The following is a 56,706-nucleotide window of genomic DNA, read 5'->3' as shown; positions in this document are numbered from 1 at the left end:
GAATGCATTCACTGTAACAACTCTTTGACGGCGACAGCACAAATGAAATGGTTGATTTTGGTGGGATTTCACATGGCCAATCCGCCACCGGTTTGGAAATAATGTCCACAAGGCCCACTGCCCCCCACAGGACAATTTTTTTCATGAATGCACAGACGGTACTGAACCTTGGGCAGGATGCCCTGCTGACCATGCTGATGGTCTCTGCACCCTTGCTCTTGATTGCACTAATCGTGGGACTGTTGGTGTCGATCGTTCAAGCGGCCACACAAATCAACGAAATGACCCTGTCGTTCATCCCCAAAGTCTTGGCCATCTTCTTTTGTTTGTTGGCCTTGGGCCCCTGGATGCTCAGTACCCTGGTGGATTATTCGCGCCGATTGATCCAGACCATCCCCAGCATAATTGGTTAAGCCCGCCATGTTCGAGATCGACAGTGCATGGTTCAACACCTGGCTCATGCAATGGATGATGCCCTTCATTCGCGTCAGCGCACTGCTCGCCACGGCTCCCCTGTTTGATGCACGCTCGGTGAACCGCCGCGTGCGAATTGGCCTTGCTGCCTTCACGGCATACCTGGTGGCCGGCACACCGGTGGCCAGCTTCGACACCACACAGCCCCTGGTTCCCCTGGTTTTTCAGCAAATTCTGGTCGGGGTTTCACTGGGGTTTTTCATGCGGGTGATTTTCGCCGCCATGGAGGTGGCCGGTGACTTCATTGGCTTGCAGATGGGCCTGGCATTTGCCATGTTCATTGACCCGCAAAAAGCCACCACCTCGCCGATGATCGGCGCGTTTCTCAACATCATGGCCACGCTGGTCTTCCTCAGCATGAATGGCCATCTCATGGCCATGGATGGCATCCTCACCAGTTTTCAGGTGGTGCCCATCTCGACCGATTTCAGTTTTCTCAACCCGTTGAAAATTGCCCAAAGTGGCTTGCTGTTGTTTCAAATCGCCATGCAGCTCACCTTGCCCATCATGGCGTGTGTGCTGTCGGTGAACATCGCCTTGGGCCTGTTGAGTCGCGCAGCGCCGCAGTTCAACATCATGTCGGTGGGGTTTTCGATCACCATCTTCGCAGGCCTGGCGCTGCTGTACCTGTCCCTGCCATTCTTTGTCAGCTTTTTCGAAAGCGCATTCAACACCCTGTTTACCATTCCGATCTGGAATCGGTAGCGCAGTGGCGGTTCAAGACTCGGGGCTTGGCCCAGGGTCCATGCCCACCGGAATGTCCTGTTCGCCGGGAAACACCGCCTCATCAACCTGGCCCTGCTCCATGGTGTACAAATAGGCCAGCAGCTTGGCCACAGCGGTGTACAGCGTTGGGGGAATTTCCCGGTCAATGTCCACGTGCTTGTAGAGCGCACGTGCCAGGTGTGGCACTTCAATTTGGGCGATGTGATGGGTTTTGCCCAACTCACGAATCTGGTGGGCAATCAGGTCAACGCCCTTGGCCACCACCCGTGGCGCACCCTTGCCATCCTTGTAAGCCAGGGCCACCGCGTAATGGGTGGGGTTGGTCACAATCACATCCGCATTGGGAATTGAGGCCATCATGCGTCGGCGCGACATGTCCCGCTGTATTTGCCGAACACGGGCTTTGACATGCGGGTCTCCCTCGGACTCTTTCTGCTCCCGCTTGATCTCCTCCACATTCATCCGCAACTGCTTGAGGTACCGGAAAATCTGGTACGGTGCATCGGGCGACACAGCCACCGCGAACACCAAGGCCAGCACCATCGCGTCCTTCAGGGCCAAGGCGGTTGCCAGTTCAATCGCGTTGGGCAGGGGGATGGTCATCATGCGGGGAAATTCATTCACATTCATCCACACCAGGCCGAACGCCACACCGCCAATCACCAACGCTTTGACGAGGGCTTTCACAAACTCGAACATGGCATGCGCGGAAAACATGTTCTTCAACCCGCTGATTGGGTTGAGCTTGGAGAATTTGGGCTCCAGGTTTTTGGTGACGAAAACCGCACCACCCACCAGCAAAGTGCCCACCACAGCAGCCACAGCCACCGCCAGCAACCAGGGGGAAATCACGAGCAATGCCTTGAGCAGCAATTCCATGAAAGCCACCGGCATGCGGGCGGGGTCCTTGGCATCGGCCACACTCAGGGTGAGGGCCGATTTCATCAATTGCTTGTTTTGGTCGGTCAGAAACCCGGACAGAACACTGACCCCCAACAAACCAACCAGCACCACCAATGCGCCGGCAAGGTCTTTGGATCGCGGTATGTTGCCCTCTTCCCGAGCTTTCTGGATTTTTCGCTCGGTGGCCGGTAACTCGCGTTCGACATCATTGTCTTCCGACATGTCGGCTCACGCGAAACTTTGAATCAGGGAACCCATCAGCAGGTTCCAGCCATCAATCAAGACAAACAGCATCAACTTGAATGGCAGTGAAATCAGCATTGGTGACAACATCATCATCCCCATGGACATCAGCACACTGGAGACAATCAGGTCAATGATGAGAAACGGCAGAAAGATCATGAAACCGATCTGAAACGCCGTCTTGAGTTCACTGGTGACAAAAGCCGGGATAAGCACCGACATGGGCGCATCTTCCACCTTGCTCACGGGTTTTTCAGCATAACTGGCGAACAGTGAAAAATCCTCGGCTCGGGTTTGCTTGATCATGAATGCTGCCACGGGTTTGGTGGCCACATCCACAGCTTGCTGGAAGGTGATTTTTCCGTCGTCGTAGGGCAGATACGCCTGGTTGTACACCTGATTGAAGGTGGGCGACATGATGTAAAAAGTCAGAAACAGACTCAACCCGATGATGACCTGATTGGGCGGCGAGTTCTGCGTGCCCAACGCCATCCGCAACAGGGACATCACAATCACAATGCGCGTAAACCCGGTCATCATCAACAGCAGGCCGGGCAGTACCGTGAGGAATGTCATGAACAGCAGCGTTTGCACTGGCAGCGAATACACGGTGGAGCCGTTGCGCCCCGGGGTGGATACGAAACCTGGCAATTGCTGCGCCCATGCCGGTTCCAGCACCAACAGCAAACCGATCATCAGTGCAGTGGCCAATCCAAATCTTTTCATTGATCCGCCTCACCCTGCGTCATTTCTTCACGAATTTTTTGAAGGCGATTCATCTGCACCTCCGTGAGCTCGCCCTCAATACTGTCGATCAATTTCATCGCAGCGTCGAAGTCCTCAATTTCCATGTAGGCGGCCGCCAACTCAATGCGGGCATCGTTTTCATTCTTGAATTCAGGCTCTTCAAACCGCTCAGGCTCTACATCCACCATCGGGTTGGTAACCTCGGCATCGGCCTGCGCAGCAGGCGGCACATCAATGGCATCATCATCGGCATCAGCCCAGTCCGGCGGCGTGTCATCAAAGTCGGGCTCAGGCGGCAAGCTCGCCATCACCGGTGGTGCAGCCTGCGGGGCAGGTTCGGCATCCACCACTGGCTCATCCATCATCGTTTCAGGCAACTCGGGCCGGTTGGGCAAGGCTGCCACCGGTGTTTGCGGTGCGGGCAATACCGGTTCTTCACGCAGCGCGGAAGGGGCATCCGTTGACTGCATCGGGGCGGGAATCCACTGGGGCCTGTTGCGCAGCATCCAGGCATAACCCGCCACCAGCACAATCACTGCAAACACAATCGTGATGACAAAGTAGCGGATCAAATCATTGCCCCGCGCGGGTTGTGCCGGTTTGGCCACGGGCTGCTGTGGTTGAGTTTGCGCCGAAGGACTTGCCGACGAGGCTGGCGCGGCAGATGCTGAAGCGGGTGCACCCACAGCGGGCGACTGAACCGGCGCTAGCGGCTTGTCCGGCGCACTGCCGGTTTCAGGAACAGGCTGCGCACGGTTGGTCTTTGCATCCGTTTGCAACGTTAAGGTGTAGCTGCTGGGCTCCTGTTCAATGTCCCGACTCACTGCGGCTTCTACCACGGCCTTGCTGGCTTTGATTTGAAACAACAAAGCGAGACGGTCTTTCAACTGACCCATCACACCCAGCGCAGTGCGTGCCTGTTCACGCAGGTTTGGGTCTGCATTCAGTGCTGCATCCGACTTGGCCAGCAATTCCAGATCACTGGCTGTGGCGCGGGGGGACGGCATCGCGCCATCATTGGTCTGGTCCAACAGCCGTAGCTCAATTCCCTCGGGTGGAGCGGGTTCCAACACCTTGTCAGCGTTGACATCGGCATCTTCCGGTTCGGCCACCGGTTTTAGCAGGGGTGTGGGTGCTGGTGGCGCCGGGGGTTTGGGCCTCTGGATGTCACGGGTGCGAACCACACCATTGTCGATTGCATATTCACGCAACAAGGGTCCGTCGGGTGTTGAAGCCGAAAATGTCAACACCACCGACCGTGGCAACGGGTCCAATGCTGTGACACGCAAAAAACCACCTGCTCCCTGCGGCTGCAGGAAAAGCCGGGTTCTGACGCTGCCCTGAAAATCGCTGTTGTCGCCACCCACCAAATTCACAACCACCGATTCGGGATTGCTCAACTCCTGGGGGCTGGCTGTCAGTGCAATGTGGGCGATGAACGGCATGCCGGCCTGGGAACGGATTTCCATCCGGCCCAATTCAACCGCCTGAACACTGTGGGACAGCAGCAACCCGGCCATGCCCACTGAAAGAAGAAAACGGAGCATGCCTTAGCCGTTGAGTTTGCGCAGCCGCTCCGAGGGCGTCACGATGTCGGTGAGACGGATACCGAAGCGGTCGTTCACCACCACCACTTCACCCTGTGCAATCAGGCAACCATTGACCAGCACATTCATGGGCTCACCAGCCAGGCCATCCAGCTCCACCACACTGCCCTGTGCCAACTGCAGAATGTGTTTGATCGGAATTTTGGTTCGCCCCAGTTCAACGCTCAGGGTCACGGGGATGTCCAAAATGATGTCGATGTCGTTGCCCGATTCCTCGCTGCCCTGACCGGACAACATGCCGAAGCGATGCGCCTCAACCTCGCCGAGTTCAGATTCTGAAATCACTTTGCTCGCGGGGTCGGCTTGGGTTTTGCTGGTGTCTGTGGTCATGTTGAAACTCAATCCTGAATTAATCGGCTTTGGCAATGTCAGTCAGCTTGTCCAGGTGTTCGGAACCATGCTGGGTCACCAGCGAATACACCTCGCTGAGCGATTTGAAATCCGCACCTCTGGGCGTTCTCAGCAACGTGGAGTCATCACCTGGTTTAATCATTTTTTCCACCTTGACCGCATACTGCCCCCCGCTCACGCCATAAGAACACTCAAACACGGGAACGTTGTCAACGCGGGCCTGCACGGTCGGCCCCATGCTCAAGGGAATGAAATCGCCCTGCTGCAGCGTGAGCACATCAGCAACCGTCAACTGGGTCGATGCCAGGTTGACCTGCAACTCAACTTCGGCCTGCTGCATTTGGCTTTTGAGCATCTTGGACCAACGGCGGTCCGTTTCACCCTGGTTGCTTTGCACGGCCGAGCTCATCGCATCCCGGATGGGCTCCAGCGATGAATAGGGAATGCAAATGTGAATGGTGCCGGAAGTGGCGCCCAATTCAATCTCAAACCGGCTGGACACCACAATCTCTGCCGGGTTTGCAATGTTGGCGAACTGGGTGTGCATTTCCGAGCGCACATACTCTGGGACCAACGGGTACACCGGTGCCCATGCCTTGGCATATTCGGAGAACACCACCTCAAGCACCCGCGCAATGATGCGCTGCTCGGTTGCGGAAAACTCGCGACCCTCAATTTCGGTTTGCAAGCGACCATCACCACCGAACATGGTGTCGACCATGGCAAAAATCATGGTGGGGTCCAGAATCACCAAACCATTGCCGCGCAGTGGCTTGAGCGAAATCAGGTTCAAATTGGTGGGCACCGCCAGGTTGCGGATGAACTCGTTGTACTTGATAACTTTGACAGAGCCCACGGTGACTTCGGGCATTCGCCGCATGAAATCAAACAAGCCGATGCGCAACAAGCGGGCAAATCGCTCATTGATGATTTCCAGCGTTGGCATGCGCCCACGGACAATGCGCTCCTGCTTGGCCAGGTTGTAGGGCTTGACTTGCGACTCTTCCGAATCATCCGAATTGAAATAGGAGTCCTCTCCGGTGATGGCCCGGAGCAGCGAATCCACTTCATCTTGGGTGAGAAATTCAGCGAGCATGGATACTCCTTCAGACCGGCATGCTCATGATGTCACTGTAGGCCTGCAGCAATTTATTGCGGGTCTGGAGCAAGGTTTGAAACTTGAGTTGTGCCTCATTGGACGCAATGGCCACGTCTTCCACAGACACCTTGGGATCATTCATCTGAAGACCGACCGACAACTGACGGGAGGTATCCTGTGCCTTGCTGACCGACGACAACACATCACCAAACACCTCGGTGAAACTGGGCGTGCCGGATGCAGACTGAGGACTGATGCCCGACTGTGTACCCAGCAATTGCAAGGGAGAAGCACTGGATAATCTGGACATTTCATTCATGGCGTTGAACCCCTGTACAGGTTTCGGTTACTCTGTGTGCAAAGTATCGCCCAGCAGCCCTTGCGCAACTTTGCAGTAAAACACCGAAAAAACCCAAAGTGATCCAACAATGCCCAACGCCATGACTGCACTGCCCCCGATGTTCGCAAACCGGAAAGCCCCTTGGCTCACACTGCTGATGGGTCTGTTGATGGGCGCTGTGTTGCTGATGACCGCCTGCAGCAAGGACCTGGAGTTTTCTCAGCGCCGGATTGCAGCCCAATCATTTCTGGACGCGATTGCAAAAAACGATCAGGCCGCCGCCACCAAGCTCAGTCTGAACACGGCCGAGCACCGCATGGCCATCAAGCTCTTGAGCGAAGCCGTGGCCCTGCGTATCCAGAATGAACACATTCAATCGTTTCGCTATGTGTATGTGTCAGACACACTGACCGAAACCAACCGCGCCCGGGCTGTGTTCTCACAAGTGGTCGATGGTCGGCCGTCTACGGAAAACGTGGTGGTGGAATTGCACTACTTGCCGCAAACCAGCGCATGGCTGGTCAACAACGTTATCCTGCGCTAGCACGGACGCCCTTCAAACGTAGAGACTGATCCCGCTGGCCTTCACCGGCTCAGTCTCGGCCGGCGCCTCAGCTGCATCGGCTGCCGCTGGCGAATCTGGCTGGTGGAACACACCGCGCCCCTGTTCACCCCGCTGGTTGAATTGCGATTGAGACTGCCCCTGACTTGCACTTTGACCTTGCCCGGGCGTGCCCGCGTCACTGCCACTGGACGGGCTGTTGACGAGAATATCGCCATTGAATTTCAAGTGCTGGAGTTGATAACCCATGTTCTCCAGGGTTCGCCCCAGTTGTTGAGCGCCGTCACCAAGACCTGCACCCAAACCAACCCGGTCTGTGTTCATTTCCAACCGCATGGTCCGGTTTTCAGCCATCACCAAGAGGTCAAGGCGGGCACCATCGCGCAAATGCAGGGTGACCTCAACCCGACCCGGCAAACGCATTTCAATGGATTTGAGCGCGTCATTCACAACAGTGATCAGTTCTTCAGCACGGCCAGCACCTCGCGGCAATGCCACCGGCGGCAAAGTACTCGTGGACGTTACGCCACGCGGCACTGAAACCCCTGGTTGGACTGACTCCACCGGACCCGATACTGCAGGGTCTGCAGTCACAACACCCACTGGGCTGCTGGGTACCGCCACGGCATCGTCAGCGGCCAACACCGAGTGATCTTGATCCGGCTGCGCAGGGTTGGCAGACAACTGTCGCGAAAAACGCTCGCTCTGCTTCATCCATTCCAGGGTTGAAGCGGATACGGGCTCTGCAGAAACCCACACCGAGGCGGACTGCAAGCGCTGGCGGGACGACAGCACAGGCGGCTGCAGTTCCCGCTCCGCCGTGGTCAACGTCGCCAGCTCAACGCGAGGTGCCGGTGCATCATTCACCGGGGGTTGCATGGGTGCGGCAGCGGCAGTATTGGGCTGCGGCCTCGGCACAGCCGCAGTCACCGCAGGCTCTGCTGGCAGTGACTGCGCCGTGAACACCGCAGGGGCCTGCACCGGCTCAGGCGCATCGGCTGCTGAGGCGTTCATCAGTCGGCCAGGCAACTCGGCTTGCACAGGCGGCTTGGGCAGCATCACTGCCTCAGGCTCCACCGCATCGCTGGCGTTTGTGGTCACCTTCAAAACAGGCGCTGCGAATACAACCGCGGTTTCAGTCGGTGTTTGCGTCGGTGTGTGCGTTGGTGCTTGTGCGGGCGTGTACAGCGACAACTGCGCCACTGGCTGAGCAGGCACCGCGGCTGTGGCCGAAACACGTGGCACTGGTTGTGCTGCCCCGGTTGGCAGTTGGACAGCATCCTCAGCCGCTGCAGAGGCCGGCACGTCAAGCTCAGCCGCCTGCACGGGCCAGGCCGGTGCAAGCGTTGTGACGGGCGTTGCCTGCGCAGGCACATTGACGGTTGGCTCCACACCCGCGTTGCGCGTCAACACTGGGTCGACTGGCCTTGCAGACTCCGCCACCGGCGCCTGGTTGGGCAGCACGGTTGGCACGGATACCGGCACGAAAGGCACCACGGGGGGCACCATGGTCAACGGCAATGCGGGCGGCCCGGCCACAGAGTCGGCCACATCGTCTACTGTCGCCATCGAATCCGACCTGCCGAGCGGGTCGGCCTCAACCTGCAAACCAGGCAGTGCGCTGTACCCGTTCGGGTATCCATCCATCCACACTGCAGCGGTCGGTGTTGTCGACACATCCAGTTCGACAGGCTTGATCGTGGCCGGATCGGCACCCTGTGTTGAACGCATTTGCGCCAGGGCAGTTGAAAACGCCAGGTCAATGAGGGCAGCGTCGTCCATGTCGGTCAAATCTTGCCCCGACACCGGTGTTTGCGTCTGTAAAAAATCCACCACAGCCTGCCGCTCATTGGGCGTGAGGGATTGTGCCGGGTTGGACACCGACGGCAACTGCCCCGAAACAATATCCAGCAGCGCAATCATGCAGCGTTCTCCAGGGACAGGGGCGAACGAATCTCCTGCAGGGTGTTGCGCACCCAATCCATCATGGCGTTGCGGCCCTGGGGAGCCAATGTCGTTAACACCGCACAGAATTCTTTCCACTGCACCAGGCTCAGCTCGATGACGTCATCCAGCGCACCATCTGGCCCAGGCAGCATTCGGACCGCCAACACCTGCGGGCCGGTCAAGTGATAAAAGCGAAACTCATCCAACACCAACAGCGGGTTGATACCCCCGCACTGAATCAAGGCATCCAACACATCACGACGGGTTGCATGCGTTGGCAAGGCATCCAGCGCTTCCGCGCAACTGGATTGCACCGCTGCAAAAACTCGAGCCAACTCGGTGTCCAGTTCACTGGCCTGCACTTGCATCACGGTCAAGTGCTTTCGCAAGGCGCGCAGTTGAACATCCGAACACATGACCGACCACTGGCCGGCCAGGCTTCGGCGGTAAGTGAGGTAAAACGATTGCTCCTGGAGACGAAGCGTGACCGGAAGATCAATCAACTTGCGATCATAGGCCCCGGCAGAAGCGCCCAGCGGGTAACTTCGAATGTAGAGCTCTTCGATGTGAGGAATGCATTCCACGTGTTGGCTCCCGTCGGTCAGAACGTCCATTGCCTTCAATTGCCACACCTTAACAAAAGCGGTGCGGCGTATCTTTTCAACAATGCGCTGAATTTCGAAGGGTGTGCTGCCAAGTTGTTGGAATGGACTTCCGGTTAAATAAGCGTCATTGGTGCAAGCTGTACCAACCCAACAACATCACAGCGCGAGGCGAAGATGGGCGTATTTCAACAGGGATTAAGTGGACTGAACACCTCACAGAAAAGTCTGGAGGTGACTGCCAACAACGTGGCCAACGCCAACACGGTGGGCTTCAAGGCCAGCAAGGCCCAGTTCGGCGACGTGTATGCCAGCACGCTGTCACGCGCAGACGCAGGCCTGCAAGTGGGCGGCGGTGTCAACATCATGGCCATCAAACAGGAATTCCGCCAGGGCAATGTGGTGGCCACACAAAACCCACTGGACCTGGCCATCTCGGGCAACGGGTTCTTCAAGGTCAAAGGCCAGGACGGACGTGAGTTCCTCACGCGCAACGGGCAATTCCAGCTGGACCGGGACAACACCGTCACCACGGCAGACGGGAAAGACCTCCTCGCATTCCCGCTGGACCCAGACACTGGCAACGTGCTGGACGTGGCCTCACCAGTGACCATCTCAACAGAGCCGATTGCACCCCGGGCAACGGGCAAGACGGAGTTCCGCTTCAACCTGGACTCCCGAACACAGCCATCCAGCATCAGCCCAACCTTTGATGCAACCGACCCCAATTCCTATGCGCAAAGTTCTGCCATTGTGATCAATAACCAGCTGGGCGAACCACTGACGTTGCAGGTGTTCTGGCAAAAGCTCGGAGCAGCCACCACGCCAGCATCCACAGGCCCCAACCAGTGGCGCGTCTACGCCACGGTCAACGACGTTCCCGTGGATATTTCCCAGGAAGCGGCTGCATACCCAGGTGCCCCCACCACCGGCGCCGCGCTGGACTTTTCAACCGACGGCACACTGAACAACCCCGCCAACGCTGTTTACAAAATTGACCTGTCGGCCTTGTCACCAGAATTTGACAGCACCAACACCGACGTCCGGATCGACATGCGTGGCAGCACCCAGTACGGCACCGACTTCCAGTTACAAAACCTGGCCCAGAACGGCTACGACGCAGCCGACTACACCAACTTCACCATTGATGGCCGAGGGGTTCTGACCCTGAACTACGCCAATGGCCAAACCAAAGACATTGCGAAAATCGGATTGTTCCGCTACCGCAATCCCGAAGGTTTGCAACCAGTGGGCAACAACAACTGGGTGGCCACTTTGCAGGCCGGGCCGGAGTTTGCATCCAACGCGGGTGACGCCGGTTTTGGTTTGGTTCAAGCCGGTGCTGTTGAAGAAGCCAACGTCGACTTGACGGCAGAGCTGGTGCAAATGATTGCCACGCAGCGCATTTATCAAGCCAACTCCAAGAGCATTCAGGCCCAGGACACACTGCTGCAAACCATCACCAACCTGACTTGATCCAGTATTGCGGCAATTCACAGGGCTTGTGCAACTGCGCAAGCCCTTTGCGCTTTCTGGCATACTGCAACACAACTTGATACCCAGTCACTTTGGAGATGACCTCACAATGATCACGCCGTTTTCAGCTTTCGCCTTGTTTGTGACCAGCGCAGTGGCGCATCAACATTACAGCCAGGCCGACGGCAACCCGACGCCGCCAACCGCACCACTGGCAGCCCCCCGCACTACTGATGACACAGCCAGTCGTGGAAAATCCTACACAGCGAAAGATGTTCTGGTATTTCAATCGGCGGAACAGTGTCAGCAAGCAGGCCCATCCGATGCCAAGCTGTGTGGTGACTTCCCCAAACTCAACCCGATTCCCAGCAAAGACAGTGAATGGCTTGAACTGGCCAAAAAGGCGGTGGTGTCCTTTTCCCTCGGATTTGGTCAAACAGATTTCGGAACCAAATCGGCACAATCTGCAGTCAACCTGAACGCTGCCCAGTTTATTCCCGAGGTGTTGCGGGTTGGGTTCAACCCAACCGGATATGCCAACACCAAGCGGGATTTCGACGCTGCCAAAAATACCAAAACCCTGTCGTATGACCTGAAAATTTGTGCACTGGGTGGACGTGTTAGGGCCAGTGTGAGTGATCATGCGCCCATCGACCAATGGTCAGCCCCCGATCGTTTCTCGATTGCAGAATCGGCCTGTGAAGAATTGAGCTTCCGGACAGACCCCAGCGTGCTGTCCAGCCTGCTGACGGAGATCACCCGCAGCGATGCCAAGCAATTTGAACTGCAATCCCAAGGCCAGTTGGGTCGAATCATTGGAAAAACCCGATACGCCGGCTCGGTGGCCAGCCTCAAACAACGGATTGATTTGTCCGGTGATCAACCCGTGATCGACTACCTGGACGGCGCCATTGGCTATTGCTCCTCTTACAAAGCCTCCGTGGACTGGAATAGTCAGTGCGCATTGAATGGTGTCGTGATGGATGGCCTGCGGGTGCGCAAACAAATCCAGACGCACCGATCCGTGTTCCCGGGCACCTCCTATGTGGCCTTGTCGATGGCTGATGGTCTGGGTGAAAACAAACAGCCCAAACAAGCCATGTACGACATGGTGGGGCAGGACCTGGCCATCCAGCAGGGCGCCTTTGTACCCACGGAGGGAACCATGACCGTGGTTGGTCGGCAAGGTGAAAAAATCCGTCTTCAATTTTCAGACGAAAAAATCACCGCCACCCGCTTGAATGCCCTGGGTGAAGCCACCGGACAGGCCCAACTCAGTGCCAAACAAATCATGATGGCTGCTGGCCTGGGGCGTTGAAATTGAAGGCAATACCCGCCATGCGCAACACCGACCGCACCGACCGACTGGGGCGCCGTGCCCTGCTGCTGTTGCTGCTGGTCGGAGCCGTGCTGATTGGCGGGGTGTGGGGTTACCTCACACGGCCTGCGCACAGTGCAGTTGGTCTGCTGGAAATCGGAAATACAGACTGGACAGAGCAACAACTCCACGACAAACTTCAAGCAACCCTGGGTAGCATCCAGGACCCAGCGGTGGCTTTCAAAGCCCTGGAAGACCGCCGCGGAGAAAGCTGGATTCAACCCCAGGAGTCGTTCGAAATCGCCAGTCGGGAGTTGGCCAAGGCCTTGTCTGCCCGTGAATTGCCCAACACCAACCTGATCGAAATCCGGTTGGACACCCACCGGGCTGCCCAGTGGGAACAGGTGCTGGAGTCGGCTGGTGATGCCTGGCTATCCTGGCTCAACATTCAGAACCAGACATCCACTGACCAGCAAATTGAAGCACTGGAAGAAGCCTTGCGAGCCAAGGAGCGGGAAATTTCTGCCGCCTTGTTGGCGGAAAAATCGAACCTGCAACAACACACCGACAGCAAGGCACTGGCTCGATTGCAGCAGCGGGAACGCAGCCTGCAGGCTGCACTGGAAAAAACCTTGAAACAAACACCCGATGCCGGCGTGCAACCACCAGTCGCGGCACAGGCAGCGGTCTACAGCCAACAGGTTTTGCTGCAACGCTTGAAGAACCGTGAAACACAACTGCTGACTCAGCAGCAACAACTGCAGGCCGACTCGCCGTTGGCCGACAGCCTTCAGTCAGAACTCAATGCCGTACGACTTGAGATGGCACGTCTGCAGGAACAAGTGCGCAGTGTGCAGCAAAAGCTCGATGTCGATCGCTCACAACTGTCGGCCACGGATCGACAATCCCGCATTCAGGCACTTGAACAATCGCTGCGACAAACCCGGGAAGCAATCCAGGCAGCATCCACAACCACCGTGGAAAACGTCGCTGAACCCAAACGCCACAGCGATCAACTGTTCAAAGAACTGGAACAATTGGACAACCAATTGATTGATGCCAAAAAAGCCAACGCACAACTGAAGCTGACTTGGTATAAAAAACCGGCTCAGGCGTCAATCAAATGAAATCTGGTAAAGCACGTCCAGCGCATTGTCAGCGCCGGTTCGGGCAATCAGGCTGAGCTGTCGGGAATACTGATAATTCAATTTGAAAATACTGGCGGCTGTGGTCACCGACTGATCAAAACTGGCGTAAAGCTTGTCGCTGATGCGTTTTCCAATCGTGATGATCCGTTGTGACAACAACGGGTCATCTGCGCCAATCACGTTGGCCGACAGGTCTGCACCAGGCGCCACCGCCACCTTGCTGCCCACCGCCCGGGAATCGGCAGCCGTGAGTGAACCCGTACTCAGCGCCACATCGTCGATGCCCAATTGGCGCGCAATTTTCCGGGTAGGGCTTTCATCATCATTGCCGAAGATGGCAGCCGCCGCCGTTAGCAACAGGGTTTGGTCCCGATCTGCGGAATTGGTACCGCGGCCAATGATCATCCACGAGAGCTTCTCGGAATCGGGTACCGCTGGGTCGCTCACCAGGGTCACCTTGGGCCGCTGGGCAGTGCCGGTGATTTCCACGCCGGCTTCCACCGCCACCCCTTTCCGGACCGCACGCACATTGATGCCCGGGTTTTCCAACGGTCCCTGGAAATTCACCACACCCCGCTCAATGGTCAAGTCCTGCCCATAGGCACGGTACGTTCCATCCACCGCCTGAATGGTTCCAGTGGCAGACAAACGTCGGCCGGAACGGCGATTGCCACTGCCGCCCACCCCCTCCAGCATGCTCAGCTTCAAACCACCTTCCAACCGCGTGTTCAGGCCTTCTGCACTCACATAGAACAGCTTGCCCAAGCGGGCCTGCAATTGCACATCCAACGGCAAGCCCGCCGCACTGGCCGCATTGCGACCCTGGATTACCACATCGTCGCTCAGGGTCGGCACGCCCGAATCGGGCGACTCGACATACGCACCCAGCACCTCGATATCGCCGCGAACGCGAAGAGGCTCGCCCTCGCGGTCGGGCTGCTGCACCTGCAGGCCTGCATCCAGCATCACCCACCGGTCAAAGCGCTGCACCAAGGGCGCGCGTTGGGCCTTCACTGTCAGCGCGCCCTTCAAACCATTCAAATTCCATTCACCACTGGCGGTCAGCCGGCCAGTGCCCTGAATCAGGGGCCCCAGTTGCTCAATGCGCTTTCGGGGTGGGCGGCGGTTGTACACATTGAATTCCGCTTGCTCAATGCGTGCTCGGCTCGTGTTGAAATCCACCACCACATTGCCGTCTTCCAGCCGAACCCCCTGGTCCAGCTGAAAAATATCCAGATCCATGAAAAACAGTCGCCCCTGCACATCGGGCTCATTCAATGAGCCTGCAATGGCAACGGCCACCTGACCAGTGCCGTTGGTTCTCACGCCACCACTGAGCAGAGGACCCAGCCAATTCAGTTGATACAGACCTGCCGCGATGCTGCCCTGCATGGGCCCGTTGCTTGCCAAGCCCCAGCGCTGGGTGACCGGGTTTTTTTGAACAGGTACACGCAGGTTGGCGTTGATGGCGGCGAATTGTGGTGCCACCAGGTCCAACTGCATGGCTGCTGCAGTGCGGTCAAACTGCAAGTGGGCATCGAACCGCTCAATGGGTACATCGATTTGTGAATCCTCCAGCACCTGCAAGCCACCCGACACGTGCTGAAGATCAATCACCCCCTGAACACTGGCTGCGTTGGCCCGATAACGCCAATTCACCCGTGCCACCAAGTCCTTGGGTTCAATCGAGGCCTGGGTTCTCAAAATTGGCGACAACCGCGGAATACCCAGCGCAGGCATCTCACCCTCAATCTGGACCGTCGACCCATCCAGTTTCAACACGGTGTTGCGAATCAGGGTTTTGTCTTCCCCCATCAATTCCAGCAAGCCAACCTGAAGGTAGCGTGGTGCCCAAACCAGGGAGACTGGTTTTTGCAAGGTCAGGCTTCGGGCGGGAGTCCACAACCCTTCCGCTTTCAAGCTTTGCAACACACCCCGCCAGCCCAGCGGCTGGCCCGGCCGGTCTGTTTGCGGCCCCACCCCGCCGCGCAGGCTCAGGTCGACCTTCAAAGGCCGCTGACGGCTAAATGGCGTCAACCCTGAGGCCACCTGTGCATTGAAGGTGTGTTGACGACGGGTCCCGGTCAACTGCAGGCGCAGGGTCTTAACCCAGGTTTCCGCCAACTGCAAACGGGGACTACCCGGTAACGGCTGGCCAATGCCCTCGGCTTGAAGATCCATTGTCCAGGGGGATTCGGGTCGGCTGCCCAAGGCAAATGACCCCTGAATACCCTGAACCACCGCCTGGTCTGCCAATCGAAGACCAGTCACCTGAAGGTCACCCTGCGCATCGGCCTGCAGACCCTGGCCCTTCAAGCGGGCCTTCAGCCGAATATCCCCAGCCAACGGTTGATTGAACACACGTCCCAAAGCCGCCAGCTGCGGCAACTGTGCATCCAGTGACAACACATCATCCGGCGCACCATACGCACCATCCATGCGAACCGTATTGCCCAGCATGTTCAAATCAACCTGCACCTGGGTGAGTCGCTGCAAACTTCCATCGGCCATGGCATGCCATTGAATTGGCGCATCTGCCAAACGTGACGCTTGCAGTTGCGAACGCAGACGTCCCGCTGGCATCCATTCATCCCGAACCAACTTCAAGGTGCCGTCAAACTGACCGTCTCCATTCAGGTCACCTCGAGCCCATGAGGATGCACCGGGTACCCACGCGGCAGGGTTCAGGTGGCTGAAGGTCACGTGAACACGGGCAGGCCAGTTGCCCGCCATGTTCACGTACCCGTCACCCTGAAGCCGCGCGTTCTTTTGCTGAATGTCCAACGCATCAATCGTCCAACGTTTGGCCTGCACACTGCCATTCACGGACACATCAAACGCATCAGCCACTGGAACATCGGCCAACACGGTTGGCCGAATACCCTGGCCACGCAGGGACCAAGTCAACAGCCCATTGCTCAAACGATCGGATGCAGCCTGCAGTTGCACAGAACCACCCGGCCCACGCTCATCGGCCAGTTGAATCGGCTGCACCGTGGCGCTGGCCTGCACGGGAATGCCGTGCTCTAACTGTGCATGAACCTTGGCCACCAAACGGCCCAAGGGCAACCCACCGCGCTGCAGGGCCAATGGGGTTTGGTTGGTTACATCCAGGTTGGCGTTGATCACGCTGAAGTCTGCATTCGGTTCAACCGCAAGGTGGATGTTCAACAAGGCCTTGGGTGCGGCACTGAACCAGTCCCTGGGGTTGAACTGGCGGGCATCCAGCGTGGCCGACTCCACTGGTGCCAAGGTCAACGGGTGCAACACGCCACTGGCTTGAAGCGTCTGCGTCAATCGCGGTTTGCCTGCTTTTTCCGACGGGGTCTGCCGGCCAGTTGCGGTCAGGCTCAACTCGGTTCGGTCGAGCGATCCCGCCAACCGGGCTTGCGCGGTCAAGGCCAGGTCTTGCACAGTCCGTTTGGCGTCGGCCTGGGCTGTCAACGCGTAGGGTTTCTCAAGCACCAGGCGGCCAGACACGGCCAGGTCCGCACCATCCAGGCGGGTTGACCACTGCTCGACGGTCAATGCACCATCGCGAACCACAGCGCGGGCATCCACCTGCTCCAGCGCCACGGACGGAGACACCACCAGCTGATCAATGCGCAGGGCCTGCAGCTCAACATCCAGTGGCAATTCAATCTTGTCGGGCAACTCAATCGGCTTTTCCTCTTCATTGGACGGAAAATTCAGGCTCACCGCTTGAGCCTGGAGTCGCTCGATCCGAAGTGTTCCGGTGGTCAGGGCCGACCAGTCCACACGCAACCTCAAGCCGCTCACGGCAATCCGTTGGGTCTTCCCGTCTGCCCGGGTGGATACCCACTCCAGCGCATCCAGTGAGAACCCCTGCCACACCGTGCCGTCAACCTGGCCCACTTGGGTCTGCGGAATAAAACCCAATGCCCAGCGCAACCCGGCGGAAGTCCCCAATAGCCAGTACATGCCCAAGGCCAGCAGCACTATTCCGGTACCCAGCAACCCAAACAACGCTGTGGCAAAACCCTGTTGTCGGCAGCGCACCCTCAAAATGCCACCCCCAGTGAAAAGTGGATGCGGACGCGGGGCTGGTTGACCGCCTTGGCCACATCCAACGCAATCGGGCCTGCCGGTGTTTTGTAGCGCAAGCCCACACCCACTGCTTTTTGCAGATCCAGTTGCGACCAATTGTCAGCCACATCACCCACATCCGTGAACACGGCAGCACCCAGGTTGCCTTTGAACCAACGCGTGTATTCCAGGCTGCCAATCATCAGGCGCCGTCCACCGACCAAAATCCCTTGGTCAAGCACCCCGATGTCCAGAAACTCAAAACCTCGCAAACTGTTGGTGCCACCGGCCCGAAACAGATAATCCTGGGGAATGTCGCGCCGCGCGCTGGCGGCAACCGTGCCAGCCTCTAGCCGGGCGGAGAACAGGTTTTGGCGGGATGGGGACCAGAATCGCTGCACGCGGCCATACAGGCGAACAAAATCCTGATCCGAGGCCAATTGCTCGCTGGCTGCGGCCACCTGCCCGTATGCAATGTAGCCGCTGGATGGATTCAACCGGTCATTTACCCGGTTGTGGGTCCACGACGCACTGCTCACCAAAGCCTGCGTCGCACCGAAATTCACACCCAGTGACTGCCGCTCCTCCTGCTGGTAGTTCAAACCCAGGCGCACCTCATTGCTGCCAAACCGGTACTCACGAATACCCCCCACCGAGTTGCGATTGATCTCCAGATTGCTCAAGGTCTGATGATCGGACGCGATGCCCAACGAGTCCACCACGCCACGCCGGGAGGGCGGGAAAAACAGGTCTGCGTAAGCAGACTGGCGCTTCTGTTCCAGACGGGCACCGGTCGACAAGGTGTAGGCCTTGTCCCACAGGTTATTGAACTGGTAACTGGCTTCGGTCCGAAACCCGGTGTTTGAACTGTAGCCAGCACCGAGGCCCAGTCGCTTGGAATCACTTTCCTGAACAGACACCTGAATCGGCACATGCGTTGGCGTTCGGTCATCGGTGTCCACCTTGACATCAACGCCAGAAAAATAACTCGTGTTCTGCAAATCGGACAGCAAGGTGAGCAATTTCTCCTGCTCATAACGGTCGCCAGGTTCAATGGTGTTGTAACGCTCTATCAGGTCAGGGCGATACTTGTTCAGTCCCTCTATTTGCAATGGGCCAAAAGTAAACACGGGGCCGCTGTCATAAACCACCCGAAGTACCACAGAATGCGTCTCAGGGTCCACCTGTGCGCTGCTTTCGGCCAGCGTGGCGGCCGCAAAATCGCGCGAGAGCAAATCCCGCAACAACAGGTCTTTGGACGCAGTCCATTCAGCCTGATCAAACGTTTGCCCCCGGCCCAGCAACCACAGCGTCTTCAAGCGCTCACGGCGCTCTGCAAACTGCGGCTCATTGATGGCACCGTCAAACTCAATCTGTAGATCGGTCACGACACTGGGGGGCCCAGGGTCGATGGTGATGATCAATCGATTGGCATCGGGAACACGGGAAATCACCGGCGAGAAGTAGCCCCGGGTGCCCAAGGCATCGCGCAGAACAGGCCGCAAGCGTCGAAACAGCTGCCACACATCGCCTTCATCATTGACCGTGGCAGACCGGCGAATCGGTGCCATGGCATTTTGAATCAAGTCCTCAAATTGGGCAGGCACGGTCACCCGCACTTCAGGGATATCCGCCGGTTCCTGAGCCAAGGCAAACCGGTGCCCCAGGAGCGCAACCCCCAGCAGCACCGCAATCAACCGTGTTGGGACAAAACTTTTCAAAGCACATTCTTTTTACAACAAACCAAGGGGCATGTTAATGGCTTTTGCCGCTCAACCACCGCCCCAAAGCCGGGCAGTGGGCCAGCGGATTGAAAGTGTGTCGTCTTCAAACACGCATCAGACACAGTCAATACGTTAAAAACATCCACGCAACACATGTAACAAAATCGCCGGAAAGACAAATCACATTCCACGAACAGATTGATTTAAAAACAAAAAAAATTTTTTCTTTTTTTGAATCCAAACACAATCGGCTGTCAGTAAAACCTGTATCCATTTGAAGTCTTTTTACATCCATTTACTGACGAGGTCCACCATGGCATCTCCCGTTGCAACCATTAAAACCACCACCACAGGCCTGGACGTTTCCAGAGCCGGACAACAAATGACGCTGGGACAAGACGGCAGCTTGGCTTGGGGTGACGTACTGACCAACAAAACCGCCGCTGATATTGAAGTGCTGATTCCCGCCCAATACAAAGGCCAGGGCAGCACATTGCTGACATTGGCGCCTGGCGCCTCTGCCGAACTCAAACAGATTCCCAGCCCAACGGCTGACGGGTATGCCCGCACCGAAGTGGTTGCGCTCTCCGAAGGCGTTGAGCTGTACGACATTTCAGATGACATCAGCTCAGCCATCCTGACCCCCTATGAAGGCACCATGAGTGGCTTGGTGGGTGCAGGGTTGCTGGCCAGCGCCGCTGGCGGCGGTGCCGGTGCGGTTGCCTTGGGTGGACTCGGACTGCTGGGCCTTGCAGCCGCCGGTGGCGGTGGTGGCGACACCATTGTGACCGATAGCGGCACTGGCACTGGAACAGGCACTGGAACAGGCACTGGAACAGGCACTGGAACAGGCACTGGAACGGGCACCGGAACAGGCACTGGCACTGGCACCGGAACAGGCACTGGCACCGGAACAGGCACTGGCACCGGAACAGGCACTGGCACCGGAACAGGCACTGGCACCGGAACAGGTACTGGCACCGGAACGGGCACTGGCACCGGAACAGGTACTGGCACCGGAACGGGCACTGGTACCGGAACAGGCACCGATGGAGAGCCCGTGGGTGTTGCAGGCTTGGTCAGCGCAGTGGGCTCTGGCCTTGAAGCCGCCGGAACAGGCACCCCCTTGCAGCCGCTAACCGACGCCTTGTCATTCGTACTGGCTGGAAACACCTCCACCGCCACAGCACAATCTGCCGGATCTGAGCGCTTGAGCGCGGCCGCCGCAGACCCAAGTGGCGGTCAATTGTCTGGCGCAGGTTTTAACGGATTGAGCGGTGTTTTGACGACCATCGGATCGGCCATCGCTGGACAAGACGAGCCATCTGGCTTGGCCAGGTTGGTCGGTTACGCCGTGGGTGTCAACGAGACTCCCGATGACCGATCCACCGGCGTCAATGGTGGCGTGGCCAGCCTGTCCCGCGGCTTGGCAGACGGCACCAGCGCCAACGGTGCTGTGTCTGGTCCTTTGGTTGACGTGATCAAACCCCTGGCAGCCGCATTGGGCTACAACGATCAAGGCAAAACCGATGGTGTGGCGCAAGGTTTGGGCATTATTGCCAACTACTTCGCCACCAATGCAGAAAACTTTGGCCCCTTGGGCGTGTTGATTGGCGCGCTGGCACCCGTGGCGGGTACTGGCGCTAGCGATGCCGGGCACACCGGCTTGGCTGGCTTGGTCGACGAAGTGGGCGAAGGCTTGGTCGACCTGACCGACACCAGCGGCAGTGCCTTTTCACCGTTGTCCCCCGTGACCAATGGGCTGGCCGACGGCTTGGCCATGCTGTCTGACGGCTTGGCCACCGGCGGAGAAACCATTGTTGAACAAGGCAGCGCCAATGAAAGCACCGCACCCTACGCAGAAGCGCTGGGCGGGCTGCTCGGGCTGAATGCGGATGATGGCACCGGTGGTGGCAACACTGGCGGTGGCGACACCGGCGGCGGTGACACTGGCGCCGGCATGTTCACCAGCGGGGCTGAAACCCTGGTCGGTGCAGCACCCCTGGAGATGATCCCCACGGCCGGGCCTGCCATCGAAAGCGGTATTCTCTCCGGCGCACAGATGCTCGACACACTGGCGAGCGGTGGACTGCCCGGTGGCAACACTGGCGGTGGCGACACCGGCGGCGGTGACACTGGCGCCGGCATGTTCACCAGCGGGGCTGAAACCCTGGTCGGTGCAGCACCCCTGGAGATGATCCCCACGGCCGGGCCTGCCATCGAAAGCGGCATTCTCTCCGGCGCACAGATGCTCGACACACTGGCGAGCGGTGGACTGCCCGGTGGCAACACTGGCGGTGGCGACACCGGCGGCGGTGACACTGGCGGCGGTGACACTGGCGGCGGCATGTTCACCAGCGGGGCTGAAGCCCTGGTCGGTGCAGCACCCCTGGAGATGATCCCCACGGCCGGGCCTGCCATCGAAAGCGGCATTCTCTCCGGCGCACAGACGCTCGACACACTGGCGAGCGGTGCATCCCCCCTGAGTTCAATTACACCCCCTGCAGGTACCGAGGCCGTGTTGAACCCATTGCAACAGGCACTCGGCGCGTAATCAAACACACGTCAAGCCGCCTGAAAAACCCCGCTGCGGCGGGGTTTTTTCATGGTGTGCGCACCCTGAATCCATTTTTGAAAGCACCCAGTAAAATACAGACAACACCTACAACAATTCCACCCACCGAACCCGAGAGAGGCATTCATGAGCGACACACAAGCACTGGGCAAAATTGCCAGCCCCACCGACAAATTGCTGGTTCAGCGACAGGGTCAGGAAATTGCATTGGCGCAAGGTGACGTTGTGCTGGCGGGCGATATTCTTCAGAACCGCGACGCCGCACCGGTGGATGTTGAGCTAAAAGCGCTGTCAGACGGTCAGGCCAGTTCATTGGTCACCCTGGCACCCAACGCGGCTGCCCAAATGTCGGTGACCAGCGGCGCAGAAGGTGGGCAGTTGATTGAGGTCACCTCGCTGTCCGATGGCGTAGAGCTGTTTGCCATGGGCGATGGCGCCAATGGCGCCGTTCTTGTGGCCGACTCCGGCGGGTTTACTGGATTGGTGGGCGCAGGCCTGCTAGGGGGCGGCCTCTTCGGTGGTGCCAGCACCGCGGCGGCTGTGCTGGGTGGCGGCGTGGCCGTGGCGGCAGTGGCCACATCCAATGACAGTGGCAGCGGCGCAGCAGCCACAGTCGACACCCGGGTGGACAACGGCACGGATACCAATGCCCCTGGTGACAGTAACAACGGCGGTTCCACTGGCGGGGATACGACGGGTGGGGACACGACCGGTGGCGATACCACCGGTGGCAATACCGATGGCGGAAGCACATCGCCACTGTCGCCCTTGAGCGACGCGCTGGCCAACACTCCCCTGGCCCCTGTGGGGGATGTATTGGACATGGTGGGCAGCGCCTTGCCGCTCAGCTCGCTACCCTCGCCATCTGACTCACCAGTTCCCTTGCCCCTACCGGTCTAAACCCAACGTTGCATGCACGAAAAAAAGCCACCGAATCCGGTGGCTTTTTTCATTCAAACTTGTCGTAGTGAATATGTTCCGGTTTCACGCCCAAGGCGCTGAACCTGGCGATGGCCGCATCGATCATGGCGGGAGGTCCGCACAGGTAAGCCTGCACACGGGGCCAATCCAAGTTCAGCTTGTTCAACGCATCGGTGACATAACCCCGCGGGCCTTCCCAACCTGAATTGGCCGCCTCTTCGGACAGCACTTGCGTAAAGTTCAGTGAACCGCGCCAGCCCTGCTGAATGCGTGCAATCTCATCGGCTGCGTACAAGTCGCGCTGTGTTCGGGCACCAAACAGGTAATAGGCATCGCGCGTTTCTCCAGCCCATTTGGCCTGGTCCAGCAAACTCAGAATCGGCGCCATACCACTACCGCCAGCCACACACACAATCGGGGCTGGTTTTTCACCTTCAGGGGCACGCAGGTAAAAATCACCAAACGGGCCACTCACGCTCAAACGAGTTTCCTGGCGGTTGGCCTCAAACAGCCACTCGGTAAACCGGCCTCCCGGCACTTTGCGAATGTGGAACACCAATTCATTCAACTCTTGGCCTTTCGGTGCCACTGCAAAACTGTAGTTACGGCTTAAGCTCAATTCCTCCAAGCGAAGCTCGGCGTACTGCCCGGCCTTCATGGGCATGGCATCATCCAACGCGACCCGCAACTCCACAATGTCGTGGGTCAGGTTTTTCTGGCCCACAATCGTGCCGCGGGTTTCCACCAAACGGTCACCGCCCGAGGTCAGGTTCACCTCGATTTCCAGGTCTGTTTCTGGAATGGATTGACAGGCCAAAATCATGCCGGCCTTCAAATCCTCGGCACTGAGCACATAACTGGAGTCGGTCAATTCCCGCACTTTGCCGCTTTTGAGCGTGCATTTGCACTGTGTGCAACTGCCCACGCGGCAGTTGTGTGGAAAGCCCAACCCCGCAGACAGTGCTGCATTCAAAATCACTTTGCGGCCCTTCTCCACCTCAAAGCTCTGTTCTCCACCAGCCACAGACACCTTGAAGGTTTCGCGGTGTTTGCGCTTGGGTGCAGCGCTCACCGCACCCCCTTGTTGCAATCCCAACCATTCCAGCAGTTTCATGGGTAGTCTCCGGTTGAAACAGCGGTTAAACCGTTGCCGGGCTCATGGATTGAGCCTGTTGTTGTTTGCCCAACTGGGCCGACTTCAAACCTTTCATACCGCTTTTCAGGCTGGCCTCGATCGCCAATTTCTTTTCCTCGGGTGTTGCAAAGTGTTCGTCCCAGTGGTTCAACAAGGGGGTCATGACCCGTTTGTACAGGGGCGGAACAAGGGTCAGCAAAATGGTGCCCAAGTAACCAGTGGGCAACATCGGCGCATGGCGATAGCTGCGCAGGTTCCAGTACTCCTGATCAGCCTCGGCATGGTGATGGCTGTGGCGAGTCAAGGCATACAACAGCGCAGTCGATACCGACGCATTCGTATTCCAGCTGTGACGTGGCTCTACCTTGTCTTCAGGTCGACGCACAATGCCGTAGTGCTCCATGTAATTCACGATTTCCAGCAAGGTTTTTCCGCCGGCTGACATCACCCAGAACATGGCCACGGCCCACCAGCCACCCAGTGCATAAGCACTGACGAACAGGGAGAGACTCATCAAATTGCCACGCATCATGCGGCTGTGAATCGGGTCCCACACCGAATAACCAAACTTGGCCAGCCGCTGCTTTTCCAGTTTCCAGGCCGAGCGGTAGCCGCCCAACCAGCTTTTGATCACAAAAGTGTAAACATTGTCACCACGCTGGGCTGTTGCTGGGTCAGCCGGTGTACCAAGGTTTTTGTGATGCCCGTACACATGCTCAATCGCAAACGAGGCATCGCAAGTAAACGCCAACATCCAGCGACCCAGAATCATGTCGCGAGGACTGTAAGTGCGGTGGGTCAGCTCGTGGCCCACGTTGGTGCCACCGGCACCAAACAGAAAAGCACCGGCAACTGCGCCAAAAAACCATTGGTACCAGGTGGTGTTGGCCTGAATGGCCAGGCGATCATAGCCAAACCAGTCTTTCATCACCCCATCAAGGCCCAACACATCGTGACTGGACACGCCCCAGCTAAACAGCAGCGTGACCCACATCAACAGGGGCAAGGTCAGCCACAGCATGAAGTTCAAAAAGAACTCATTGTTGAAGCGCGGCTCTGTGCGATCTTCGGGCAACAGCAAGTCACCCACGGCAACCACCATGACCAAGGCCACGATACCGGCGTACATCCAGGGCCCACCCTGGAACATCACGTGCATCACCGCAAAGGCAATCACGGGAAAGGTGGTGAATTTGAGATAGTGCAGCATGTTCGGTCTCCCAAGTTAACGCACGGTTTAAATGTTGTTGGCATCCGTGGATGCGCTGTGCGTGCTGACAGTGTGAAAGCATGTTAACGAGTGTTAACATGGTCGTCAACCCCCCAGCTTTTGCTTCAGAAGTGGGGCTCTAAATCCGAGCAAGCGGCCGAATTTGAAGGCTTTTGGATATAATCAAGCGCCATGACCATCCCTTCCGCCTCCACCCACGGCCGTCAACGCCTCATCGATGCCGCCCTCAACCTGAGCTATCACAAGCGCAGCTTTTCCAGCTTGGGCATTCGGGAAATCACGCGGGAAGCGGGTTTGTCTGCACCAGCTTTCTACCGGCATTTTGAAGACCTCGCTGACCTTGGGCAGGCCGTCATCCGTGAGGTCGAGCAAGCTGTCATCCAAGCCTTCACTGAAGTGCGCCTTGCAACCGCCAAAGAAGCCGACCTCGACATCCGGCCCATGCTGCTCAAACGTTTCTTTGACTGGGCGGTCGACAACCCCAAGCCCATTGTGATCGGTGCATCTGAAGCCTTTGGTGCACTGGAAAAAATGCGGCTAGGCCTGAAGAAGACCTTGAGAACCATCAGCCAGGACATCTGCGCCGACTCACGCATTTCCCGCCTGCTCCCGGGTCTGCCTGAAGAAGAAATGATGGAAGTGCTGGAAGTGCTTGCCCAGAACATGCTCTTCATGGCGGTGGACTATGTGGAACAGCCCGAGAACCGCCAAGCGATTTTTGAAAAGGCACTTCGCATCGTCGGTGTCCTGTTTGCCGGTGCCCATGCCATTCACGCCTTGCAATCCGATATTCGTTAAAAGAAATTAACAAATAAGATAAGCTGTCATTCGCAATCAGTTCTTTCGATTAAACTATTACCAGTTTTTATAAAATCGGTTTAACAATTTAGCGAAACAGCCGTCAGGAGCCCGCATGCGCATCGCCATCCTTGAAGACGATCTCACCCAAAGCGAAATGCTCAAATGGGTCCTGGAGTCGGTCAATCACAAGTGCTACACCTTTGCCACCTTCAAAACTTTCCAGACCGCCCTGTATCGGGACAGCTTCGATCTGGTGCTGCTGGACTGGGTACTGCCCGACAACTCCGGCCCCAAGGTGATGCAATGGATCCGCGAGACCATGCACATCAAGGTGCCCGTGCTGTTTATCACCTCCAAAACCGATGAAGAAAACATTGTCGAAGCCTTGAATGCCGGCGCCGACGACTACATGATCAAACCCATCCGCCGGGGCGAATTGGTGGCCCGGGTCAATGCCTTGCTGCGGCGCGCCTATCCAGAGCTGACTGCGCCCGAGGTGTTTGACATTGCCGGCTTGGAATTTCACCCAAAATTCAGCACCATCGTGCGCCACACCAACCGAGTGGTCATGACGCAAAAAGAATTTGACCTGGCGCTGCTGCTGTTCCGCAACCTCGGCAAGCCCCTCTCACGCAGCCACATTCAAGAGGCCGTGTGGGGTCGCGACACCGACCTGCCCTCCAGAACCATGGACACCCACATTTCACGCGTTCGCTCCAAGCTATCCCTCAAGCCGGAAGACGGTTTTCGGTTAACCCCGGTCTATGGCTTTGGTTACAAATTGGAACAAGTGGACGCCGACGGGAAATCCAAGGACTTCAACGCAATCCGCAAGCAACTGGAACAAGGCGCTTGACGGTGCTAGGCGAGGCTCGGGCTATAATGGGCTGTTGTACCGCGCTATGAGCACCATGGAGCTTTTTGCTGTTGGCCTGAATTACCAATCTGCCCCGCTGGCTTTGCGGGAGCGTTTGGCATTTCCGGCCGAACAATTGGCCGAAGCCTTGCAAGCCATTCGTCAGCGGGTGCATGCACCCGAAGCCGCCATCCTCTCCACCTGCAACCGCACCGAAGTGTACTGTGCAGCGGCAGACGGGCAACAACTGGAAGCCGACTTGCTGAGCTGGCTGTCGACCAGCAAAAACATCCCCCCCCACGAACTGCGCCCGCACCTGTACGTGCTGCCCCATTCGGACGTGGTTCGGCATGCCTTCCGGGTGGCCAGTGGGCTCGATTCCATGGTCCTGGGTGAAGCCCAAATTTTGGGTCAAATGAAACAGGCTGCCCGCACCGCAGAAGAAGCAGGCACCCTGGGGCAAATGCTTCACCAGCTGTTTCAACGAACATTTTCGGTCGCCAAAGAGGTGCGTTCTCAAACCGAGATTGGCGCCCATTCAGTGTCCATGGCATCAGCCGCAGTAAAGCTGGCCCAACGTATTTTTGGCGACCTGTCCAAACGCAATGTGCTGTTTATCGGCGCGGGCGAGATGATTCAACTCTGCGCCACCCACTTTGCGGCCCAACACCCCAAGTCCATCACCATTGCCAACCGCAGCGCGGAACGTGCGCAACAATTGGCCCAAACCCATGGCGGCCAGGTCATTGGTCTTGGACAAATCCCAGAGCAACTCGCCAACTCCGACATCGTGGTGTCGTGTACAGCCAGCACCTTGCCGCTGATCGGGCTTGGCATGGTGCAACAGGCCTGCAAACGCCGCAAGCATGCCCCCATGTTCATGCTGGACCTGGCAGTGCCCCGCGACATCGAAGCACAGGTGGCAAGCCTGGATGATGTATTCCTGTACACCGTGGACGACCTTAGCCAAATTGTTCAGGAAGGCCGTGAACACCGCGCAGCCGCCGTTGAACAGGCCGAGGCCATTATCGAAACCCAAGTGCAGGGCTTCATGCGCTGGATGTCTGAGCGGTCGCTGGTGCCCGCCATTCAACAGTTGCACCAACGTGCCGATGACATTGCCCAACTGGAGCTGGAGCATGCGCAACGCCTGCTGGCCAAAGGCACCACACCCGAAGAAGTGCTGCAGCTGATGGCCCACCGCATGAGCGCGAAATTCATGCATGGCCCGATGCAAGCGCTGCACAAAGCCACACCGGCAGAGCGTGAGCAACTGCTGCAATGGCTACCCGATCTTTTTCAAATCAAACACCCCAACGCCTAGATGAAAGACAGCATGCGGTCGCGGCTGGAGCGCCTGACGCAGCGCCTGGCCGACCTCGATGAATTTTTGTCGTCCCAACACGCTGCCAACGACATGGCGCAGTTCAAGGCCATCACTCGGGAGCGCTCTGAACTATTGCCTGCAACCGAACGTTATGCCGAATACCGGCGGCTTGAAAGCGATTTGGACACAGCCCGCCAATGGTTGACCGACCCAGACATGCGCGACATGGCCCGCGAAGAAATTGCGCACAACGAAGCACAATTGACAGCACTGGAAAGCGACCTTCAGCGCCTGCTGCTGCCCAAAGATCCAAACGACCACCGCAACATCCTGCTGGAAATTCGGGCAGGCACTGGCGGGGATGAGTCAGCCCTGTTTGCGGGTGACTTGTTTCGGATGTACACCCGCTATGCAGAACGGCAAGGCTGGCAAATTGAATTGATGAGCGCCAGCGACAGCGAACTGGGTGGCTACAAGGAAGTGGTGGTGCGCTTTGCGGGCAACCAAGTGTACAAAACCATGAAATTTGAATCGGGTGGGCACCGGGTGCAACGGGTGCCCGCCACCGAGTCACAAGGCCGCATCCACACCTCCGCATGCACCGTGGCTGTGCTGGCCGAGCCTGACGAAGCAGAGGCAATTGAAATCAATACCGCAGACTTGCGCATCGACACCTTTCGCGCCAGTGGTGCAGGCGGTCAACACATCAACAAAACCGACTCCGCAGTGCGCATTACCCACTTGCCAACTGGCCTGGTGGTGGAATGCCAGGATGAGCGCAGCCAGCATCGCAACAAAGACAAAGCCATGAAAGTATTATCGGCTCGCCTGCAAGACAAAGTGGACCGGGAGCGGCAAGCAGCCGAAGCTTCACAACGAAAAAGCCTGGTGGGCTCGGGTGATCGGTCAGAGCGCATCCGCACTTACAACTTTCCACAGGGTCGCTTAACGGACCACCGCATCAACCTGACCCTGTACAAACTGGACCAAATCATGGATGGCGACCTGAGCGAACTCATGGCCAGCTTGACAGCCTTCCATGAGGCGGAACTGCTGGCCGAAATCACAGCCAAGGAATAAAGGCTTGAACCCACCCTGCACCATCAACGAGGCACTGCAGCATGCACGGCGTGAAACCGCCATGCCCATGCTGGAACTGCGTCTGCTGATGCAAACCGTGTGCGGACTTACCAACACCCAGATCATCAGCCGAGGTGGCGATGTTCTTCAGCCGGAATATCAGGCTCACTTCATGAGCCTGGTTCAGCGTCGCTACGCTGGTGAGCCCATCGCCTACATGCTGGGTGAAAAGGAATTCTACGCTCGACCTTTCAAGGTCACACCGGCCGTTCTCATTCCCCGCCCCGACACAGAAGACGTGGTCACCCAAGCGATTGCCTGGATTAAACAACGCCAGGCGCAACAGCCCAATCGCACCCTGCGTGTGCTGGACATTGGCACAGGCAGTGGCGCGATTGCGCTCACCCTGGCACTGGAATGCACCGGGATTGACGTACTGGCCTGCGACATTTCCGTTGAGGCCCTGGCCGTTGCCCAAGACAATGCCCTGCGATTGCAAGCCCCTGCGGTGCAGTTCATTCAAGGTGACCTGCTGGATGCCGTTCGAACGCACCAGCCCGATGCCCGCTTCGATCTCATCATCAGCAACCCGCCCTACATTGAAGCCGGCGACCCCCACCTGGACCAGGGTGATTTGCGCCATGAACCACCGGACGCGCTCACGGACCATGGCGACGGGCTTCGCTTTTACCGGGCCATTGCCCAGGAGAGCCCCGCGTTTTTGACAGCAGGCGGCGCGGTCATCGTCGAACATGGCTACCGGCAGCAAGGCGCGGTGGTCCAACTGTTTCAGCAAGGTCCTTTTGTCAGCGTGGCGGGGTTTACCGACCTGTCTGGCAACCCCCGGGGCGTTCTGGCCAGCCTTGAATTGCGGCGGAACACCCCCATTTCCATTACAATTCAAAGTGTTTGATTCATTTGCCTTGAAAGGAAGTGCCCCATGAGCATCCGCGACACCATTCACCAAACCGTCACCAGCCACCCGGTGGTTCTGTTCATGAAAGGCACCGCCCAATTCCCGATGTGCGGTTTCTCGGGCCGTGCCATTCAAATCCTGAAAGCCTGCGAAGCCCAGAATGTGGCCACCGTGAATGTGCTGGACGATGCCGAAATTCGCCAAGGCATCAAGGAATATGCCAATTGGCCCACCATTCCCCAGCTTTACATCAACGGTGAATTCATTGGTGGTTGCGACATCATGACCGAGATGTTCCAGAACGGCGAGTTGCAACAACTGATTGCCAACGCCAACGCAGGCCAAAAGGCCTGAGCAAACGCCGCTTTGACTGCGCCTCACCAACAACAATCCATCACCGTGGCCATCACGGGCGCCAGCGGTGCCCTGTATGGCCTCAAGGTGCTGGACTTGTTGCGTGCCCGGGGCGACACAGAGGTTCACTTGGTGGTGTCGTCGTCGGGGTGGCTCACCATCGCCAGCGAAAGCGACCTCAGCAAAGAAACCATCGAAGCCAAAGCGGATGTGGTGCACAGCCCCAAATCGGTCGGCAACTGCATTGCCAGCGGCTCATTCCCCAGCAAGGGCATGATCATTGCGCCTTGCAGCATGCACACCTTGGCCAGCGTGGCCACGGGCTTGTCAGACAACCTGATCAGCCGAGCCGCCGATGTGTGCTTGAAAGAACGCCGGCGGCTGGTGTTGCTGCCCCGTGAAACCCCACTGAACCTGGCCCATTTGCGCAACATGGTGAGCGTGACCGAAATGGGCGGCATTGTGATGCCGCCGGTGCCAGCGCTGTACCAGCGCCCGGGGTCCATTGATGAATTGGTCACCCACACCGCCCAACACGCCATTGAGCTATTGGGTTTACCGGCCTTGGAGTCTGCTCAGCGGCCCGTGTGGTCCGGTATAAAAAACCGCTGACGCAAACCGGAATCACCGGCCAAACCCAGATCATCCAACAATCGCGTTAAACGGGCACCCGCTTTGGGGTTGCTGCGCTGGTGCTTGCGCGCCAGGATAAGCTCGTTTTTCATGGAATGCTCCCACCCCACCAGCTCTGTCACCGTAACCTGGTAGCCATGTGCCTCCAACTGCAGGCAACGCAACACATTGGTTAGCTGGCTGCCAAATTCACGTGTGTGCAACGGGTGCCGCCACAATTCAAACAAGCTGCTGTTGCCCAAGCCACCCTGTTTCGCTGCTTTTAAATGGGTCGCCACCTCAGCCTGGCAACAGGGCACCAGGGCCATCAATTTGGCTTCTTTCTTCAAACCAAACGCGATGGCATCGTCGGTGGCGGTGTTGCAAGCGTGCAATGCGGTCACCACGTCCACCGTGGCCGGCAAATCGGGGTGATCCGTGCTTTGGGCCACCGGCAGGTTCACAAACTGCATACCCTGCTCAAACCCCAGCTGACGGGCCAAAGCGCTCGACTTCTCCACCAGTTCGGCACGGGTTTCAACACCTGCCACCCAGGCACCTTCGGGCTCAGCCTTGAAGACCAAGTCATACAAAATAAAACCGAGATAGGACTTGCCAGCCCCATGGTCCACGAGCGAAATTTTTCCACCTTGCGCGGCTCGAAGTTCCCGCAGGTGCGGTTCGATGAATTGGGTCAGGTGGTACACCTGCTTGAGCTTTCGGCGGCTGTCCTGGTTGATGCCCCCCTCGCGCGTGACAATGTGCAAGGCCTTCAGCAGTTCGATGGACTGGCCGGGGCGCAGGCCCAACGTGTCGTCAAGGGACGGTTTGTTCTTGGATGCGGGCTGCTTGGCCATGCGCTGGGCTCCAGCTCTACAAAACAACGGGGAAACTTTGGGAAGAGAAAGGATGGTGCCGCTTGTCGGATTCGAACTGACGACCTACCGCTTACAAGGCGGTTGCTCTACCAACTGAGCTAAAGCGGCACTTTGAAGAAGCGCTATTTTACTCGAGTCAAATGACTTTTGCTCTTTGAACCCGGTTTTTTTGCATTTTTTTCATCTGGACCATCGGACTTCACCACCACCATGGGTTTGGAATCGCTGGAGGGGCCTTCAACAGGCCGAGGCCCTGCGCTGGTGGGTATGGTCGGCTCTTGCGCAGAGGGCTCATCATCCAGCACAAACTGAACAGCCTCGTTGCCATCCCCTTCGATCTCAGCCAGCGGTTTGAGCACTTCGAAAGCCATACCATGCCCATTTTCACGAGCATAAATGGCACTCACCTGCTCGATGGGTACCATGATTTCCCGGGCTTTGCCGCCAAACCGGGCTTCAAACTCGATCCACTCGTTGCCCAATCGCAGCTTGTTGGTGGCCAAGGGGGACACGTTCAGCACAATTTCACCCGCTTTGACAAACTCACGGGGTACCTGGGTGTGCTCATTGACGGCCACCGCCAAATACGGCGTAAAGCCGTTGTCGACCGCCCACTCGTGGATGGCTCGAATCAAATAAGGTTTGGTGGACACTTCACTCACAACTCACACTCCAGGCGCAGACGCCCCGCTTATCGGCGCATCACTTTTTCAGAGGGGGTCAGCGCATCAATAAATGCCGGCTTGGCAAAAATGCGCTCCGCATACTTCATGAGAGCAGCGGCAGACTTCGGAAGTTCAATGCCGTAATGCTCCAAGCGCCACAACAATGGGGCCAGGGCCACATCCAACATGGAAAACTCTTCGCCAAGCATGTATTTGCTCTTGAGGAACACAGGCGCCAGTTGGGTCAGCTGCTCACGAATGGCCAGCTTGGCTTTCTCCATGGCTTTGGGGTTGCCGCCTTTTTCAATCACGCTGACGTGCTGGAACAGTTCACGCTCAAAGTTGAACAGGAATAGGCGGGTGCGGGCTCGCATCACCGGGTCTGCTGGCATCAGTTGGGGATGCGGAAAACGCTCATCAATGTATTCGTTGATGATGTTGGACTCGTACAGAATGAGGTCACGTTCAACCAGAATCGGCACCTGCCCATAGGGGTTCATGACACTGATGTCATCCGGGCGATTGAACAGGTCAATGTCCTTGATCTCAAAATCCATGCCCTTTTCGTGCAGCACAAAGCGGCAGCGCTGCGAGAACGGACAGGTTGTTCCAGAGTAAAGAACCATCATGGTGTAGTCTTCCCAAACAAAAAATGGCCGGGGCGACTTTCGCGCCCCAGCCCAGGATCCAATTCAATACCGACGTTTATTTGATGTCTTTCCAGTACGCGGCGTTCAAGCGCCAAGCGAAGATGGTGAACACACCAAAGAACAACAGGACAATCACGCCCAAGCGGAAACGGTCTTGGCGTGCGGGCTCGCCCATGTACACCAGAAAACTGGTGAGCTCTGCAATGGCCCGGTCGTACTCGGCTGGCGCCATTGTACCGGGTTTCACCTGCTCAAAACCCACAAACTTGTGAATCGTCTTGGATTCGTCGTGCGGGTCCTTCACTTCCTCGAACTTGGCCACACGCTCACCCTGCAACTGCCACAACACATGGGGCATGCCCACATTGGGGAAGGCCATGTTGTTCCAGCCGGTTGGACGGCTTGGGTCTTTGTAGTATGTGCGCAAGTAGGTGTAGATGTAATCCGCACCGCTGCCGGCACCGGAAGCACGAGAACGCGCAATCACGGACAAGTCGGGGGGCGCCGCACCAAACCACTTCTTGGCGTCCTTCGGATCGATGGCAGCCGTCATGGTGTCGCCCACTTTGTCCGTGGCAAACAGCAGGTTTTGCTTGATTTGCTCATCATTCAGACCGATGTCGTGCAGGCGGTTATATCGCATGCTCTCGGCCGAATGGCAGTTCAAACAGTAGTTGGCAAACAGCTTGGCGCCGCTTTGCAACGCAGCCTTGTCGTTGGTCAGGTCTGGCGCCTTGTCCAGCGGAAACTCGCCGCCAGACGCCAACACCAGCGACGGGACCAAGGCCAGTACAGCAATCAGTTTTTTCATTGTTTGATGTCCTTTCATCTCGTGCCGCTTAGTGCGCTGCGAAGATCACACGGTCAGGCACAGGCTTGAACTGGCCCATCTTGCTCCACCAGGGCATGCCCAGGAAGAAACCGAAATAAATCAGCGTGCAAATCTGCGACACTTTTTCGCCCACCGGTGACGGTGGCTGAACACCCAGATAACCCAGGATCAGGAAGGCCACAACAAATACACCGTAAAACACCTTGTGACCTGTTGGACGGTAGCGAATTGACTTGACGGGACTCTTGTCCAGCCAAGGCAGGAAGAACAGGATCACCACCGCGGCGCCCATCGCGATCACCCCCCACAGCTTGGCATCCACACCGAGGAACGGGTATGTGATGGCGCGCAGAATGGAGTAGAACGGCGTGAAATACCAAACCGGTGCAATGTGCGGTGGTGTTTTCAAGGGGTCTGCTGGAATGAAGTTGTTGTATTCCAGGAAGTAACCACCCATCTCTGGCGCGAAGAACACAATGGCCGAGAACACCATCAGGAACACACCCACGCCCAAAATGTCGTGCACGGTGTAATACGGATGGAATGGAATACCATCCAGCGGAATGCCGTTGGCGTCCTTCTTTTCCTTGATTTCCACACCGTCGGGGTTGTTGGACCCCACTTCATGCAACGCCACCAAGTGCGCTGCCACCAGGCCCAGCAGTACCAGCGGCACTGCAATCACGTGGAAGGAGAAAAAGCGGTTCAACGTGGCATCAGACACCACATAATCGCCCCGAATCCAGATGGCCAGGTCAGGACCGATCACCGGAATGGCGGAGAACAGGTTGACAATCACCTGGGCGCCCCAGTAGCTCATTTGCCCCCAAGGCAACAGGTAGCCCATGAAGGCTTCAGCCATGAGGCACAGGAAAATCGCAACACCAAAAATCCAGATCAGTTCGCGGGGCTTGCGATAGGAGCCATAGAGCAGGCCCCGCATCATGTGCAGGTAGACCACCACGAAGAACATGGAAGCACCGGTGGAATGCATATAGCGCACCAACCAACCCCAGGGCACATCACGCATGATGTACTCAACCGACTGGAAAGCCTTGGATGCATCAGGCTTGTAGTGCATGACCAGGAAAATACCAGTGACGATCTGAATGACCAACACCAGCAGGGCCAGCGAACCGAAGAAATACCAGAAATTGAAGTTTTTCGGGGCGTAGTATTCCGACAGGTGGGCTTTGTAGGTTGAGCTCAGCGGGAAGCGCTGATCAATCCAGCCCATGATGCCGGTGGTTTCCACTTTTTTGTCTGCAGCCATCTTGACTCCTCCGCGCTGGCGTTAGGCGGTGTGGTTGTCGTCCACACCAATCAAAATCTTGGTGTCGGACAGGTACTTGTGTGGGGGCACTTCCAGATTGTCGGGTGCAGGCTTGTTGGCGAACACACGGCCAGCCAGGTCGAATGTGGAACCATGGCAGGGGCACAGGAAACCACCTTTCCAGTCATCGGGCAAACTGGGCTGGGGGCCCGCATCAAACTTGGCCGATGGCGAGCAACCCAGGTGCGAACAAATACCCACGGCCACCAGGTATTCCGGCTTGATGGAGCGGTATTCGTTGCGAGCGTATTCGGGCGTCAGTTCGCCAGGCTTGCGCTCGGACTTGGGGTCGGCCAACTTGGTGTCGTTGGACTTGAGGTCCTCAATCATTTTGTTGTCGCGGCGGATCACCCAAACAGGCTTGCCACGCCACTCCACGGTTTTCATTTCGCCAGGCTTCATGCCGGCAATGTCGAGTTCCACGGGCGCCCCGGCGGCCTTGGCACGCTCGGAAGGGGCCAGGGTGCTCAGGAATGCGCCGCCAGTTGCTACAGCTGCCACACCGCCTGCGGCGCCACACGCGATCATCCACACGCGGCGCTCTTTGTCTACAGGTTGATTGTTGCTCATCAAAATAACCCCGAAAGAAAAAACCGTATTAACCCGGTGAACCATGGCCGGTCGGCCTTGAACCGAACCGGCTCTGGGAAAGCCCAAGGCCAGCCCATGCAACCGATGATTGTAACTCAGCAGTTTCGAAACTAGAACACTTTTTCAGGACAAATCGCCAGAATTCGGATAGCCCCCATGGGTCGGACAGCAAGCCCTTGAGCCACAAAGGAATTTAATCACACAGTTACAAAGAGGTCGTGGAAAACAACCGACACACCATACCGCTGGGCAATCCACGCACCCAGGGCTTGCACACCGCAACGCTCAGTGGCGTGGTGACCCGCCCCGATAAGGCTGACACCGGTTTCCCGCGCCACGTGAACAGCCGGCTCCGAGAGTTCTCCGGTCAGGTAAAGGTCGGCGCCGGCCAATGCGGCGTCCTCCACATAACCCGGAGCACCACCTGTGCACCAAGCCACGGTCCGAATGAGGCGGTCTGGGTCATTGGCACCCTGAATGTCCGGCTGTCGGCCCAAGGCGGCCTCCACAACCGCCGCCACGTCGCCCAAGCGCTGGGGTTGTTGCAAAGTGCCGACATGCACCAAACCCTTGTCACCCACAGTACGCTCACTGGGCCAACCCAGCATGCGCCCAAGCTGAATGTTGTTGCCCACCTCGGGGTGTTTGTCCAGGGGCAGATGGTAGGCAAATACATTCAAACCCGCTGACAGCGCCAGTTCCAGCCGCTCTTTCCGGAATCCACGAATCACTTGCGGGTCGCCTTTCCACATCAGGCCATGGTGAACCAGAATGGCCTGCGCCCCCTCCTGAATGGCCAGTTCAATCAGAGCGCGTGAAGCTGTTACGCCCGCCACGATGCGCTGGATGTTGCGGTTTCCTTCCACCTGAAGGCCGTTTGGGCAATAATCTGGCGTGCGGGCGATGTCGAGAAATTCGGCCAAGTCCCGTTCCAACACTTCACGATCGACTGTTTGCTGCACGCGTTGCCCTACCCATCATGATCAAAAAACTCTGGCTCACCTTCAGTCAGGCGCTGGCCGTCCTTCTGGCATTGTATTTCATGCTCGAGACCTTCCGCCCCGACTGGGTTTCAATCCTGATGCACCGCAATGCGCACCAGTTGTCCAACAGCGGCCCGGGTGAAGGGTATCGCAAGGCCGTCGAGGCAGCGATGCCCGCCGTCGTCAACATCTTCACCTCCAAAAAAATGGGCGCCGCCCCCAAGCACCCGTTTTTTGAGGATCCGGAAATCCGGAAATTTTTTGGCGACGACCCTGAAGACAATCCAGCCGAGGACGACACCGCATCCAGCCTGGGCTCCGGTGTCATCGTGAGTGCAGAGGGTTACATCGTGACCAACCAGCACGTGGTTGAAGACGCCGACACCATTGAAGTGAGTTTGAATGATGGACGCAAAGCGTCGGCTGTGCTGGTGGGAACAGACCCTGAAACCGACCTGGCTGTCCTGAAAATTGTGTTGAACAAATTGCCAGTGGTTCAGTTTGCTCAAGAAGAACAGGCGCAGGTTGGCGATGTGGTGCTGGCCATGGGCAATCCATTTGGCGTGGGTCAAACGGTCACCATGGGCATCATCAGCGCCTTGGGCCGAAACCATGTGGGCATCAACACATTCGAAAACTTCATCCAGACAGATGCCGCCATCAACCCGGGCAACTCCGGCGGCGCATTGGTCGACACGCAGGGCAATCTGCTGGGCATTAACACCGCCATCTACAGCCGCAGTGGTGGCTCACTGGGCATCGGATTTGCCATTCCCGCAAAGACAGTTCAGAGCGTGCTGAACCAAATTGTGCGCAACGGTTCGGTCACCCGCGGCTACATCGGCGTGGAGCAACAAAACATCACGGAAGAACTGTCCAAAGCATTCAACTTGCCTCAACAGGATGGCGTCATCATCGCTGGTATCGTCAAAGATGGCCCCGCTGACAAAGCCGGCTTGAAAGTGGGCGACATCCTCTTGGCCATCGACAAACAAGCCATCAAGGACACCACACAAATGCTGAACCTGATTGCCTCATCCGAACCCGGACAAAAGCGGGTGATTCGCCTGCTGCGTGAAGGAAAACCGGTGTCGCTCACCATTGAAATTGGTGTTCGACCAAAGCCGGGGGACTTGCTGAAGAAGTGAACGAGTTGCGGCGCGGTGCGGAACTGCACGCACCCCCAGCTTGAGTTGCGGCACTGCGCTTTACCTCGCCCTTGGCGACGGCCAATCTGTGGTTCAAAACCTGAGCCTCGCGATCGCTGAGGTCGACCCTCCAAAAAACACGGTCGGGAATCGACCTCTGGGCCAGCTCGTTGAGCTTGGCCCACCGCGCCTGCTTGTCACGGTTTTGCAGATTGTCCTGAATGTCGCTGCAGGGGAGGTGAACCGCGCAGGCCGCAGAGACGGTGCCACCAAATTGCACCGAGTCTTTTTGCCCCCCAGCAATACCGGTATGCCCGGCGCCGAACAGTCAGCCACCCGATCGGCTTGACCCGCACAGCATTCGAACACACGGACCGAGATGTCTGAGCGCCACAGGCGCGAGTTCTCGGTCCGGTTCAGAATGCGCGGGGCAACCTTTACTTTCGGGGGGCGTTCGGCACGGGCTGCCGGTGTTGCTGGGGGCTATAGACGGGCACGGCTACCGGTGTCGCGAGGAGGCAAGCAACCTGCTGGAATATCAACCTTATTCCAGAATTTCCTGCCGCTTTCGGCCCACCATGCGGGCAGCCAAAATACCCAACTCGTACAACAAGCAAATGGGCACAGCGAGGAACAACTGCGACATCACGTCTGGCGGGGTAACCACGGCCGCAATGATGAACGCTGCCACGATCACATAGCCGCGAATATCGACCAGTTTTTCGACCGTGACCACACCCAGATAAACCAGCACCACCACCACAATCGGCACTTCGAACGTCACACCAAAAGCCATGAACATGGTCAGCACAAAGCTCATGTAGGCTTCAATGTCCGGTGCGGGCGTAATGCTGGACGGCGCGAATTCATTGATGAAGGCAAACACTTTGCCAAACACGATGAAATGGCAAAACGCGATGCCACTCAAAAACAAAATGGTGCTGGACACAATGATGGGCAAGGCCATGCGCTTTTCATGCTGGTACAAACCCGGCGCAACAAAAGCCCAGATTTGATACAGCGTCCACGGCAACGACATGACAAATGCCACCATGGCAGTCAGTTTGATGGGCACCATGAACGGCGTGATCACGCCAGTGGCAATCATCTTGGTGCCTTGGGGCAACGCCGACTGAATGGGTTGTGCAAGCAAATCAAAGATGTGGGCCGCGCCCGGGTACATCATGAGTGCCACAAACACGATGGCGAATCCAATGATGGAGCGCAGCAGGCGGTCCCGCAGTTCAACCAGGTGGCTGATGAAATTCTCTTGTTGGTTCATGGTGTGGGCTTGTGAGGGCCGTCCTGCACTGCGGGGGCTTTTTCCAGCTCAGCCACGTCGTCCTCGATGTTTTTCACGGTCTGGTTCACCTGGCTTTCTGCATCCCGCAGGGTGGTTTGAACATCGGTCTCCACCTTCCGGGCCGCATCCTGCATTTCTGCCTGCAGCTTGCGCAGTTCATCCAGCTCCATCTCGCGGTTGATCTCGCTTTTGACGTCGTTGACATAGCGCTGCGCCCTGCCCAGCAGGTGGCCCACGGTTCGGGCCACTTTGGGCAGTTTCTCCGGCCCAATCACGACCAGTGCCACCACGGCAATCACAATCAATTCAGAAAAACCAATGTCAAACATGGTGCGCGCTGCCGGATGGGAATGAACTGCTGTTCAGAATTGTTTTAGTGTTTTTCTTTGGCTTCAACATCAATGGTGTTGGCTTTGTTGGCCGATGCATCGGCAATTTTGGCCGACTCATTGGCTTCGGCCGTGCCTTCGCGCATGCCTTCCTTGAAGCCTTTCACAGCACCACCCAGGTCTGACCCAATGTTGCGCAGTTTCTTGGTGCCAAACACCAGCATGACGATGACCAGCACAATCAGCCAGTGCCAAATACTGAAAGAACCCATGGTTTACTCCTCAATCGAATACGCTTGTTTGGAAAGTTTGATCTGAATTGGACTTGACCAGATCACGAATGTTTCATCAGCATGGGGCCCAAAGGCTGTGTGCCACCCAGGATATGCACATGCAAATGATACACCTCCTGACAGCCCACCCGACCTGTGTTCACGATGGTGCGAAAACCGTCCGCACACCCTTCTTGCTGGGCCAGCTTGCCTGCCATGGCCATGATTTTGCCCAGCACCGGGATGTCTTCCGGTGTGGCATCGGCCAGTGTGGGAATGTGCTTTTTCGGGATGATCAGAAAATGCACAGGCGCCGCCGGATTGATGTCGTGAAACGCGAGGATATCCTCATCCTCGTACACTTTTCTGCTAGGGATTTCCCCTGCCACGATTTTGCAGAATATGCAGTTGCTCACAGTGTCATTCCCCTCATTGTTCTTTGCGACTGGCCTTTTCAGCCAAACCGGACAACCCCATCCGGCGGTCCAGCTCAGCCAGCACATCGGCGGCTGTCAAGCCGTGCCATGACAAGGCCACCAGGCTGTGAAACCAGAGGTCTGCCGTTTCATAGACCACTTTGGTTTTGTCCTGGTCTTTGGAGGCCATCACCAATTCACAGGCCTCTTCGCCAATTTTCTTCAGAATGGCGTCCTGCCCTTTTTTGTGAAGCTTGGCAACATACGACTGTTCGGGATCAGCCTGTTTGCGCTCCTCCAGAACCTCGGTAAGCCGGGCGAGCAAGTCGGTGGAATTGGGTGTATTTGTCATGCGGTTCACTTGGATGGCCGATACATCTCGGCCGGGTCTTTCAACACAGGGTCCTGGGCAACCCAAGCAGGTTGGCCTTGGGCATTGGTTTCCAAGGCATAGTAAAAGCAACTTTCACGGCCAGTGTGGCAGGCAATGCCACCCACTTGCTCCACCAGCAAAACAATCACATCGCCATCACAGTCCAGGCGAATGTCGTGCACTTTTTGCTGGTTTCCGCTTTCCTCACCTTTGTGCCAGAGTTTATTGCGTGAACGTGAAAAATACGTTGCAAAGCGGGTCTTGGCAGTGATCTCCAGAGCCTGGCGATTCATCCAGGCCACCATGAGCACGCGTTTGCTCAGGTAATCCTGCGCCACCACAGTGACCAATCCTTGGTCATCAAAGGCGACGCTGTCCAGCCAGTTGTCGGTGATCACCACATCCTTGCTCATGCCGATACCTTACAAGCGAACCGTGATACCCGCCTTGGCCATGTGGGCTTTGGCTTGCTGTACCGTGTATTCGCCGTAGTGAAAAATGCTGGCGGCCAACACAGCACTGGCATGCCCGTCCAACACGCCGTCGACCAAATGGTCGAGGTTACCCACACCGCCAGAGGCAATCACGGGAATGTCTACCGCATCAGCCACAGCACGGGTTAGGCCCAAATTAAAACCAATCTTGGTTCCATCCCGGTCCATGCTGGTCAGCAGAATTTCACCGGCGCCACGGGCCTGCATGTTGCGAGCCCACTCCACTGCATCCAACCCGGTGGGGTTGCGACCACCGTGGGTATACACCTCCCAGCCAGGCTCACCATTGGACTTTTCTTTGGCGTCGATGGCAACGACGATGCACTGAGACCCATATTTGGCCGTTGCATCGCTCACCAAATCGGGATTAACCACCGCCGACGTGTTGATGCTGATTTTGTCGGCACCTGCATTCAACAGGCGACGCACATCTTCCACTTTCCGAACACCACCACCCACGGTGAGCGGGATAAACACCTGCGAGGCCACCGACTCGATCACATGCAAAATGATGTCGCGCTGGTCGCTGCTGGCCGTGATGTCCAGAAAGGTGAGTTCATCGGCGCCTTGCTCATCGTAACGACGTGCAATTTCCACCGGGTCTCCGGCATCCCGCAGTTCAACGAAGTTCACCCCTTTCACCACGCGACCTGCCGTCACGTCCAGACAGGGAATGATGCGGCTGGCCAACATCAGTAGGATTTTCCGTTCAGCTCATCGGCCAGGGCTTGGCCCTTGGCAAAGTCCAGCGTGCCTTCATAGATGGAACGGCCACAAATGGCGCCCATGATGCCTTCGTGCTCAACGCCACACAGTTGGCGAACATCGTCGAGGTTAGTCACACCACCCGACGCAATCACCGGAATGGTGAGTGCATTGGCCAAGCGCACCGTGGCTTCAATGTTCACGCCGCCCAACATACCGTCGCGTCCAATGTCGGTGTAAATGATGGCTTCCACGCCGTAGTTCTCGTATTTCTGGGCCAAATCAACCACATCGTGACCGGAAATCTTGCTCCAGCCATCGGTGGCTACTTTGCCGTCTTTGGCGTCAAGCCCCACGATAATCTGCCCCGGAAATGCGCCACAGGCATCGTGCAGGAAGCCGGGGTTTTTCACGGCTGCCGTGCCAATGATCACATAGCTCAAACCATCGTCGAGGTACCGCTCAATGGTGTCCAGGTCGCGAATGCCACCGCCCAGTTGAACAGGAATCTGTCCACCCACTGCATCCAGGATGTCAATGATGACCGCCTCGTTCACCGGCTTGCCAGCGACCGCACCGTTCAGGTCAACCAAGTGAAGGCGCCGGGCACCGGCATTGACCCATTTCATGGCCATTTCGACTGGATCTGCCGAAAAAATGGTGGGGTCATCCATATTGCCTTGCTTCAGGCGCACACATTGACCGTCTTTCAGGTCGATTGCTGGAATGAGTAACATGAGACTGTCTGTAGTGTTGTTCGAGTGGTCAGAAAACGGTCGTTGTCCGGGTTTCAGGGGTTCCAGCGCAAAAAGTTGGCATACAGGCGCAAGCCGTCGTGTGCACTCTTCTCGGGGTGAAACTGTGTTGCAAAGATGTTATCCCGTGCGATCGCACAGGTAAAGCGCAAGCCATAGTCTGACTCCGCTGCAACATCTGCGTGATTGGCGGGCTGTGCGTGGTAGCTGTGGACGAAATAGAACCAGGCACCATCGTCAATACCGTCCCACAACGCATGGGGTTTGGCGCGGTACACCCGGTTCCAGCCCATGTGCGGCACTTTGAGGCCCTGCTGCGTGGTTTTGGTGGGGTCAAAACGGATGACTTCGCCCTTGAAAAGACCAAGGCTATCGGCAGGCCCCTCGTGGCTGCGCTCCAGCATCATTTGCTCGCCCACGCACACGCCAAACAGGGGTTTGTTGGTTGCGGCGCGATACACCGCTTCCAGAACCCCACTGTCGCGGATGGCGCGCATGCAATCGGGCATGGCACCCTGACCGGGCAACACCACACGGTCGGCAGCATCAATCACCGACGGCTCGCTGGTGATGCAAATCTCCTGGCTCTCCAATTTGACATGCTGAAGTGCCTGCGCCACAGAACGCAAGTTACCCATGCCGTAGTCCACCACGGCCACAGTTCGCAAAGTGGTCACAGCGCGCCCTTGGTGCTGGGGATCATGCCCTGTTGGCGTTCATCATGCGCAACTGCCATGCGCAAGGCACGACCGAAGGCTTTGAAGATGGTCTCGCACTGGTGGTGGGCATTTTTGCCTTTCAGGTTGTCGATATGGAGCGTGGCCAGCGCATGGTTCACAAAACCCTGGAAAAACTCGAAGGTGAGGTCCACATCGTACTGGCCAATGGCCGCGCGTGTGAAATCGACATCCATGTGCAGACCTGGACGGCCCGACAAATCAATCACAACACGCGACAAAGCCTCATCCAAGGGCACATAGCTGTGGCCGTAACGGACGATTCCTTTTTTATCCCCCAGCGCTTTGGCAAAGGCCATGCCCAAGGTGATGCCCGTGTCTTCAACGGTGTGGTGGGCATCAATGTGGAGGTCGCCCTTGGCTACGATGTGCAGATCGAACAGGCCATGGCGCGCAATTTGGTCCAGCATGTGGTCGAGAAATGGCACGCCCGTGTCGAGGTGCTTCTCACCCGTGCCGTCGAGGTTGATCTTGACGGTGATTTGGGTTTCCAGGGTATTGCGCGTGACTTCGGCGGTTCTCATGATAATTTGGGTTCTGCGGCTTATTGGGCCGCCTATTGGGCCAGTTCGGCCAGGGTTTGTTTCAGTGCATCCAGAAATTGCTGGTTTTCGTGGTCAGTGCTCACGGTGACCCGCAGGCAGTCTGCCAACAGGGGGTGCGCCTTGCCCACGTACTTGATCAAGATACCTTTCTTTTTCAGGCCTTCAAAGACTTCCCATGCATTTGGCAGCCTGAACAGCAAGAAATTGGCGCAAGAATCAAACACTTCCACGACTAACTGCGGATTTCGCAGGCTTTGGAGCGCTTCGCGCAACGTTTCCCGGTTGGCCTTCAATTGGGCCGCCTGGGCCTCAAAGGCCTCAAAGTGAGTCAAGGCAAACTCCACTGCGGTGCGGGTGAGCACATTCACATTGTAAGGGGGGCGCACTTTGTCAATTTGCTCGGCCCAGGCACTGCTGGCCACTGCGTAACCCAGCCGAACACCCGCCAAGCCCAGTTTGGAGAAGGTGCGCAGCACCAGCACGTTGGGAAACTCCAGTACCCGGGACATAAAGGATGCATCGGCAAAGGCTTCATAGGCCTCGTCCACCACCACCAAGCCTGGTGCGGCCTTCACCACCTGAACAATTTCGGCTTCGCGCAAGGCCACGCCGGTGGGGTTGTTGGGGTAAGCCAAAAACACCACCTTGGGTTGGTGGGTCGACATGGCTTTCAACAAGGCGGGCATATTGAGCGTGAAATCGGGATTGAGGTCCACACCCACGAATTGGGCGTGGCTCCACTGGCTGTACACCGCATACATCACAAAGGTGGGCACGGGCGACATCACCACGTCGCCAGGCATGCAACAAGCCCGAATAATGAGATCAATCAGCTCATCCGAACCATTACCAAACAACACCTGCGCTGCCTTTGGAATATCGGAATGCGCCCGCAAAGCGGCTTCCAGTGCCGCCGCTTTGGGTTCCGGGTAGCGGTTCAGTGCAACCGTCTTCAGTGCTTCAGCCAAGGCGTCCTGCAATGCAGCGGGCATGCCCTGGGGGTTTTCCATGGCGTCCAGTTTGACCATGCCCTGCGCCGGGGCCACCACATAGGCTTGCGTGGCTTGCACATCGGTGCGAACTGTTTTTTGCATCAGGCTCATGGGTTGCGCCTTCAGTTGACTTTCTTAAATTTGGGGCCGACGCGATACTCCGCAGAGCGGGCATGGGCGGGCAAGCCTTCACCATAGGCCAATTCGGCAGCCACTTCACCCAGTGTGCTGGCGCCTTCCCGACTGGCGAAAATGATGCTGCTGCGTTTTTGAAAGTCGTACACGCCCAACGGCGAACTGAAACGGGCGGTGCCTGCAGTGGGCAACACGTGGTTTGGCCCAGCGCAGTAATCGCCCAAGGATTCACTGCTGTACGGGCCCATGAAGATGGCACCGGCATGGCGCAATTTGCCCACCCAAGCATCAGGGTCTTCAACCGACAATTCCAAATGCTCAGGGGCAATCTGGTTGCTCAGTTCGCAGGCTTCATCCATGCTGGCCACGTGAATCAGCGCACCCCTGTTTTTCAGGGATGTGGCAATCACGGTGGCCCTTGGCATGGTGTCCATGAGCCGTTTGATGCTGGCCTGCACGTGGTCCAGAAATTCCTTGTTGGGCGACAGCAAGATCGACTGTGCCATTTCATCGTGCTCAGCCTGACTGAACAAGTCCATCGCAATCCAGTCGGGGTTGGTACTGCCATCGCAGATCACCAAAATCTCCGATGGTCCGGCAATCATGTCGATGCCCACGGCACCAAACACGCGTCGCTTGGCCTCGGCCACGTAGGCGTTGCCTGGCCCGACAATTTTGTCAACGCGCGGCACGGTTTGCGTGCCGTAGGCCAGCGCGGCAACCGCCTGCGCACCACCAATGGTGAACACTCGGTCTACACCCGCCAAGTGGGCGGCGGCCAATACCATCTGGTTTTTCACACCGCTGGGCGTGGGCACCACCATTATGACTTCCTTCACACCCGCCACCTTGGCGGGCACTGCATTCATGAGCACCGACGACGGATAAGCAGCCTTGCCACCCGGCACATACAGGCCAGCACGGTCCAGCGGTGTTACCCGCTGCCCCAAGCGTGTGCCATCGGCTTCGGTGAATTCCCAGCTTTCTGCAACCTGCCGCTCGTGGAAGGCACGCACCCGCTGGGCGGCAACCTTCAAAGCATCCTTTTGGGCTGTATCCAGCGTATCAAAAGCCTGTTTCAGTTCAGTCGCAGGAATTTCAAGCGCCGCGGCCGAATCCGCTTTCACACGGTCAAATTGTTCGGTGAACTCCAGCAACGCAGCATCGCCACGGGTTCGAACCGCCTGAACAATGTCAGCCACAGCCCCTTCCACATGGGGATCGCGCTGTTCTTCATAGGCGAGCAGTGCCCGAAACTGCTCGGCAAAGTTGGCGTCTGAGGTGGACAAACGGCGAATTTGGGAGGACATCATTCAATTCCTGTTCAGGGTGCTACTGGGTACTACCACGACTTCACAACAGTGTGCTTTAAACGCTTGACGGTCCACTGACGGCCTGCGCAAACACGTCCAAAATGGGTTGCAAGTGCTCAACTTTCATTTTCAACGCCGCACGGTTCACCACCAAACGCGACGAAATATCACAAATTTCTTCGACCTCCACCAGCTTGTTGGCGCGCAGGGTTGAACCGGTCGAGACCAAATCCACGATGGCATCGGCCAAACCCACCAGCGGCGCCAGTTCCATGGAACCGTACAGCTTGATGAGGTCAACATGCACGCCACGGTTGGCAAAATGCTCACGCGCACTGTTGACATACTTGGTGGCTATTCGCAAGCGGGCACCTTGCTTCACGGCGCTCTGGTAATCAAAGCCTTCCGGGGCGGCCACGCACAATCGACATTTGGCGATGTTCAAGTCCATGGGCTGGTACAAACCGGCGCCTGAATGCTCAATCAAGACATCTTTGCCGGCCACACCCAGGTCTGCCGCGCCATGTTGCACGTAGGTGGGCACATCGGTGGCACGCACAATGATGATGCGGACATCCGGCTTATTGGTGCCGATGATCAGTTTTCTGGACTTTTCTGGATCCTCGGTCGGCACAATGCCCGCCTTCTCCAGCAGGGGCATGGTTTCTTCAAAAATTCGGCCTTTGGACAATGCCAGCGTAATCATTCCGCCACTCGCTTCACATCAGCGCCCAGTTTGCGCAGTTTCTCTTCCATTCTGTCATAGCCTCGGTCGAGGTGATAAATCCGGTCGATGCGGGTTTCGTCGGCCGCCACCAATCCGGCGATCACCAAGCCAGCCGATGCACGCAGATCCGTGGCCATCACCTGCGCCCCTTCCAGCTTCGGAACACCTTTCACGACAGCAGTGTGGCCCTCAATTTCAATGTTGGCGCCCAGACGGACCAGTTCCTGCACATGCATGAAGCGGTTTTCGAAAATGGTCTCGTTGATGATGGACGTGCCGTCAGCCACACAGTTAACAGCCATCAATTGGGCCTGCATATCGGTGGCAAATCCCGGGAACGGGGCTGTTCGCGCCCCCACAGCTTTGGGGCGGCCCTCCATGATGGCGCGAATGCTGTTGCCATCCACATCAATTTGCAAACCGGCGATCCGCAGTTTCTCCAGCGTGGCATCCATGCTGGGCGCATCGGCATTGTGCAAGGTGATGTCACCGCCGCAGGCGGCCACGGCACACAGGAATGTGCCGGCCTCAATGCGGTCGGGCATCACGGTGTGGGTGCAACCGTTCAGGCGCTTCACGCCGTGAATGGTGAGTGTGTCAGTGCCGATGCCCTCGATTTGCGCACCCATTTTGACCAGCATGTTGCCCAGGTCCACCACTTCAGGCTCACGGGCTGCGTTCTCGATGATGGTGGTGCCTTCGGCCAGCGCCGCAGCCATCATGAGGTTTTCGGTGCCGGTCACGGTGACCATATCGGTCACAATCCGTGCGCCTTTGAGGCGCTTGGCCTTGGCGTGGATGTAGCCCTTTTCGATGTGGATTTCGGCACCCATGGCCTGCAAGCCTTTGATGTGCTGGTCCACCGGGCGCTGGCCAATGGCACAACCACCAGGCAAGCTGACCGAGGCCTCGCCAAACCGGGCAAGCAATGGGCCCAGCACCAGGATGCTGGCGCGCATGGTTTTCACCAAGTCGTAACTGGCCACCGGTTCTGTAATTTCTTCAGCACGCAACGCCAGGCTATTTTCACCGTGCCAGAAACACTGCACACCCAGTGAGCCCAGCAATCGCAGGCAGGTGTTGATGTCGCGCAGGCGCGGCACGTTGTGCACCTGCACTGGCTCGGCCGTCAGCAAGCTGGCACAAAGAATGGGCAGTGCAGCGTTTTTGGCGCCAGAAATGGCCACTTCGCCGTGCAAGGGTTTTCCGCCCTTGATCAGAAACGAATCCATGGAAGGGGTTGTCCTTTCGTGTACGTGTTGTTTTAAGCGTTCTGCGCCCACTCAGCGGGCGTCAGCGTTTTCATGGACAGGGCGTGGATTTCTTCACGCATCCGGTCTCCCAGCACTGCGTAAACCTTCTGATGTCGCTGCACAGCGCGCAGGCCCTCAAATGCTTTGGCCACAATCACGGCTTCGAAGTGCTGGCCATCACCGCTGACTTCCAGGTGATCGCAGTCCAGACCTTGCGCGATGTAACCGCGCACCGTTTCAGGCAACAACATGGCAATTCCTATCTGATTGATTCAACGGCATTATTATCCCCTCAATTTGTAGCCGGAGATGACCATGCGCAGCGCAATCGTGGTCAAAATTGCCCAGGCAACCAAGCCAACACCCAAACTGAACCAGGGACTCACGTCACTGACCCCAAAAAATCCATACCGGAAGCCATCAATCAAGTAGAAAAATGGGTTGAAATGCGACACGGTTTGCCACACGCCCGGCAGGGAATGAATGGAATAGAACACACCTGACAAAAACGTGGCTGGCATGATGATGAAGTTCTGGAAAGCGGCCAGTTGGTCAAATTTTTCCGCCCAAATACCGGCAATGACACCCATGGTGCCCAACAAGGCAGAGCCAACCACGGCATGAACCAAAATCCAGCCAGGGTGAGCCATGTGCAGGCCTACAAACGCCACCGTGACCGCCAGCACACCCAAACCGACCGCCACGCCACGCACCATGGAGGCCAATACATAGGCACTGAAAAACTCAAAGTGGGACAACGGGGGCAACAACACAAACACCAGGTTGCCGGTGATTTTGGATTGAATGAGGCTGGATGAAGAATTTGCGAAGGCATTTTGCAAGACCGACATCATGACCAGACCAGGCACCAGAAATGCCGCATACCCCACGCCGGGGTAGGGTTCTACCTTGCCGTCCAGTACGTGGCTGAAAATCATGAGGTACAACAGCGCGGTCACCACCGGTGCCAACACGGTCTGGAAGCTGACCTTCCAGAAGCGCAACACCTCTTTTTTGAACAGGGTTTTCCAGCCGGTCATTGGGCACCACCACTCATCAACTGCACAAACACCTCTTCCAGGTCGGGCTTTTCAATTGCACATTCCAGCACATCCAGGTGGTCTTTTCGGCAAGCCGCCAGAATGTCCTCAATCTCGGCTGGCCGGGACAGCGCCAGGGTATAACGGCCGTCCACCACACTGCTTTTCAGCACCCGTTTTTCAAGACTGGCGGGCAATACGCCATTGATGTGAAGTGCCAGGGTTTGACTGGCGTGTTTGTTGAGCAAATTCGGTGTGGTGTCCACCGTCAGGATTTCGCCTTTTTTGAGCATGGCGATGCGGTTGCACAATGTTTCGGCTTCTTCAAGGTAATGCGTGGTCAGCAAAATGGTGTGGCCTTTGGCATTCAAACCCGAGATGAATTTCCAGAGGGTTTGGCGCAACTCCACATCCACGCCGGCGGTGGGTTCATCCAGCACAATCACAGGGGGTTTGTGAACCAGCGCTTGCGCCACCATCACCCGCCGCTTCATCCCGCCAGACAGCGTCCGCATGTTGTTGTCCGCCTTGTCGGCCAGGCCAAGTGAGCTCAGCAGCTCGTCAATCCAGTCGTCGTTGTTGGGCAAGCCGAAATAGCCGGACTGAAACCGCAAGGTTTCCCGAACCGAGAAAAACGGGTCAAACACCAGTTCTTGCGGCACGATGCCGATGCTTCGACGAGCATCACGGAACCGGGTTTGTACATCAAACCCCATCACCTTTGCGGTGCCAGCCGAGGGTTTGCTCAAACCGGCGATGATGTTGATCAGCGTGGTTTTTCCAGCACCGTTGGGACCCAGTAACGCAAAAAACTCGCCCTGCTCCACGGTGAGCGATACCTCGTGAAGCGAACGGAACTGGCCAAAATATTTGGATACCGAGCTGAGCTCTAATGCAAGAGACATGATGGGACGGACACAGCCTTGCGCGCCCGTGGGGGCGCGACAGATTCACAGGAACAGCGATTGTACCCCGTAGGCTGCCACCAAACTTTGCAGTTGGGTTGGCGTGTGTTGAAGTTGGAGTGTTTTGTCGGTTTGGGACGCGTGCCGGGCCGCAACACGCTGTGCGGCCAACACCACCGCCAGGGCGGTGGAATCAATGTGCTGGACATTCGAGAAGTCCAGCACGCGATCGCCACCGGCCACTGCCTTGGTGACCTCAGCAATCACTTGCTCACCATTGCGCACAGTGATGGCTTCTGCAGAAATTTTCATCTCAACCCTGACTGTTTTTGGCCTTCAGGCTGGAAATCAAACCATCCACACCCGACTGGTTGATGATGGGCTGGAACTGGGCTTTGTAGGAATCCACCAACCACAGGCCCAACACGCTCAGGTCATAAATTTTCCACTTGCCATCTTTCTTCTCAACGCGGTAGGCCAGGTCCACCGGCGGACCATCCTTGCGCAACACCTGGCTATTGACCACCACATCGGTGTCCTCCGGACGGGCACGCAGCTTGTCGACTTTCAGCGTTTGATCACCCACCTGGGACAACGCCCCCGCATAGGTTTTGGTCAGCAGAATTTTGAACTGCTCCACAATGGCATCGCGCTGCGCTGGGGTAGCGGCTCGCCAGGGTGCGCCCACCACCAGTTGGGTCATTTTTCGGAAATTGACATTGGGCATCACCTTTTGGTCAATCAGCGCGTCCAGCTTGGCTGGATCAGCCACCAATTCCTTCTTGCGCGCCTTGATCTCAGTCAACACCTCGTTGCTGAATTTTTCAACGAATTCGTTGGCAGGCAGGTCATCGGCCATGGCTGGCGCGACAAAGCCCAAGCCCATGGCACCCATCAACAACCCATACACCCACATTTTTACTGCATTTTTCATGATGTTCCCATTCTTGCTACGGTGACAGTTTTACAACGCGGGTCGGCGACCCGCTGTTGACTTCAATGAAGGGTCGACTCCGACGCTTCCAGACCCAGTGCGGCTTTTGCGCGGGCACTTTGTTCCAGACCACCGGGCATGGAAAATGCCGGTTGGTCCCCCGCCAGGGGTTTAAACACATCCAGGGCTGCCTTGAACGGCGGGTGCGGCTCCATCATCAGGCTGCTTTCATCCCCATCGTCCATGGGCGCCTTGTCATTGGGGTCTGGCGCGCCATCCCGAATCTGGCTGGCACGCCGGGCCAAGTAGGCGTCACGCACAAATGCGTACTTGTCCAAGGCAACGCGATCAACCAGGTCAGTGGCGGGCAACAACCGCGCCCGCTTGTCCACCAGGCTCAAAAACACCAAGGAATTGCGCTCGCTCACGTCATCGTGATAACGCAAGGGGTTCAGCGGCGCATCGACCACCTTCCCGCTGGCATCCCGAAGGGTGCTGGGGCCCAACAGCGGCAGAACGAGGTAAGGCCCAGAGCCCACGCCCCAAACACCCAGTGTTTGACCGAAGTCCTCATCGTGCTTCTGAAAACCCAACTCGGATGCCACATCCACCAAACCAAAAATGCCCACGGTGGAATTCAGTGCAAACCGGCTGATGTCGCCGCCCGCCTCTTTGGGTTTGCCTTGCAGCAGGTTGTTGAAAGCCACCGCAATGTCTTCCAGGTTGGAGAAGAAATTCCCAACCACGGTTCGAACTTCCGGAGCGGTCACCGCGTTGTAGCCCTTGGCCAATGGCTTGAGGACGGCGATGTCAACACCTTCATTGAAAGTACTAACCCCACGGTTGAACCCTTCAAACGGGTCCGCCGGAGACGGGGCACGCAGGGTTGAGCAGCCGGCTGCAGACCCCAGCACGGCCACCACCATCACCAGTTTTTGAATTGAATTGCGCACAAATAGCTCCCACGAAACCCTGTTTTTATTGATTGCTTGCACCGGCCGCTGGCGTTGGCTCAGATGCCTTGCTGTAAAGAAACTGGCTGATCAGATTTTCCAGCACCACCGCAGACTGCGTGCGGGCAAACTTTTGCCCAGACGTCAGGTTATCCTCATCGCCACCGGGTTCTACGCCGATGTACTGCTCACCCAACAGCCCCGATGTCAGGATTTTGGCTGAAGAATCCTTGGGAAATTTGAATCCTTCCTCCAGATCGATGGCAACCACCGCGCGAAAAGTGACAGGGTCCAGCGAGATGTTGGCCACACGGCCCACCACAACGCCAGCGCTTTTGACGGGAGCCCGCGGTTTCAAACCACCAATGTTGTCAAATTCCGCCAACACTCGGTACTGGGCACCGGTGGAAAACGAACTCAGGTTTCCGGCCTTCAGTGCCAAAAACACCAGGGCCAAAGCGCCGATGAGCACAAAAAGCCCAACCCAGAAATCCACTGCACTCTTTTTCATTGATCTGTCCGCTTCTAAAAATAACCAATCACACGCTGAACATCAGCGCGGTCAAAATGAAGTCCAAGCCGAGAATGGTGAGTGAAGAAATCACCACGGTCCGGGTTGTTGCCCGCGACACACCCTCGGGCGTTGGCTGGCATTCATACCCCTGAAACAGGGCAATTGCGTTCACGGCCACGCCAAACACGATGCTCTTGATCACCCCATTGAGGATGTCATCCTGGAAGTCCACCCCGGCCTGCATTTGGGACCAAAAAGCACCCGAGTCGACACCGATGAGCAATACACCCACCACATAACCCCCCATCACGCCCACAGCGCTGAACAAAGCCGCCAACAGGGGCATGGACACCAATCCAGCCACCCAGCGGGGCGCCAGAATGCGGGCCCGGGGGTCAACCGCCATCATTTCCATGGCCGTCAATTGCTCACCCGCTTTCATCAGACCGATTTCTGCGGTCAGTGAGGTACCTGCCCGCCCTGCAAACAGCAGTCCCGACACCACCGGCCCCAACTCGCGCACCAGAGACAACGCCACCAGCAAGCCCAAGGCCTGTTCAGCCCCATACCGGTTTAGGGTGTAGTAGCCCTGCAAACCCAGCACAAAGCCCACAAACAAGCCCGACACCACGATGATGACCAGCGAGTAATTACCGATAAAGTGAATCTGATCAATAATGAGGCGCGGTCGCAACACAGCCTTGGGCAACAGCATGAACAGCTGAAGCACCAGGCGGGCAAACTGCCCCAAGCCAGTGATGCTGGCGCGAACACCCGCGCCAATGTCGGACACCCATGCAACCGGGCTCATGCGAAGTCCTCCAGCAAATCCACCGCCGGGTAATGAAACTTCACCGGTCCCTCGGGCAATCCTTGAATAAATTGCTGCACATACGGGTCTGTGTTCTCGCTAACTTCTGACGGCGTACCTTCGGCCAACACTTTGCCGTTGGCAATCACGATCACGTAGTCGCTGATGGCAAAAGACTCGTGGATATCATGGGTCACAACCACGGATGTGGCGCCCAGGGCGTCGTTCAACGTCCGGATCAAATTGGCTGTGATACCCAAGGAAATCGGATCCAAACCGGCAAAGGGCTCATCATAAAAAATCAGCTCAGGATCCAGCGCCACCGCACGGGCCAACGCAACACGCCGGCTCATGCCCCCGGAAATTTCAGACGGCATGAGGTGAGAGGCCCCCCGAAGGCCCACCGCGTGCAATTTGAGCAACACCAGGTCGCGAATGGCCGACTCGGGCAAATTGGTGTGTTCGCGCAACGGGAAGGCCACATTGTCAAACACCGACAAATCCGTAAACAGGGCACCGAACTGGAACAACACCCCGATTCGCTTGCGAAACGCGTACAGGTCTTTCGTGGAGGCCTTCACAATATTTTGGCCCAGCACACTGACATGGCCCCGGCTGACGGGGTATTGCCCGCACATCAGCCGCAGCAGGGTGGTCTTGCCCGAGCCGGATCCGCCCATCACCGAGACCACCTTTCCCTTGGGGATTCGAAGGGTGATGTCTTTCAAGATGAGGCGGTCGCCGTAACCAAAATCCACTTGATCAAGTTCTGCTACAAAGCCCATCTGGGCGCCCCTGCTGTTTTTGTATCGCAATTTGACATTCTAACCCGAAGAGACTGAACGCCGGTTCAGTAACACCCTGTAAACGCCAAGCATCGCTCCCTAAAAGCGACACCGTCACCTCCAGGGTATGACCACGGTGTGGGGCATCCAGTCTGCTTGTCTAACATCCGACCTTCCCGATTCAACATGAAGGTTCTATGAATTGCTGCCCGCCTCGCAACCTGGGTGTTGTTTTGTTGCTCACGGCACTCGCAGCCTGCACCAGTACAACACCAGCGCCCCACCTGGCAGATGCAGCAATGCCCCATGGCGGAAAAACACCGACCCAGGCCTTGTGGATCACTGAATCGGCACACCAGCCCGTTGAACAGAGTCCGGCGCTTGCCCACCCGTTGAATCTGCGAATCGAAAATTTGCCGGCCAGCCATGTATTGGAATTGGTCGCACAGGACATGCGGCTGGGTTACAGCTTTGACGCCTGCGGAGTACAGCCTGTGAGCCTGGTCGGTCGAGACCTGCCGCTGCGTGAATTAATGGCCTTGCTGGGGGAACAGACCGACGCGGTGGTATCGCTGGAGAAAGGACAACTCAAACTGCGGTGCGACAAAGATGAATTGCGGCTGTACAAGTTGGACTATCTGTCTATTGCCCGCCAAATGAGCGACAGCTCGCGACTGAGCTCGGCCGTGGCCAACCAAGCTGTTCAACCCGGCGAGCGGCGGGAAAGTGGCAATCGGTCTGACCTGACACTGCTGAACGAACAGGATCACAATGTGTGGGAGAAACTGACAGCCGAGATTGAACAACTCATTCAGGCTCAGCTTCGCCCCCAGGAGTTTTCAACCCAAGAACGCACCCGCGAAGAAGACAAAGACCGTGCCTTTGAAAGCAATCGGGACTCAAACCGCAGTCGGTTCCTGAACCCTCGCCGCACGGCCAGCAGCACCAACAGCAACCAGCGAGAAGTCACCACCACACGTCGGGAAGTGCGCTCGGGCCGTGTCATTGTGAATCCGGAGTCGGGAACCGTGGCAGTGCTTGCCAAACCCTCTCAACATGCGCGCGTCGCCCAATGGCTCAAACTGCTTCAGCAGCGCCTGGATCGCCAGGTCATTCTGGAAGCCGTGATCACGGAAGTGACCCTGAACGACCGTTTTGAGCGCGGAATCGACTGGAATCTGCTGAGGGACTCTGGCACCCGTGCTGGTCTGCTGGTCCAGGGTTTGAACACGGTCAACCCGGTTCTCACGGTGACCGCAAGCCGCACTGGGTCCAGCGGTGAATCCAGTGTGGTACTTCGACTGCTGGAAGAGTTTGGCAAGGCCTCTGTGCTGTCATCCCCCCGGATTGTGGCCATGAACCAGCAGCCTTCTGTGCTCAAAGTCATTGACAACCGGGTGTACTTCACCACCGATGTACAAACCAGTGCGCCAACACAAAACAGCCCGGCATTTTCTACATACAACACCCAGGTTCAGACCGTTCCGGTTGGCTTTTTGATGACCGTCACCCCGCAAATTGCCGACAACAATGCAGTGCAACTGCGCGTGCGCCCGACCCTGAGCCGAATTGTGGGGTTTGTTCAGGATCCCAATCCAGCCTTGCGACAATTGAATATCGTGAGCCAGGTTCCCGAGATTCAAACCCGTGAACTGGAGTCCGTGCTCAAACTGCGGGATGGTGAGATGGCCCTGCTGGGTGGGCTTCGGCAGCAGGAGCTGAACACCTTGGACAGGGGTATTCCCGGCAGTCCGGATGCACTCGACCCCATCACGCAGAGCCAGCGACGCAGCAACAATCAAATTGAGCTGGTGGTGTTGCTCAAGGCCACCGTATTGGATTCCCCCAGCATCAGTGCCTCACCACAAGGCGCCAACAACGACCCGGCATTTGCCCAAAATCTTCGTTATGGTCTGTTTCTCAGTCAGCATGGCGACACAGCCCAGGCCACACGCTTGATGCACCTGATGACCACCCAGTATCCGGATGCACCCGAGCCCTGGTTTAACCTGGCCTTGCTGGCCCATGAGCAGGGGCTGAGCACCGAGGTCGACAACGCCATCGAACAAAGCCGTGCGCGGTGTGCCCAGCAAACATGCCAACTCCCCTTTTTGGCCCTGCTGTCGCTCAACCCAGCCTCCACAGCCCGCGCGCAACCACTGCCATGAGCCAGGGACAACACCCGTTTCTGACTGCGTTGCAATCCACCTGGG

The 56,706-nt window shown here is 57.2% G+C and carries 61 protein-coding genes and 1 tRNA gene (2 of these 62 running past the window's edge); 18 read left to right on the top strand and 44 right to left on the bottom strand.

The genetic code is table 11. The annotated features are described in order from the left end of the window. On the bottom strand, positions 1-12 hold the beginning of the coding sequence (gene fliS / locus NQT62_RS13795) for a flagellar export chaperone FliS (RefSeq protein ID WP_256765316.1). It extends 438 nt beyond the left edge of the window; only the first 12 of its 450 coding nucleotides appear in the window; its start codon is at positions 10-12; its stop codon lies off the left edge, out of view. Between the two features lie 131 nt (positions 13-143). Here fliS and fliQ point away from each other — a divergent pair, with 131 nt between their 5' ends. Beyond that, positions 144-413 carry a flagellar biosynthesis protein FliQ gene (gene fliQ, locus NQT62_RS13790; RefSeq protein ID WP_256765315.1) on the top strand — a complete coding sequence of 90 codons (270 nt, stop codon included), beginning with the start codon at positions 144-146 and terminating at the stop codon, positions 411-413. A 7-nt stretch (positions 414-420) separates the two neighbouring features. Then, a complete protein-coding gene (gene fliR / locus NQT62_RS13785) occupies positions 421-1,179 on the top strand; it encodes a flagellar biosynthetic protein FliR (RefSeq protein WP_256765314.1) in 759 nt (252 codons plus the stop codon). Between the two features lie 12 nt (positions 1,180-1,191). Here the strand turns inward: fliR and flhB are convergent, their stop codons facing one another. From flhB to fliE, 6 genes are read right to left on the bottom strand one after another with little or no spacing between them, the layout of a single operon-like run. Then, the gene (gene flhB, locus NQT62_RS13780) at positions 1,192-2,325 is read right to left on the bottom strand and encodes a flagellar biosynthesis protein FlhB (protein ID WP_256765313.1); all 1,134 of its coding nucleotides are present in this window, start codon (positions 2,323-2,325) and stop codon (positions 1,192-1,194) included. 6 nt (positions 2,326-2,331) lie between these two features. After that, the gene (gene fliP / locus NQT62_RS13775; RefSeq protein ID WP_256765312.1) at positions 2,332-3,072 is read right to left on the bottom strand and encodes a flagellar type III secretion system pore protein FliP; all 741 of its coding nucleotides are present in this window, start codon (positions 3,070-3,072) and stop codon (positions 2,332-2,334) included. After that, complete coding sequence (locus tag NQT62_RS13770; protein WP_256765311.1) at positions 3,069-4,640, bottom strand: hypothetical protein; 1,572 nt, start codon at positions 4,638-4,640, stop codon at positions 3,069-3,071. The genes fliP and NQT62_RS13770 overlap by 4 nt, the downstream gene beginning before the upstream one ends. A 3-nt stretch (positions 4,641-4,643) precedes the next feature. Next, the gene (gene fliN, locus NQT62_RS13765; protein WP_256765310.1) at positions 4,644-5,030 is read right to left on the bottom strand and encodes a flagellar motor switch protein FliN; all 387 of its coding nucleotides are present in this window, start codon (positions 5,028-5,030) and stop codon (positions 4,644-4,646) included. 19 nt (positions 5,031-5,049) lie between these two features. Further along, complete coding sequence (gene fliM, locus NQT62_RS13760) at positions 5,050-6,147, bottom strand: flagellar motor switch protein FliM (protein ID WP_256765309.1); 1,098 nt, start codon at positions 6,145-6,147, stop codon at positions 5,050-5,052. Positions 6,148-6,157: 10 nt separating this feature from the next. Next, a complete protein-coding gene (gene fliE, locus NQT62_RS13755) occupies positions 6,158-6,469 on the bottom strand; it encodes a flagellar hook-basal body complex protein FliE (RefSeq protein WP_256765308.1) in 312 nt (103 codons plus the stop codon). Positions 6,470-6,590: 121 nt separating this feature from the next. Between fliE and NQT62_RS13750 the strand changes: the two genes are divergently transcribed. Beyond that, positions 6,591-7,034 (top strand): hypothetical protein, encoded by a 444-nt coding sequence (locus tag NQT62_RS13750; RefSeq protein WP_256765307.1) that lies wholly within the window; start codon positions 6,591-6,593, stop codon positions 7,032-7,034. Between the two features lie 12 nt (positions 7,035-7,046). Here the strand turns inward: NQT62_RS13750 and NQT62_RS13745 are convergent, their stop codons facing one another. Both NQT62_RS13745 and NQT62_RS13740 read right to left on the bottom strand, forming a co-directional pair. Continuing rightward, positions 7,047-8,975, bottom strand: a complete 1,929-nt coding sequence (locus tag NQT62_RS13745; protein WP_256765306.1) for a hypothetical protein — start codon at positions 8,973-8,975, stop codon at positions 7,047-7,049. Next, positions 8,972-9,583 carry a hypothetical protein gene (locus tag NQT62_RS13740; protein WP_256765305.1) on the bottom strand — a complete coding sequence of 204 codons (612 nt, stop codon included), beginning with the start codon at positions 9,581-9,583 and terminating at the stop codon, positions 8,972-8,974. Before NQT62_RS13740 ends, NQT62_RS13745 begins: the two co-directional genes overlap by 4 nt. Positions 9,584-9,778: 195 nt before the next feature. On the opposite strand from NQT62_RS13740, the gene NQT62_RS13735 reads away from it, so the two are divergent. From NQT62_RS13735 to NQT62_RS13725, 3 genes are all read left to right on the top strand, one after another. After that, on the top strand, positions 9,779-11,077 hold the full coding sequence (locus NQT62_RS13735) for a flagellar hook protein FlgE (protein ID WP_256765304.1): 1,299 nt from the start codon (positions 9,779-9,781) through the stop codon (positions 11,075-11,077). A 109-nt stretch (positions 11,078-11,186) separates the two neighbouring features. After that, complete coding sequence (locus NQT62_RS13730) at positions 11,187-12,395, top strand: hypothetical protein (protein ID WP_256765303.1); 1,209 nt, start codon at positions 11,187-11,189, stop codon at positions 12,393-12,395. Between the two features lie 20 nt (positions 12,396-12,415). Then, on the top strand, positions 12,416-13,522 hold the full coding sequence (locus NQT62_RS13725) for a GumC domain-containing protein (RefSeq protein WP_256765302.1): 1,107 nt from the start codon (positions 12,416-12,418) through the stop codon (positions 13,520-13,522). Here NQT62_RS13725 and NQT62_RS15550 read toward each other — a convergent pair. Both NQT62_RS15550 and NQT62_RS13715 read right to left on the bottom strand, forming a co-directional pair. Beyond that, positions 13,511-17,563 (bottom strand): translocation/assembly module TamB domain-containing protein, encoded by a 4,053-nt coding sequence (locus NQT62_RS15550; protein ID WP_256765301.1) that lies wholly within the window; start codon positions 17,561-17,563, stop codon positions 13,511-13,513. The two genes, NQT62_RS13725 and NQT62_RS15550, sit on opposite strands and share 12 nt — an antisense overlap. Positions 17,564-17,565: 2 nt before the next feature. After that, positions 17,566-19,311: an autotransporter assembly complex protein TamA gene (locus tag NQT62_RS13715; RefSeq protein ID WP_256765300.1), complete on the bottom strand. Its 1,746-nt coding sequence runs from the start codon at positions 19,309-19,311 to the stop codon at positions 17,566-17,568. Between the two features lie 316 nt (positions 19,312-19,627). Here NQT62_RS13715 and NQT62_RS13710 point away from each other — a divergent pair, with 316 nt between their 5' ends. Beyond that, positions 19,628-21,868, top strand: coding sequence for a hypothetical protein (locus NQT62_RS13710; protein WP_256765299.1), 2,241 nt, complete (start codon positions 19,628-19,630; stop codon positions 21,866-21,868). A gap of 147 nt (positions 21,869-22,015) precedes the next feature. After that, positions 22,016-22,789 (top strand): hypothetical protein, encoded by a 774-nt coding sequence (locus NQT62_RS13705; protein ID WP_256765298.1) that lies wholly within the window; start codon positions 22,016-22,018, stop codon positions 22,787-22,789. Between the two features lie 49 nt (positions 22,790-22,838). Here NQT62_RS13705 and NQT62_RS13700 read toward each other — a convergent pair whose 3' ends face one another. Both NQT62_RS13700 and NQT62_RS13695 read right to left on the bottom strand, forming a co-directional pair. Next, positions 22,839-23,924 carry a 2Fe-2S iron-sulfur cluster-binding protein gene (locus NQT62_RS13700; protein ID WP_256765297.1) on the bottom strand — a complete coding sequence of 362 codons (1,086 nt, stop codon included), beginning with the start codon at positions 23,922-23,924 and terminating at the stop codon, positions 22,839-22,841. Between the two features lie 25 nt (positions 23,925-23,949). Then, on the bottom strand, positions 23,950-25,155 hold the full coding sequence (locus NQT62_RS13695; RefSeq protein WP_256765296.1) for an alkane 1-monooxygenase: 1,206 nt from the start codon (positions 25,153-25,155) through the stop codon (positions 23,950-23,952). Between the two features lie 192 nt (positions 25,156-25,347). Here NQT62_RS13695 and NQT62_RS13690 point away from each other — a divergent pair, with 192 nt between their 5' ends. The 7 genes from NQT62_RS13690 to NQT62_RS13660 all read left to right on the top strand — a co-directional run bounded on the left by NQT62_RS13690 (position 25,348) and on the right by NQT62_RS13660 (position 31,122). Continuing rightward, positions 25,348-25,974 carry a TetR family transcriptional regulator gene (locus NQT62_RS13690; protein ID WP_256765295.1) on the top strand — a complete coding sequence of 209 codons (627 nt, stop codon included), beginning with the start codon at positions 25,348-25,350 and terminating at the stop codon, positions 25,972-25,974. Between the two features lie 115 nt (positions 25,975-26,089). Continuing rightward, positions 26,090-26,833 (top strand): response regulator transcription factor, encoded by a 744-nt coding sequence (locus tag NQT62_RS13685; RefSeq protein WP_256765294.1) that lies wholly within the window; start codon positions 26,090-26,092, stop codon positions 26,831-26,833. A 46-nt stretch (positions 26,834-26,879) separates the two neighbouring features. Further along, a complete protein-coding gene (gene hemA, locus NQT62_RS13680) occupies positions 26,880-28,157 on the top strand; it encodes a glutamyl-tRNA reductase (RefSeq protein WP_256765293.1) in 1,278 nt (425 codons plus the stop codon). Continuing rightward, positions 28,158-29,240: a peptide chain release factor 1 gene (prfA, locus tag NQT62_RS13675; protein ID WP_256765292.1), complete on the top strand. Its 1,083-nt coding sequence runs from the start codon at positions 28,158-28,160 to the stop codon at positions 29,238-29,240. It abuts the gene before it with no gap. Positions 29,241-29,244: 4 nt separating this feature from the next. Then, positions 29,245-30,153: a peptide chain release factor N(5)-glutamine methyltransferase gene (gene prmC, locus NQT62_RS13670; RefSeq protein ID WP_256765291.1), complete on the top strand. Its 909-nt coding sequence runs from the start codon at positions 29,245-29,247 to the stop codon at positions 30,151-30,153. Positions 30,154-30,180: 27 nt separating this feature from the next. After that, positions 30,181-30,510, top strand: coding sequence for a Grx4 family monothiol glutaredoxin (gene grxD, locus NQT62_RS13665; RefSeq protein ID WP_256765290.1), 330 nt, complete (start codon positions 30,181-30,183; stop codon positions 30,508-30,510). A 12-nt stretch (positions 30,511-30,522) separates the two neighbouring features. Next, complete coding sequence (locus NQT62_RS13660) at positions 30,523-31,122, top strand: UbiX family flavin prenyltransferase (RefSeq protein WP_256765289.1); 600 nt, start codon at positions 30,523-30,525, stop codon at positions 31,120-31,122. Here NQT62_RS13660 and NQT62_RS13655 read toward each other — a convergent pair. The 8 genes from NQT62_RS13655 to NQT62_RS13620 all read right to left on the bottom strand — a co-directional run bounded on the left by NQT62_RS13655 (position 31,086) and on the right by NQT62_RS13620 (position 37,033). Further along, positions 31,086-31,979 carry a methyltransferase gene (locus NQT62_RS13655; protein ID WP_256765288.1) on the bottom strand — a complete coding sequence of 298 codons (894 nt, stop codon included), beginning with the start codon at positions 31,977-31,979 and terminating at the stop codon, positions 31,086-31,088. The two genes, NQT62_RS13660 and NQT62_RS13655, sit on opposite strands and share 37 nt — an antisense overlap. A gap of 53 nt (positions 31,980-32,032) precedes the next feature. Further along, positions 32,033-32,108: transfer RNA gene (locus tag NQT62_RS13650), tRNA-Thr, on the bottom strand. A 14-nt stretch (positions 32,109-32,122) separates the two neighbouring features. Continuing rightward, complete coding sequence (locus NQT62_RS13645) at positions 32,123-32,662, bottom strand: ClpXP protease specificity-enhancing factor (protein ID WP_256765287.1); 540 nt, start codon at positions 32,660-32,662, stop codon at positions 32,123-32,125. Positions 32,663-32,691: 29 nt separating this feature from the next. Then, positions 32,692-33,294: a glutathione S-transferase N-terminal domain-containing protein gene (locus NQT62_RS13640; RefSeq protein ID WP_256765286.1), complete on the bottom strand. Its 603-nt coding sequence runs from the start codon at positions 33,292-33,294 to the stop codon at positions 32,692-32,694. Between the two features lie 76 nt (positions 33,295-33,370). After that, positions 33,371-34,126: a cytochrome c1 gene (locus tag NQT62_RS13635; protein ID WP_256765285.1), complete on the bottom strand. Its 756-nt coding sequence runs from the start codon at positions 34,124-34,126 to the stop codon at positions 33,371-33,373. Between the two features lie 28 nt (positions 34,127-34,154). Next, entirely contained in the window at positions 34,155-35,420 is a 1,266-nt protein-coding gene (locus NQT62_RS13630) for a cytochrome b (RefSeq protein WP_256765284.1), read from the bottom strand. Positions 35,421-35,441: 21 nt separating this feature from the next. After that, positions 35,442-36,050, bottom strand: coding sequence for a ubiquinol-cytochrome c reductase iron-sulfur subunit (petA, locus tag NQT62_RS13625; RefSeq protein WP_256765283.1), 609 nt, complete (start codon positions 36,048-36,050; stop codon positions 35,442-35,444). Positions 36,051-36,268: 218 nt separating this feature from the next. Continuing rightward, positions 36,269-37,033 carry a Nif3-like dinuclear metal center hexameric protein gene (locus NQT62_RS13620; RefSeq protein ID WP_256765282.1) on the bottom strand — a complete coding sequence of 255 codons (765 nt, stop codon included), beginning with the start codon at positions 37,031-37,033 and terminating at the stop codon, positions 36,269-36,271. Between the two features lie 17 nt (positions 37,034-37,050). Here NQT62_RS13620 and NQT62_RS13615 point away from each other — a divergent pair, with 17 nt between their 5' ends. Continuing rightward, positions 37,051-38,202 carry a trypsin-like peptidase domain-containing protein gene (locus tag NQT62_RS13615; RefSeq protein WP_256765281.1) on the top strand — a complete coding sequence of 384 codons (1,152 nt, stop codon included), beginning with the start codon at positions 37,051-37,053 and terminating at the stop codon, positions 38,200-38,202. 544 nt (positions 38,203-38,746) lie between these two features. Here the strand turns inward: NQT62_RS13615 and tatC are convergent. The 23 genes from tatC to NQT62_RS13500 all read right to left on the bottom strand — a co-directional run bounded on the left by tatC (position 38,747) and on the right by NQT62_RS13500 (position 54,493). Next, positions 38,747-39,484 carry a twin-arginine translocase subunit TatC gene (tatC, locus tag NQT62_RS13610; protein ID WP_256765280.1) on the bottom strand — a complete coding sequence of 246 codons (738 nt, stop codon included), beginning with the start codon at positions 39,482-39,484 and terminating at the stop codon, positions 38,747-38,749. Then, positions 39,481-39,834 (bottom strand): Sec-independent protein translocase protein TatB, encoded by a 354-nt coding sequence (tatB, locus tag NQT62_RS13605; RefSeq protein ID WP_256765279.1) that lies wholly within the window; start codon positions 39,832-39,834, stop codon positions 39,481-39,483. Before tatB ends, tatC begins: the two co-directional genes overlap by 4 nt. A 44-nt stretch (positions 39,835-39,878) precedes the next feature. Then, on the bottom strand, positions 39,879-40,106 hold the full coding sequence (tatA, locus tag NQT62_RS13600; RefSeq protein WP_256765278.1) for a Sec-independent protein translocase subunit TatA: 228 nt from the start codon (positions 40,104-40,106) through the stop codon (positions 39,879-39,881). A 62-nt stretch (positions 40,107-40,168) separates the two neighbouring features. Continuing rightward, positions 40,169-40,522 carry a histidine triad nucleotide-binding protein gene (locus tag NQT62_RS13595; protein ID WP_256765277.1) on the bottom strand — a complete coding sequence of 118 codons (354 nt, stop codon included), beginning with the start codon at positions 40,520-40,522 and terminating at the stop codon, positions 40,169-40,171. Between the two features lie 13 nt (positions 40,523-40,535). Then, on the bottom strand, positions 40,536-40,874 hold the full coding sequence (locus NQT62_RS13590; RefSeq protein ID WP_256765276.1) for a phosphoribosyl-ATP diphosphatase: 339 nt from the start codon (positions 40,872-40,874) through the stop codon (positions 40,536-40,538). A gap of 5 nt (positions 40,875-40,879) precedes the next feature. After that, positions 40,880-41,308, bottom strand: a complete 429-nt coding sequence (hisI, locus tag NQT62_RS13585; RefSeq protein WP_256765275.1) for a phosphoribosyl-AMP cyclohydrolase — start codon at positions 41,306-41,308, stop codon at positions 40,880-40,882. A gap of 9 nt (positions 41,309-41,317) precedes the next feature. Next, positions 41,318-42,082 carry an imidazole glycerol phosphate synthase subunit HisF gene (gene hisF, locus NQT62_RS13580; protein WP_256765274.1) on the bottom strand — a complete coding sequence of 255 codons (765 nt, stop codon included), beginning with the start codon at positions 42,080-42,082 and terminating at the stop codon, positions 41,318-41,320. Further along, positions 42,082-42,831, bottom strand: coding sequence for a 1-(5-phosphoribosyl)-5-[(5-phosphoribosylamino)methylideneamino]imidazole-4-carboxamide isomerase (gene hisA, locus NQT62_RS13575; RefSeq protein ID WP_256765273.1), 750 nt, complete (start codon positions 42,829-42,831; stop codon positions 42,082-42,084). The genes hisF and hisA overlap by 1 nt, the downstream gene beginning before the upstream one ends. Positions 42,832-42,884: 53 nt before the next feature. After that, a complete protein-coding gene (hisH, locus tag NQT62_RS13570) occupies positions 42,885-43,517 on the bottom strand; it encodes an imidazole glycerol phosphate synthase subunit HisH (RefSeq protein ID WP_256765422.1) in 633 nt (210 codons plus the stop codon). Positions 43,518-43,522: 5 nt separating this feature from the next. Continuing rightward, positions 43,523-44,110, bottom strand: a complete 588-nt coding sequence (gene hisB / locus NQT62_RS13565; RefSeq protein ID WP_256765272.1) for an imidazoleglycerol-phosphate dehydratase HisB — start codon at positions 44,108-44,110, stop codon at positions 43,523-43,525. A 32-nt stretch (positions 44,111-44,142) separates the two neighbouring features. Next, positions 44,143-45,234, bottom strand: coding sequence for a histidinol-phosphate transaminase (gene hisC, locus NQT62_RS13560; RefSeq protein ID WP_256765271.1), 1,092 nt, complete (start codon positions 45,232-45,234; stop codon positions 44,143-44,145). A gap of 11 nt (positions 45,235-45,245) precedes the next feature. After that, complete coding sequence (gene hisD / locus NQT62_RS13555; RefSeq protein WP_256765421.1) at positions 45,246-46,568, bottom strand: histidinol dehydrogenase; 1,323 nt, start codon at positions 46,566-46,568, stop codon at positions 45,246-45,248. A 58-nt stretch (positions 46,569-46,626) separates the two neighbouring features. Then, entirely contained in the window at positions 46,627-47,277 is a 651-nt protein-coding gene (gene hisG / locus NQT62_RS13550; protein ID WP_256765270.1) for an ATP phosphoribosyltransferase, read from the bottom strand. Continuing rightward, complete coding sequence (murA, locus tag NQT62_RS13545; protein ID WP_256765268.1) at positions 47,274-48,530, bottom strand: UDP-N-acetylglucosamine 1-carboxyvinyltransferase; 1,257 nt, start codon at positions 48,528-48,530, stop codon at positions 47,274-47,276. The genes hisG and murA overlap by 4 nt, the downstream gene beginning before the upstream one ends. A 32-nt stretch (positions 48,531-48,562) precedes the next feature. Continuing rightward, positions 48,563-48,802, bottom strand: a complete 240-nt coding sequence (locus tag NQT62_RS13540; protein ID WP_256765267.1) for a BolA family protein — start codon at positions 48,800-48,802, stop codon at positions 48,563-48,565. A 33-nt stretch (positions 48,803-48,835) separates the two neighbouring features. Beyond that, positions 48,836-49,591: an ABC transporter permease gene (locus NQT62_RS13535; RefSeq protein ID WP_256765266.1), complete on the bottom strand. Its 756-nt coding sequence runs from the start codon at positions 49,589-49,591 to the stop codon at positions 48,836-48,838. Continuing rightward, positions 49,588-50,496 (bottom strand): ABC transporter ATP-binding protein, encoded by a 909-nt coding sequence (locus NQT62_RS13530; protein WP_256765265.1) that lies wholly within the window; start codon positions 50,494-50,496, stop codon positions 49,588-49,590. The genes NQT62_RS13535 and NQT62_RS13530 overlap by 4 nt, the downstream gene beginning before the upstream one ends. A 45-nt stretch (positions 50,497-50,541) precedes the next feature. Continuing rightward, entirely contained in the window at positions 50,542-50,808 is a 267-nt protein-coding gene (locus NQT62_RS13525; protein WP_256765264.1) for an STAS domain-containing protein, read from the bottom strand. A 1-nt stretch (position 50,809) separates the two neighbouring features. Then, complete coding sequence (locus tag NQT62_RS13520) at positions 50,810-51,430, bottom strand: MlaC/ttg2D family ABC transporter substrate-binding protein (protein WP_256765263.1); 621 nt, start codon at positions 51,428-51,430, stop codon at positions 50,810-50,812. 62 nt (positions 51,431-51,492) lie between these two features. Next, complete coding sequence (locus NQT62_RS13515) at positions 51,493-52,383, bottom strand: MlaA family lipoprotein (protein ID WP_256765262.1); 891 nt, start codon at positions 52,381-52,383, stop codon at positions 51,493-51,495. 25 nt (positions 52,384-52,408) lie between these two features. Continuing rightward, positions 52,409-52,894: an outer membrane lipid asymmetry maintenance protein MlaD gene (gene mlaD, locus NQT62_RS13510; protein WP_256765261.1), complete on the bottom strand. Its 486-nt coding sequence runs from the start codon at positions 52,892-52,894 to the stop codon at positions 52,409-52,411. A gap of 28 nt (positions 52,895-52,922) precedes the next feature. Beyond that, positions 52,923-53,708: a lipid asymmetry maintenance ABC transporter permease subunit MlaE gene (gene mlaE / locus NQT62_RS13505; protein WP_256765260.1), complete on the bottom strand. Its 786-nt coding sequence runs from the start codon at positions 53,706-53,708 to the stop codon at positions 52,923-52,925. Continuing rightward, a complete protein-coding gene (locus tag NQT62_RS13500; RefSeq protein WP_256765259.1) occupies positions 53,705-54,493 on the bottom strand; it encodes an ABC transporter ATP-binding protein in 789 nt (262 codons plus the stop codon). The genes mlaE and NQT62_RS13500 overlap by 4 nt, the downstream gene beginning before the upstream one ends. Positions 54,494-54,690: 197 nt before the next feature. On the opposite strand from NQT62_RS13500, the gene NQT62_RS13495 reads away from it, so the two are divergent. Both NQT62_RS13495 and NQT62_RS13490 read left to right on the top strand, forming a co-directional pair. Next, complete coding sequence (locus NQT62_RS13495) at positions 54,691-56,661, top strand: type II secretion system protein GspD (protein WP_256765258.1); 1,971 nt, start codon at positions 54,691-54,693, stop codon at positions 56,659-56,661. Further along, positions 56,658-56,706: the 5' end (the start) of a GspE/PulE family protein gene (locus tag NQT62_RS13490; RefSeq protein WP_256765257.1), read on the top strand. It continues 926 nt past the right edge of the window; 49 of the gene's 975 nt are visible here — the first part of the coding sequence; the start codon lies at positions 56,658-56,660; the stop codon falls past the right edge of the window. The genes NQT62_RS13495 and NQT62_RS13490 overlap by 4 nt, the downstream gene beginning before the upstream one ends.

The organism is Limnobacter humi, assembly GCF_024518835.1.
In the GTDB taxonomy this organism is placed as follows: domain Bacteria; phylum Pseudomonadota; class Gammaproteobacteria; order Burkholderiales; family Burkholderiaceae_B; genus Limnobacter; species Limnobacter humi.
This window is presented reverse-complemented; position numbering and strand designations above follow the sequence as displayed.

Coding starts and splice junctions, on each gene's coding strand:
- hisD (WP_256765421.1), bottom strand. CDS start 46,568: ATGTCCTCCCAAATTCGCCGTTTGTCCACCTCAGACGCCAACTTTGCC.
- murA (WP_256765268.1), bottom strand. CDS start 48,530: ATGGATTCGTTTCTGATCAAGGGCGGAAAACCCTTGCACGGCGAAGTG.
- NQT62_RS13500 (WP_256765259.1), bottom strand. CDS start 54,493: ATGGGCTTTGTAGCAGAACTTGATCAAGTGGATTTTGGTTACGGCGAC.
- grxD (WP_256765290.1), top strand. CDS start 30,181: ATGAGCATCCGCGACACCATTCACCAAACCGTCACCAGCCACCCGGTG.
- NQT62_RS13695 (WP_256765296.1), bottom strand. CDS start 25,155: ATGCTGCACTATCTCAAATTCACCACCTTTCCCGTGATTGCCTTTGCG.
- NQT62_RS13520 (WP_256765263.1), bottom strand. CDS start 51,430: ATGAAAAATGCAGTAAAAATGTGGGTGTATGGGTTGTTGATGGGTGCC.
- fliR (WP_256765314.1), top strand. CDS start 421: ATGTTCGAGATCGACAGTGCATGGTTCAACACCTGGCTCATGCAATGG.
- hisF (WP_256765274.1), bottom strand. CDS start 42,082: ATGTTGGCCAGCCGCATCATTCCCTGTCTGGACGTGACGGCAGGTCGC.
- NQT62_RS13710 (WP_256765299.1), top strand. CDS start 19,628: ATGGCATCTCCCGTTGCAACCATTAAAACCACCACCACAGGCCTGGAC.
- NQT62_RS13745 (WP_256765306.1), bottom strand. CDS start 8,975: ATGATTGCGCTGCTGGATATTGTTTCGGGGCAGTTGCCGTCGGTGTCC.
- NQT62_RS13630 (WP_256765284.1), bottom strand. CDS start 35,420: ATGGCTGCAGACAAAAAAGTGGAAACCACCGGCATCATGGGCTGGATT.
- fliQ (WP_256765315.1), top strand. CDS start 144: ATGAATGCACAGACGGTACTGAACCTTGGGCAGGATGCCCTGCTGACC.
- NQT62_RS13640 (WP_256765286.1), bottom strand. CDS start 33,294: ATGATGGTTCTTTACTCTGGAACAACCTGTCCGTTCTCGCAGCGCTGC.
- NQT62_RS13730 (WP_256765303.1), top strand. CDS start 11,187: ATGATCACGCCGTTTTCAGCTTTCGCCTTGTTTGTGACCAGCGCAGTG.
- NQT62_RS13685 (WP_256765294.1), top strand. CDS start 26,090: ATGCGCATCGCCATCCTTGAAGACGATCTCACCCAAAGCGAAATGCTC.
- petA (WP_256765283.1), bottom strand. CDS start 36,050: ATGAGCAACAATCAACCTGTAGACAAAGAGCGCCGCGTGTGGATGATC.
- NQT62_RS13635 (WP_256765285.1), bottom strand. CDS start 34,126: ATGAAAAAACTGATTGCTGTACTGGCCTTGGTCCCGTCGCTGGTGTTG.
- prfA (WP_256765292.1), top strand. CDS start 28,158: ATGAAAGACAGCATGCGGTCGCGGCTGGAGCGCCTGACGCAGCGCCTG.
- hisB (WP_256765272.1), bottom strand. CDS start 44,110: ATGAGAACCGCCGAAGTCACGCGCAATACCCTGGAAACCCAAATCACC.
- NQT62_RS13540 (WP_256765267.1), bottom strand. CDS start 48,802: ATGTTGTTGCCTGAAACGGTGCGCGGTTACATCGCGCAAGGTCTGGAC.
- NQT62_RS13700 (WP_256765297.1), bottom strand. CDS start 23,924: ATGAAACTGCTGGAATGGTTGGGATTGCAACAAGGGGGTGCGGTGAGC.
- NQT62_RS13750 (WP_256765307.1), top strand. CDS start 6,591: ATGACTGCACTGCCCCCGATGTTCGCAAACCGGAAAGCCCCTTGGCTC.
- NQT62_RS13495 (WP_256765258.1), top strand. CDS start 54,691: ATGAATTGCTGCCCGCCTCGCAACCTGGGTGTTGTTTTGTTGCTCACG.
- tatB (WP_256765279.1), bottom strand. CDS start 39,834: ATGTTTGACATTGGTTTTTCTGAATTGATTGTGATTGCCGTGGTGGCA.
- hisA (WP_256765273.1), bottom strand. CDS start 42,831: ATGTTACTCATTCCAGCAATCGACCTGAAAGACGGTCAATGTGTGCGC.
- NQT62_RS13535 (WP_256765266.1), bottom strand. CDS start 49,591: ATGACCGGCTGGAAAACCCTGTTCAAAAAAGAGGTGTTGCGCTTCTGG.
- NQT62_RS13590 (WP_256765276.1), bottom strand. CDS start 40,874: ATGACAAATACACCCAATTCCACCGACTTGCTCGCCCGGCTTACCGAG.
- mlaD (WP_256765261.1), bottom strand. CDS start 52,894: ATGAAAAAGAGTGCAGTGGATTTCTGGGTTGGGCTTTTTGTGCTCATC.
- fliN (WP_256765310.1), bottom strand. CDS start 5,030: ATGACCACAGACACCAGCAAAACCCAAGCCGACCCCGCGAGCAAAGTG.
- hemA (WP_256765293.1), top strand. CDS start 26,880: ATGAGCACCATGGAGCTTTTTGCTGTTGGCCTGAATTACCAATCTGCC.
- fliM (WP_256765309.1), bottom strand. CDS start 6,147: ATGCTCGCTGAATTTCTCACCCAAGATGAAGTGGATTCGCTGCTCCGG.
- NQT62_RS13525 (WP_256765264.1), bottom strand. CDS start 50,808: ATGAAAATTTCTGCAGAAGCCATCACTGTGCGCAATGGTGAGCAAGTG.
- flhB (WP_256765313.1), bottom strand. CDS start 2,325: ATGTCGGAAGACAATGATGTCGAACGCGAGTTACCGGCCACCGAGCGA.
- hisG (WP_256765270.1), bottom strand. CDS start 47,277: ATGATTACGCTGGCATTGTCCAAAGGCCGAATTTTTGAAGAAACCATG.
- NQT62_RS13770 (WP_256765311.1), bottom strand. CDS start 4,640: ATGCTCCGTTTTCTTCTTTCAGTGGGCATGGCCGGGTTGCTGCTGTCC.
- tatA (WP_256765278.1), bottom strand. CDS start 40,106: ATGGGTTCTTTCAGTATTTGGCACTGGCTGATTGTGCTGGTCATCGTC.
- hisI (WP_256765275.1), bottom strand. CDS start 41,308: ATGAGCAAGGATGTGGTGATCACCGACAACTGGCTGGACAGCGTCGCC.
- hisC (WP_256765271.1), bottom strand. CDS start 45,234: ATGAGCCTGATGCAAAAAACAGTTCGCACCGATGTGCAAGCCACGCAA.
- fliP (WP_256765312.1), bottom strand. CDS start 3,072: ATGAAAAGATTTGGATTGGCCACTGCACTGATGATCGGTTTGCTGTTG.
- NQT62_RS13615 (WP_256765281.1), top strand. CDS start 37,051: ATGATCAAAAAACTCTGGCTCACCTTCAGTCAGGCGCTGGCCGTCCTT.
- tatC (WP_256765280.1), bottom strand. CDS start 39,484: ATGAACCAACAAGAGAATTTCATCAGCCACCTGGTTGAACTGCGGGAC.
- NQT62_RS13735 (WP_256765304.1), top strand. CDS start 9,779: ATGGGCGTATTTCAACAGGGATTAAGTGGACTGAACACCTCACAGAAA.
- NQT62_RS13725 (WP_256765302.1), top strand. CDS start 12,416: ATGCGCAACACCGACCGCACCGACCGACTGGGGCGCCGTGCCCTGCTG.
- NQT62_RS13690 (WP_256765295.1), top strand. CDS start 25,348: ATGACCATCCCTTCCGCCTCCACCCACGGCCGTCAACGCCTCATCGAT.
- fliE (WP_256765308.1), bottom strand. CDS start 6,469: ATGAATGAAATGTCCAGATTATCCAGTGCTTCTCCCTTGCAATTGCTG.
- NQT62_RS13655 (WP_256765288.1), bottom strand. CDS start 31,979: ATGGCCAAGCAGCCCGCATCCAAGAACAAACCGTCCCTTGACGACACG.
- mlaE (WP_256765260.1), bottom strand. CDS start 53,708: ATGAGCCCGGTTGCATGGGTGTCCGACATTGGCGCGGGTGTTCGCGCC.
- NQT62_RS13705 (WP_256765298.1), top strand. CDS start 22,016: ATGAGCGACACACAAGCACTGGGCAAAATTGCCAGCCCCACCGACAAA.
- NQT62_RS13530 (WP_256765265.1), bottom strand. CDS start 50,496: ATGTCTCTTGCATTAGAGCTCAGCTCGGTATCCAAATATTTTGGCCAG.